General features: G+C 71.2%; 62 protein-coding genes and 2 tRNA genes (1 of these 64 cut by a window edge). 57 read left to right on the top strand and 7 right to left on the bottom strand.

Annotation, left to right across the window (positions count from 1 at the left end; genetic code table 11):
• From AB0K18_RS42865 to AB0K18_RS42765, 21 genes are all read left to right on the top strand, one after another.
• Positions 1-429: the 3' end of a phage terminase large subunit gene (locus tag AB0K18_RS42865; RefSeq protein WP_364926813.1), read on the top strand. 756 nt of this gene lie to the left of the window's left edge; the window shows 429 of its 1,185 coding nt (coding positions 757-1,185); its start codon lies beyond the left edge, outside the window; it ends in the stop codon at positions 427-429.
• Positions 430-618: 189 nt separating this feature from the next.
• On the top strand, positions 619-1,092 hold the full coding sequence (locus AB0K18_RS42860; RefSeq protein WP_364926677.1) for a hypothetical protein: 474 nt from the start codon (positions 619-621) through the stop codon (positions 1,090-1,092).
• A 1-nt stretch (position 1,093) separates the two neighbouring features.
• The gene (locus tag AB0K18_RS42855) at positions 1,094-1,564 is read left to right on the top strand and encodes a hypothetical protein (RefSeq protein WP_364926676.1); all 471 of its coding nucleotides are present in this window, start codon (positions 1,094-1,096) and stop codon (positions 1,562-1,564) included.
• Complete coding sequence (locus AB0K18_RS42850) at positions 1,565-2,287, top strand: hypothetical protein (RefSeq protein ID WP_364926674.1); 723 nt, start codon at positions 1,565-1,567, stop codon at positions 2,285-2,287.
• A 13-nt stretch (positions 2,288-2,300) separates the two neighbouring features.
• Positions 2,301-3,245 (top strand): hypothetical protein, encoded by a 945-nt coding sequence (locus tag AB0K18_RS42845; RefSeq protein WP_364926672.1) that lies wholly within the window; start codon positions 2,301-2,303, stop codon positions 3,243-3,245.
• Between the two features lie 14 nt (positions 3,246-3,259).
• A complete protein-coding gene (locus tag AB0K18_RS42840; RefSeq protein ID WP_364926670.1) occupies positions 3,260-3,412 on the top strand; it encodes a hypothetical protein in 153 nt (50 codons plus the stop codon).
• Between the two features lie 84 nt (positions 3,413-3,496).
• Entirely contained in the window at positions 3,497-5,068 is a 1,572-nt protein-coding gene (locus AB0K18_RS42835; RefSeq protein WP_364926669.1) for a phage portal protein, read from the top strand.
• Between the two features lie 24 nt (positions 5,069-5,092).
• The gene (locus tag AB0K18_RS42830) at positions 5,093-8,074 is read left to right on the top strand and encodes a phage minor capsid protein (protein ID WP_364926667.1); all 2,982 of its coding nucleotides are present in this window, start codon (positions 5,093-5,095) and stop codon (positions 8,072-8,074) included.
• Positions 8,075-8,149: 75 nt separating this feature from the next.
• Positions 8,150-8,986, top strand: a complete 837-nt coding sequence (locus AB0K18_RS42825) for a hypothetical protein (protein WP_364926665.1) — start codon at positions 8,150-8,152, stop codon at positions 8,984-8,986.
• A gap of 40 nt (positions 8,987-9,026) precedes the next feature.
• A complete protein-coding gene (locus tag AB0K18_RS42820) occupies positions 9,027-9,962 on the top strand; it encodes a P22 phage major capsid protein family protein (RefSeq protein WP_364926664.1) in 936 nt (311 codons plus the stop codon).
• A gap of 75 nt (positions 9,963-10,037) precedes the next feature.
• Positions 10,038-10,421 carry a hypothetical protein gene (locus AB0K18_RS42815; RefSeq protein WP_364926662.1) on the top strand — a complete coding sequence of 128 codons (384 nt, stop codon included), beginning with the start codon at positions 10,038-10,040 and terminating at the stop codon, positions 10,419-10,421.
• Positions 10,421-10,807, top strand: coding sequence for a hypothetical protein (locus AB0K18_RS42810; protein WP_364926660.1), 387 nt, complete (start codon positions 10,421-10,423; stop codon positions 10,805-10,807). The genes AB0K18_RS42815 and AB0K18_RS42810 overlap by 1 nt, the downstream gene beginning before the upstream one ends.
• The gene (locus tag AB0K18_RS42805) at positions 10,794-11,135 is read left to right on the top strand and encodes a hypothetical protein (protein ID WP_364926659.1); all 342 of its coding nucleotides are present in this window, start codon (positions 10,794-10,796) and stop codon (positions 11,133-11,135) included. Before AB0K18_RS42810 ends, AB0K18_RS42805 begins: the two co-directional genes overlap by 14 nt.
• A gap of 2 nt (positions 11,136-11,137) precedes the next feature.
• Positions 11,138-11,536 (top strand): hypothetical protein, encoded by a 399-nt coding sequence (locus AB0K18_RS42800; protein ID WP_364926658.1) that lies wholly within the window; start codon positions 11,138-11,140, stop codon positions 11,534-11,536.
• Between the two features lie 13 nt (positions 11,537-11,549).
• Positions 11,550-11,858, top strand: coding sequence for a hypothetical protein (locus AB0K18_RS42795; RefSeq protein WP_364926656.1), 309 nt, complete (start codon positions 11,550-11,552; stop codon positions 11,856-11,858).
• On the top strand, positions 11,855-12,220 hold the full coding sequence (locus tag AB0K18_RS42790; protein WP_364926654.1) for a hypothetical protein: 366 nt from the start codon (positions 11,855-11,857) through the stop codon (positions 12,218-12,220). The genes AB0K18_RS42795 and AB0K18_RS42790 overlap by 4 nt, the downstream gene beginning before the upstream one ends.
• The gene (locus tag AB0K18_RS42785) at positions 12,217-12,663 is read left to right on the top strand and encodes a minor capsid protein (RefSeq protein ID WP_364926653.1); all 447 of its coding nucleotides are present in this window, start codon (positions 12,217-12,219) and stop codon (positions 12,661-12,663) included. The genes AB0K18_RS42790 and AB0K18_RS42785 overlap by 4 nt, the downstream gene beginning before the upstream one ends.
• A 69-nt stretch (positions 12,664-12,732) precedes the next feature.
• Positions 12,733-13,206 (top strand): phage tail tube protein, encoded by a 474-nt coding sequence (locus tag AB0K18_RS42780; protein ID WP_364926651.1) that lies wholly within the window; start codon positions 12,733-12,735, stop codon positions 13,204-13,206.
• Entirely contained in the window at positions 13,206-13,601 is a 396-nt protein-coding gene (locus tag AB0K18_RS42775) for a hypothetical protein (RefSeq protein ID WP_364926649.1), read from the top strand. The genes AB0K18_RS42780 and AB0K18_RS42775 overlap by 1 nt, the downstream gene beginning before the upstream one ends.
• A 260-nt stretch (positions 13,602-13,861) precedes the next feature.
• Positions 13,862-17,320 (top strand): hypothetical protein, encoded by a 3,459-nt coding sequence (locus AB0K18_RS42770; protein WP_364926647.1) that lies wholly within the window; start codon positions 13,862-13,864, stop codon positions 17,318-17,320.
• Positions 17,321-17,366: 46 nt separating this feature from the next.
• Positions 17,367-19,748, top strand: coding sequence for a hypothetical protein (locus tag AB0K18_RS42765; protein WP_364926645.1), 2,382 nt, complete (start codon positions 17,367-17,369; stop codon positions 19,746-19,748).
• 1 nt (position 19,749) lies between these two features.
• Here the strand turns inward: AB0K18_RS42765 and AB0K18_RS42760 are convergent, their stop codons facing one another.
• Positions 19,750-20,085 (bottom strand): hypothetical protein, encoded by a 336-nt coding sequence (locus tag AB0K18_RS42760; protein ID WP_364926644.1) that lies wholly within the window; start codon positions 20,083-20,085, stop codon positions 19,750-19,752.
• Positions 20,086-20,185: 100 nt separating this feature from the next.
• Between AB0K18_RS42760 and AB0K18_RS42755 the strand changes: the two genes are divergently transcribed.
• From AB0K18_RS42755 to AB0K18_RS42680, 16 genes are all read left to right on the top strand, one after another.
• Positions 20,186-21,055 carry a hypothetical protein gene (locus AB0K18_RS42755; protein ID WP_364926642.1) on the top strand — a complete coding sequence of 290 codons (870 nt, stop codon included), beginning with the start codon at positions 20,186-20,188 and terminating at the stop codon, positions 21,053-21,055.
• A gap of 9 nt (positions 21,056-21,064) precedes the next feature.
• Positions 21,065-21,631, top strand: coding sequence for a hypothetical protein (locus AB0K18_RS42750; RefSeq protein ID WP_364926641.1), 567 nt, complete (start codon positions 21,065-21,067; stop codon positions 21,629-21,631).
• Between the two features lie 9 nt (positions 21,632-21,640).
• Entirely contained in the window at positions 21,641-21,910 is a 270-nt protein-coding gene (locus AB0K18_RS42745) for a DUF2829 domain-containing protein (RefSeq protein WP_364926639.1), read from the top strand.
• Positions 21,911-21,925: 15 nt separating this feature from the next.
• The gene (locus tag AB0K18_RS42740; protein WP_364926637.1) at positions 21,926-22,609 is read left to right on the top strand and encodes a hypothetical protein; all 684 of its coding nucleotides are present in this window, start codon (positions 21,926-21,928) and stop codon (positions 22,607-22,609) included.
• Positions 22,610-22,627: 18 nt separating this feature from the next.
• On the top strand, positions 22,628-25,342 hold the full coding sequence (locus AB0K18_RS42735; RefSeq protein ID WP_364926636.1) for a fibronectin type III domain-containing protein: 2,715 nt from the start codon (positions 22,628-22,630) through the stop codon (positions 25,340-25,342).
• Positions 25,343-25,364: 22 nt separating this feature from the next.
• Positions 25,365-25,835: a hypothetical protein gene (locus AB0K18_RS42730; RefSeq protein WP_364926634.1), complete on the top strand. Its 471-nt coding sequence runs from the start codon at positions 25,365-25,367 to the stop codon at positions 25,833-25,835.
• A gap of 29 nt (positions 25,836-25,864) precedes the next feature.
• Positions 25,865-26,041, top strand: a complete 177-nt coding sequence (locus AB0K18_RS42725; protein ID WP_364926633.1) for a hypothetical protein — start codon at positions 25,865-25,867, stop codon at positions 26,039-26,041.
• 143 nt (positions 26,042-26,184) lie between these two features.
• On the top strand, positions 26,185-28,965 hold the full coding sequence (locus AB0K18_RS42720) for a fibronectin type III domain-containing protein (protein ID WP_364926632.1): 2,781 nt from the start codon (positions 26,185-26,187) through the stop codon (positions 28,963-28,965).
• 33 nt (positions 28,966-28,998) lie between these two features.
• Complete coding sequence (locus AB0K18_RS42715; protein ID WP_364926630.1) at positions 28,999-29,673, top strand: hypothetical protein; 675 nt, start codon at positions 28,999-29,001, stop codon at positions 29,671-29,673.
• Complete coding sequence (locus tag AB0K18_RS42710) at positions 29,670-30,008, top strand: hypothetical protein (RefSeq protein ID WP_364926628.1); 339 nt, start codon at positions 29,670-29,672, stop codon at positions 30,006-30,008. Before AB0K18_RS42715 ends, AB0K18_RS42710 begins: the two co-directional genes overlap by 4 nt.
• Positions 30,005-30,733: a hypothetical protein gene (locus tag AB0K18_RS42705; RefSeq protein ID WP_364926626.1), complete on the top strand. Its 729-nt coding sequence runs from the start codon at positions 30,005-30,007 to the stop codon at positions 30,731-30,733. Before AB0K18_RS42710 ends, AB0K18_RS42705 begins: the two co-directional genes overlap by 4 nt.
• Positions 30,709-30,870, top strand: a complete 162-nt coding sequence (locus AB0K18_RS42700) for a hypothetical protein (protein WP_364926624.1) — start codon at positions 30,709-30,711, stop codon at positions 30,868-30,870. The genes AB0K18_RS42705 and AB0K18_RS42700 overlap by 25 nt, the downstream gene beginning before the upstream one ends.
• Before the next feature lie 14 nt (positions 30,871-30,884).
• Positions 30,885-31,121 carry a hypothetical protein gene (locus AB0K18_RS42695; protein ID WP_364926623.1) on the top strand — a complete coding sequence of 79 codons (237 nt, stop codon included), beginning with the start codon at positions 30,885-30,887 and terminating at the stop codon, positions 31,119-31,121.
• Between the two features lie 19 nt (positions 31,122-31,140).
• Positions 31,141-31,419, top strand: a complete 279-nt coding sequence (locus AB0K18_RS42690; RefSeq protein WP_364926621.1) for a hypothetical protein — start codon at positions 31,141-31,143, stop codon at positions 31,417-31,419.
• Positions 31,420-31,524: 105 nt separating this feature from the next.
• Positions 31,525-32,343, top strand: a complete 819-nt coding sequence (locus AB0K18_RS42685; protein WP_364926620.1) for a hypothetical protein — start codon at positions 31,525-31,527, stop codon at positions 32,341-32,343.
• A 430-nt stretch (positions 32,344-32,773) separates the two neighbouring features.
• Complete coding sequence (locus tag AB0K18_RS42680) at positions 32,774-33,199, top strand: hypothetical protein (protein WP_364926618.1); 426 nt, start codon at positions 32,774-32,776, stop codon at positions 33,197-33,199.
• On the opposite strand, the gene AB0K18_RS42675 is transcribed toward AB0K18_RS42680, so the two are convergent.
• Positions 33,148-33,696 carry a hypothetical protein gene (locus AB0K18_RS42675; RefSeq protein ID WP_364926616.1) on the bottom strand — a complete coding sequence of 183 codons (549 nt, stop codon included), beginning with the start codon at positions 33,694-33,696 and terminating at the stop codon, positions 33,148-33,150. The two genes, AB0K18_RS42680 and AB0K18_RS42675, sit on opposite strands and share 52 nt — an antisense overlap.
• 218 nt (positions 33,697-33,914) lie before the next feature.
• Between AB0K18_RS42675 and AB0K18_RS42670 the strand changes: the two genes are divergently transcribed.
• The 4 genes from AB0K18_RS42670 (at position 33,915) to AB0K18_RS42655 (ending at position 36,452) form a co-directional block, all read left to right on the top strand.
• A tRNA-Ser gene (locus AB0K18_RS42670) sits at positions 33,915-33,980 on the top strand.
• Between the two features lie 324 nt (positions 33,981-34,304).
• Positions 34,305-35,981, top strand: a complete 1,677-nt coding sequence (locus tag AB0K18_RS42665) for a TROVE domain-containing protein (RefSeq protein ID WP_364926614.1) — start codon at positions 34,305-34,307, stop codon at positions 35,979-35,981.
• A 59-nt stretch (positions 35,982-36,040) separates the two neighbouring features.
• Positions 36,041-36,112: transfer RNA gene (locus tag AB0K18_RS42660), tRNA-Ile, on the top strand.
• A 148-nt stretch (positions 36,113-36,260) separates the two neighbouring features.
• Positions 36,261-36,452 carry a hypothetical protein gene (locus tag AB0K18_RS42655; protein ID WP_364926612.1) on the top strand — a complete coding sequence of 64 codons (192 nt, stop codon included), beginning with the start codon at positions 36,261-36,263 and terminating at the stop codon, positions 36,450-36,452.
• A gap of 173 nt (positions 36,453-36,625) precedes the next feature.
• On the opposite strand, the gene AB0K18_RS42650 is transcribed toward AB0K18_RS42655, so the two are convergent.
• A complete protein-coding gene (locus AB0K18_RS42650) occupies positions 36,626-37,300 on the bottom strand; it encodes a GntR family transcriptional regulator (protein ID WP_364926610.1) in 675 nt (224 codons plus the stop codon).
• Between the two features lie 228 nt (positions 37,301-37,528).
• Between AB0K18_RS42650 and AB0K18_RS42645 the strand changes: the two genes are divergently transcribed.
• The 8 genes from AB0K18_RS42645 (at position 37,529) to AB0K18_RS42610 (ending at position 45,969) form a co-directional block, all read left to right on the top strand.
• Positions 37,529-37,885, top strand: coding sequence for a hypothetical protein (locus AB0K18_RS42645; protein WP_364926608.1), 357 nt, complete (start codon positions 37,529-37,531; stop codon positions 37,883-37,885).
• Between the two features lie 18 nt (positions 37,886-37,903).
• Positions 37,904-38,344: a hypothetical protein gene (locus tag AB0K18_RS42640; protein WP_364926606.1), complete on the top strand. Its 441-nt coding sequence runs from the start codon at positions 37,904-37,906 to the stop codon at positions 38,342-38,344.
• A gap of 3 nt (positions 38,345-38,347) precedes the next feature.
• Positions 38,348-39,256 (top strand): hypothetical protein, encoded by a 909-nt coding sequence (locus tag AB0K18_RS42635; RefSeq protein ID WP_364926604.1) that lies wholly within the window; start codon positions 38,348-38,350, stop codon positions 39,254-39,256.
• A 13-nt stretch (positions 39,257-39,269) separates the two neighbouring features.
• Positions 39,270-41,438, top strand: a complete 2,169-nt coding sequence (locus tag AB0K18_RS42630) for a hypothetical protein (RefSeq protein WP_364926602.1) — start codon at positions 39,270-39,272, stop codon at positions 41,436-41,438.
• Positions 41,439-41,637: 199 nt separating this feature from the next.
• Positions 41,638-42,597: a hypothetical protein gene (locus AB0K18_RS42625; RefSeq protein WP_364926600.1), complete on the top strand. Its 960-nt coding sequence runs from the start codon at positions 41,638-41,640 to the stop codon at positions 42,595-42,597.
• Positions 42,598-42,690: 93 nt separating this feature from the next.
• The gene (locus AB0K18_RS42620; RefSeq protein WP_364926598.1) at positions 42,691-43,266 is read left to right on the top strand and encodes a hypothetical protein; all 576 of its coding nucleotides are present in this window, start codon (positions 42,691-42,693) and stop codon (positions 43,264-43,266) included.
• A gap of 675 nt (positions 43,267-43,941) precedes the next feature.
• Entirely contained in the window at positions 43,942-44,478 is a 537-nt protein-coding gene (locus tag AB0K18_RS42615) for a hypothetical protein (protein WP_364926596.1), read from the top strand.
• Between the two features lie 204 nt (positions 44,479-44,682).
• On the top strand, positions 44,683-45,969 hold the full coding sequence (locus tag AB0K18_RS42610; protein ID WP_364926595.1) for a hypothetical protein: 1,287 nt from the start codon (positions 44,683-44,685) through the stop codon (positions 45,967-45,969).
• A 264-nt stretch (positions 45,970-46,233) separates the two neighbouring features.
• Here AB0K18_RS42610 and AB0K18_RS42605 read toward each other — a convergent pair whose 3' ends face one another.
• The 4 genes from AB0K18_RS42605 to AB0K18_RS42590 form a co-directional block, all read right to left on the bottom strand.
• Positions 46,234-46,764, bottom strand: a complete 531-nt coding sequence (locus AB0K18_RS42605) for an NUDIX domain-containing protein (protein WP_364926593.1) — start codon at positions 46,762-46,764, stop codon at positions 46,234-46,236.
• 81 nt (positions 46,765-46,845) lie between these two features.
• Positions 46,846-48,519 carry a hypothetical protein gene (locus AB0K18_RS42600; RefSeq protein WP_364926591.1) on the bottom strand — a complete coding sequence of 558 codons (1,674 nt, stop codon included), beginning with the start codon at positions 48,517-48,519 and terminating at the stop codon, positions 46,846-46,848.
• Positions 48,519-49,988, bottom strand: coding sequence for an ATP-grasp domain-containing protein (locus tag AB0K18_RS42595; RefSeq protein WP_364926590.1), 1,470 nt, complete (start codon positions 49,986-49,988; stop codon positions 48,519-48,521). Before AB0K18_RS42595 ends, AB0K18_RS42600 begins: the two co-directional genes overlap by 1 nt.
• Positions 49,985-50,629, bottom strand: coding sequence for a hypothetical protein (locus AB0K18_RS42590; RefSeq protein WP_364926589.1), 645 nt, complete (start codon positions 50,627-50,629; stop codon positions 49,985-49,987). Before AB0K18_RS42590 ends, AB0K18_RS42595 begins: the two co-directional genes overlap by 4 nt.
• Positions 50,630-50,818: 189 nt before the next feature.
• Here AB0K18_RS42590 and AB0K18_RS42585 point away from each other — a divergent pair, with 189 nt between their 5' ends.
• The 8 genes from AB0K18_RS42585 to AB0K18_RS42550 all read left to right on the top strand — a co-directional run.
• Entirely contained in the window at positions 50,819-52,165 is a 1,347-nt protein-coding gene (locus AB0K18_RS42585) for a tetratricopeptide repeat protein (protein ID WP_364926588.1), read from the top strand.
• A 2-nt stretch (positions 52,166-52,167) separates the two neighbouring features.
• Complete coding sequence (locus tag AB0K18_RS42580) at positions 52,168-52,371, top strand: hypothetical protein (RefSeq protein WP_364926586.1); 204 nt, start codon at positions 52,168-52,170, stop codon at positions 52,369-52,371.
• Between the two features lie 167 nt (positions 52,372-52,538).
• Entirely contained in the window at positions 52,539-53,366 is an 828-nt protein-coding gene (locus tag AB0K18_RS42575; RefSeq protein WP_364926584.1) for a hypothetical protein, read from the top strand.
• A gap of 71 nt (positions 53,367-53,437) precedes the next feature.
• Positions 53,438-53,935, top strand: coding sequence for a hypothetical protein (locus tag AB0K18_RS42570; protein WP_364926583.1), 498 nt, complete (start codon positions 53,438-53,440; stop codon positions 53,933-53,935).
• Positions 53,932-54,513, top strand: a complete 582-nt coding sequence (locus AB0K18_RS42565; protein WP_364926581.1) for a hypothetical protein — start codon at positions 53,932-53,934, stop codon at positions 54,511-54,513. The genes AB0K18_RS42570 and AB0K18_RS42565 overlap by 4 nt, the downstream gene beginning before the upstream one ends.
• Positions 54,510-55,079 (top strand): hypothetical protein, encoded by a 570-nt coding sequence (locus AB0K18_RS42560; protein WP_364926579.1) that lies wholly within the window; start codon positions 54,510-54,512, stop codon positions 55,077-55,079. Before AB0K18_RS42565 ends, AB0K18_RS42560 begins: the two co-directional genes overlap by 4 nt.
• 187 nt (positions 55,080-55,266) lie before the next feature.
• Positions 55,267-55,668: a hypothetical protein gene (locus tag AB0K18_RS42555; protein WP_364926578.1), complete on the top strand. Its 402-nt coding sequence runs from the start codon at positions 55,267-55,269 to the stop codon at positions 55,666-55,668.
• Positions 55,669-55,671: 3 nt separating this feature from the next.
• A partial coding sequence (locus AB0K18_RS42550) for a hypothetical protein (RefSeq protein WP_364926577.1) occupies positions 55,672-56,326 on the top strand: 655 nt, incomplete at its 3' end.

Raw genomic sequence — 56,326 nt, 5'->3', positions numbered from 1 at the left:
CGCCAGCTCACCGACGCCGAGTACTCGACGCGGATCCAGACCTGGCTGGACACCATCCCCGAACCGTACGGGCCGGGCACGATGGGCGTCCGCCCGGACTGGGTCATCGTCGACCCGTCGGCGGCCTCGTTCGTCGCCCAGCTGCACCGCGACGGGCTCGTGCCGACGCTCGGCGACAACGCCGTCCTGGACGGCATCCGCGCCGTGTCCAACCTGATCGCGGCCGACCAGCTCCGCGTCCACCGCTCCTGCACGGGCTGGCTGGGCGAGGTCGGCAGCTACAGCTGGGACGAGCGCAAGGCCGAACGCGGCGATGACAGCCCGATCAAGCTGGATGACCACAGCCTGGACGCCTCGCGCTACATCATCTACACCACCCAATCCGTGTGGCAGCCGCTGCTCGAGCCGGTCGGGCTCGACACCTGGTAGCCGCCTGATCGTCCGCCCCGCATCTCGCGGCCGGGGCGGACCCGCTCCGCGCGCACGCTCCCCGCTGCGCGCGTCGAGCCCGTGCGGTCCTGGCCGCGCGCTGTTGAGGGGCGGCGCGCGGCCAGGACCGCACCCCCTACCCGTAACCCGAGATCGGCGCTGGCCAGCGCCACTATGGAGGGATGGCCTGTGGCCGACTTCGAGTTCAACATCGCCAAGGGCCGCAGCGTCGAGCTCTACCGGCGCGTCCGGCTCGGCGACCCCGCCACCAGCGCCCTGGTGGTCGTCGCCCTGGCCGAGGCCGACATCGAGTCCGACGACGTGCTGAAGGACAAGACCACCCTGGCCGAGGTGCTGTCCGGCGACACCAGCGAGGCGACCAACTCCGGCTACGCCCGCAAGGTTCTCGGCGCGTCCGACCTAGGCGACGCCACGCCCGACTTCGTCAACGACCGCGTCGACATCGACGTGCCCGACCAGACCTGGCTCAACGTCCAGGCCGCCGGAGGCGCCTGGTCGAAGGTGCTGCTGTGCTACCGGCCCGCGACCGGCTCACCCGACTCCGACATCGTGCCCATGACGGCTCACGACTTCAGCATCACGCCGGACGGATCCAACGTGGTGCTGCAGATCGACCCGTCCGGCTTCTTCCGGGCGGTGTGACATGGCCAAGGCTGGTTACTCCGTCATCACCCCGGCCGCCGTGTCGCTCACCGCGGGGAACGCGATCAGCGTGCTCGGCGTCCTGGCCCCGGCGACGTTCGGCCTGGAAATCAAGAAGATCCGCGTCGGCACGCTGGGCACCTCCGCCGCCGTCCCCGGCGACATCGAGCTCTGCGCGGCCACGTTCGCCGCTGAGGCGCCCGGCGGCAGCAGCTCCACCACGGTGTCGCCGCAGCAGATCTACGGCCCGCGCATCCCCGCCGCGTTTCTCTCCGGCGCGGCCTGGACAACGGAGCCGACCTCACTCACGGTGATCGACTCCTGGACGCTGACGCCCAACAGCGGCACCGTCCTCTATGACCTGCCGCTCGGCGACAGCCCCGACTGCGTGCCGGAGACCGGCTTCGTGCTGCGGGCCCGCTTCGCCGCCGCGGTGCAGCTGAAGGCGACCCTGTGGGTCGAGCGGTGCTGAATGCCCACCGTCCGCCCGGAGACGTACCAGACCGCCAACCCGCCTAACGCGATCCCCCGCCCGTCCACCGCGGTGTCGGGTGACTTGCTGCTGGCGTTCGTGGCTTATGAGTATCCCGAGTTCGATGCGGCCCTGACCGGCGGCACACCCGAGTGGGTGCCGCTGGCGTCGAAAAGCACCGTCTCGCCCACTGCGGACGGCGTCCTGACCAGCGGCTTCTGGTGGAAACCCGCCGGGACCACGGCGGACACTGGGTGGCGGCTCGACTTTGACAGCGGCCCCACGTTCATGGTCATGACGATCATCGCCGTGACCGGCACGCTGCTCGAGGCGCCGCCGTACACCGTGTCGGCCGATCAGGGCGGCACGGGCTCGCCGATCACGACGGTGACCAGCCCTGCGGGGCCATCCCCGAACGCCGAGGACCTCGAGCTGCGGTGGGTGGCCGGCGACAACTACCTCACCGAGGCCACCCGGGCGTGGTCCTCGCCGGCGGGCACCAGCGAGATCGCCGACCTCGACGCCGGATACCTGACGGGGCAGCTCACCGCAGAGACCCTGACGGGGCCGTCCACCAGCGAGCGCACCCACACGATTACGGGCGGCGGCGTCTACTCCGCGCACGGCTTCACGCTGCGCATCCCGGGTCTGGCGCCCCCGGCGGCGACCGCGCCTGTCGTGCTGACTCCGACCGCCGCCGCGCACCGCGCCACGAGCTGGTAGAGGAGGCGGCGACATGGCCCGTGCCGGCCGCGCATACCCCAACGTCGCTGTGCTGGTCCGTGGCGCGGACGTCCTGGCACGGAAGGTCGAGGGCCGCGGCGAGGCGCTGCCGGTGCTCGCCGCCCGCTCCCAGGCCGCCGGCCGCGCTGACGGGGCCGGCCACGCCCAGCCGGTGACCGCGACGAAGACGATCGTGATCGGGCAGGTCCTCGGCGGCGGCGCTGCCGCTCCGGCCGGGGCCGCCCACATGCGTGTCCTCGGCCGTGTCACCGGCATGGGCACGGCCGTCCCCGTCATGCGGCACACGGTTCGCGAGATCGGGCAGGCCGCCGGCTCCGGCCAGGCCCTGCCGGTCCGCGCCGACGTGATCGCCAATTTGGTGACCAGCGTCGGCCAAGCCCGGCCGATGGGCGCCGCGAAGGCCCTCGCCACGCACCCGGCGGTCGGCATCGGCCAGGCCCGGCCGGTCACCCACGCGCAAGGAGGGCCGCTCGGCCGCGTCACCGCCGCCGGCGTCGCCCTGCCGCTGCGCTCCGTCAAGACCAACACCATCGGCCAGGCAGTCGGCGCCGGTGCCGCGCGCCCGGTGCTGCGCCGTACCCCGCCGCTGCGGGTCGGGCTGCCCAAGCGGGCCTGGTCGGCGCGCTACCTCGGGAGGGGGACAGCCGTGGAACCGATGAGCGACCTGTCGCTGGAGTTCCTGCGCTTCTGGGTCGACAACGCCCTCGGCAGCGAGCAGGTCGAGATCGCCTTCACCACCCCGGGCGTGAAGCCCACCGAAGGCCAGTGGAACCCGGCGAGCTGGGGCCCCACCGGCAAGGGCGGCGCCGAGGCCCGCATCCGTGTCGGGCCCGGGGGCGGCGTGGTCCTTCCGGACGGCACCTACCAGGGCTGGGTGCGCGTCACCCGCCCCGACGAGCGGCCGGTGCTGCAGTCCGGCCTCGTCCCCATCATCTGATCCTTGGAGCCCCTGTGACGTTTGACGAGGCCCTGGCCAACGCGACCCGCCTGCTCTCCTTCGCCGAGGCCGACGCCACCAACCTGGCGCTGATGGAGCGGCTCGAATCGCTGGCCGACTCGTGGCTGTCCGTGGCCGCCCTGATCACAGAACGGGAGCGGGTGTGATGCCGCTGCCGATCCATGATCACGACCAGCCTTGTCCACGAGGTACGTGCTTCCACTCACTGATGACTGCGGGGAGAAGGTGTCATGCCGCTTCCTGATCGTGATCAAGAGTGGCCGCCGCCGTGGCTGAAGCCCGTGCAGCGCCTCTACATCCAGCACGGCGCCTGGTACTCGGGAGACCCCGACCGGCTGTCCAAGGCCTACGGCGCGGACGTGGTTCCCGGCATCGGCCTGGACCTGAAGGGCTGGGACCGGCCCATGGCCAACAGCGGCGGCTTCCTCGGCCGGGTTAGCCGGTTCTTCTGGGGGTCGCCCACCCCGGCAGGCCAGAGCCGCAGCACGAAGCTTCACGTCCCGCTCGCCGGCGACATCAGCTCCACCAGCGCTGACCTGCTGTTCAGCGAACCGCCGACGCTGCGCGTGCCCGGCAAGAAGTCCCAGAACCGGCTGGACAAGATCCTCACCGAGGGCAGCGTGTATCCGTCGCTGCTGGAGGCCGCCGAGATCGCCTCCGCCTACGGCGGCGCGTACCTGCGCGTCGGCTGGGACACCACCATGGCGGAGTACCCGGTGGTCGACATCATTCCGCCGGACGCCAGCGTGCCCGAGTTCGTCAGCGGTCGGCTGTGGGCGGTGACGTTCTGGCGCGTCGTGGCCGAGGACAACAAGCAGGTGCTCAGGCACCTCGAGCGGCACGAGCGCGGCCGGGTCTACCACGGCCTCTACCTGGGCGACGAGCGCCGCCTGGGCATCCAGATCCCGCTGACCGAGCACCCGGAGACGGCGGGGTTCGCCGAGCTGGTCGACGAGTCCGGCGGGTTCGACAGCGGCTACGACAAGGGGCTGCTGGTCAGTTACATCCCGAACATGCGCCCCCACCGGCGCCTGCGGGGGACGCAGCTCGGCCGCAGCGACTACAGCGGCGTGGAGCCGCTCATGGACGCGCTGGACGAAACGTACACGTCGTGGCTGCGTGACCTGCGGCTCGGCAAGGGCCGCATCGTGGTCCCCGAGGTGTACCTGCAGAACACCGGGCGCGGCCGGGGCAGCCTGTGGGATCCCGACCGGGAGATCTACTCCGGGATCGGGATGCTGCCGCCGCCGGGCGGCGGCGGCAGCAACATGCTGACCGTCAGCCAGTTCGCCATCCGCACCGAGGAGCACGCGGCCACCGCCAAGGCGCTGGTCGCGCAGATCCTCCGGGGCGCGGGCTACTCCACGCAGACGTTCGGCGAGGCCAGCAACGACGTCGTGGCCACCGCGACGGAGATCCACTCCCGAGAGCGCAGGTCGTTCACGACCCGGGCGCGGAAGATCGGCTACTGGAACCCGACCCTGGCATGGCTGGCCGACGTGCTGCTCACCGTCGACCGGGTGGTGTTCGGCACGAAGGTCAGCAGCGACCGCGCGACGGTGGAGTGGCCGGACGGCGTCACCCCCGACCCGGAGGCGGTCGGCCGGACGGTCAACCTGCTCAAGCAGGCCGAGGCCGCCAGCGCCGACATGCGCGTGCGGATGGTCCACCCCGAGTGGGACGACGAGCAGGTCGAGGCCGAGGTCGAGCGGATCCGCCGGGAGAAGATGGCCGAGTTCGGCGAGGACGCCGACCCGTACGTGGAGGCGTACCTGCCGCGCGACGACGACCTCGCGGTCTAAGGGGCACGCGCCTGGGAGGTGGTCGTGGCCTCCCGCACCATGGAGCCGATCACGGAGGACGCCCAGCACGCGCTGCGGGTCGCGCAGATGATCCAGCAGATCTACCTCGACGCCGAGGACAGCCTGTTCCAGTCGCTGGCCGATCACCTGTGGCGGGCGGCCGACCGTACGGCCCGCACCGAGGGCCGCCGGGCGCGGCTGCAGCGCATGCGCGAACGCCTGGACGCCGGCGGGATGACCGACCGCCAGCGGCGGGAGATGCTCGCCGACCTGCCGGCGCTCGCCCGCGAGGACGACGACCCGCGCATGGTGCGCGAGTACCTGGAGCGGCGCTCGCGCGAGATCAAGGCGCTGCGCCGGGAGGCCGGGCGGATCATCGCCCGGCTCGAGCGGCGGGTGTTCCCCACTGTGGTGGAGGCGGTCACCGCGGCGTGGCGGCGCGGCGTGGCCAGCGCCATCGACGACATCAACAACCTGGGCGGCCGGCAGGGTATCCCGGCCGGGCAGGGCGTGGTCGAGCTGGCCCGCCAGATCGTGCGGAACCTGCGCCGCCGCCACGTGTCGGCGCTGCGCACCATCGACGATGAGTTCCAGGAGGTCAACCGGTCGTTCGTCGGGCGGGCGCTGACCGGCGCCGAGACGATCGACCAGGTCGTCGAGCGGGAGCTGAGGGATTACGCGCGGCGCGGCGTCACCCGGTTCGTCGACCGGGCGGGGAAAACCTGGGACCTGCCGACGTATGCCGAAATGACGGTGCGCACGTCGGTCATCCGTGCGGCGTCGGACGGGCATGTCCGCACCCTGGCGGCCAACGGCCACCGGTTCGTGATCGTGTCCCGCGACGCGATCACCTGCCCGCGCTGCGCGCCGTTCGAGGGCGAGATCCTCGCCATCGCCGACGACGGCCCGACCGGCGAGGTCGAGGTGACGCACTTCCTGACCGACGAGCCGATGACGATCGAGGTGCGCGCCACGATCGAGTTCGCCCGCCGTGTCGGCCTGCAGCACCCCAACTGCGGCCACAGCATGTCCCTGTACACGCCGGGCGTCACCCAGCGTCCGGCGCGGCCGGCGTCCACCGCCACCTACGAGGACGCCCAGCAGCAGCGCCGCCTGGAGCGGGAGCTGCGCACCGCCAAGCGGATCGCGGCCACGGCGCGTACCCCTCGCGAGCAGAAGGATGCCCGCGCCAAGGCGCGGCGGCTGTCGGCGCAGCTGGACGAGCTGGCCGAGGCCAAGGGGCTGCCGCGCCGCCGCCGGCAGGAGCGGGTGCGCGGCCTGACCCGCGAGGAGGTCGAGGCGGCCCGGCAGAGCCGGATCAGGGTGGGCCGGGCGACCCGGTCCGCCCGGCGGACGCTCGAGCGCGCCTCGCCGCGGCCCGCGGCCGCGGGCGCGCGAAGGCCGCCGCCGTCGACCGGCGGCGCCCCCATGGACGGAGAGCCGGAGCCGGAAGGCGGCGCGACAGGCGGAGGCGGAGCACCGGCGGGACCGGGCGGCGACGGGCAGGGCCCGGCGCCGCTGCAGGACGCCCGCCGCATGCAGGCCGGCGACCAGCCGCCCGCCGAGCAGGAGCAGCCCGAGCCGCAGCTGTGGACACGCGATCTGCCCGACCCGGCGGCCAGGCCCTCCTGGTACAGCCAGGAGGAGCTGGACGACCGGCAGCTCATCACAGAGCCGGACGGCTCCCAGATCGTCGTCGTGGCCGGTGAGGTGATCGGGAGAGTGCGGCAGAGCCAGGCCCGGCCGGGCCAGTGGATCGCGCAGCACGTCGACCGCACCCAGGTCGGCAGGCGCATGATCGGCTCGCAGGAGCGGGCGATCGACGAGCTGCTGCGGCAGACGCAAGAGCGCTGGCGCAGGTCCCACCCGGACGCGGAGCCGTCCGAGCCGCCCCGCGTGCGCGGAGATGAGCAGGCGCAGCGCGCCGAGGAGAACGAGCGCCTGGAGCGGCTGCAGCGCGAGGTGCGTGCGGCCGGCCGGGCGAGGGACGCGGCCGAGGACCGGGTGCGGGAGGCGCAGGAGGCCGCCGACGCCAACGGGCCCGGCCGGCGTCCCGAGGACGTCGCGGCCGACCGGCGGCGGCTGGTGGCGGCGCAGGCCGAGGCCCGCCGTGCCCGCGAGGCGTACGAGGAGGTCGGGCAGCGGTTCCGTGAGCACCGCGACGGCATGTTCGCGCGGCGCCGGGCGGCGCAGGCCGCCGCTCCGGCCGCCGAGCAGACCGCCGGTCAGGCGTCGCCGGTGGAGCTGGCGCAGCGGATCGCCGAGGCGCAGGAGCGCGCGGACCGCGCCGCGGCGCAGGTGCGCGAGCGGTACGCCGAGCAGGAGGCCAGGCTGCGTGAGCGGTACGCCCGCCAGCGGCAGGAGGCCGAGGAGGCCGCTCGCGCGGCGGCCGAGGACGACGACCCGTTCGGCGGCGGCGGCCAGTGGGCTGCCGAGAAGAAGCTGCGCGACCTGGACCGGCAGCTCGCCGACGAGGTGCGGCGGCTGCAGGCCCGCCGCGACCAGGACATCGCGCGCCTGCCCGAGCGAAGGCAGCTCAACGAGGCGCAGGTGGCCAGGGCGCGGGCGCTGACCGCGCGGGCTCAGGCCGCCGAGCGGGCGGAGCCGACCCCCGCCGAGCGGGGGCAGCGCGAGCAGGCCGAGGCGGCATACCAGCGGGCGCAGGCCGAGCTGGTGGCCGCCAACACCGCGCGGCAGGAGGCGGAGGCCGAGGCGGACCGGGCGGAGCGCGCGGTCGCGCAGGCGCAGCGCGCCCTGCAGGAGGCTCCGCGCGGGCAGCGCTCGCGGGCGCAGGACGCGCTCCGGCAGGCCCGCAATGCCGCGGCCGCGGCGCGCGTGCAGGCGCGGTCGCTGGCCGAGACCGCGCAGAGGGCCGGTGAGGCGGCTCGCGCCACCAGGGAGGCGCTGCTGAAGCTGCAGCGCTCGACCGTGGCTGACGACGAGGAGGCGCGGCTGGACCGCGCCGATGACCGCAGCGACGCCGGCAGCAAGTGGGAGCAGATGTAGCGCCCACGACCACATGTTCCCGGGGGTTCGCCCAGGTGGCGGCCCCCCTTTTCCATGTCGCCTGAAGGGGCATTCATGCACGATTCGCTCGCGGACGAGCAGACGCCCGGCGCGCTGCTCGGCTACCGCAAGGACGGCAGGCCGATCTACCTCATCGCGGGCGGGGCCCCGGATGACGGCGGGGAGGGCACTGCCGAGGAGGAGACCGGGCAGGACCCGGCTGCTCCACCCGAGCCCGCTGGCGAGCCCAGCACCGAGCCCGAGCCCGTCAAGGACGACGCTCGCACGATCAACGACTTGCCGGCGTGGGCGCAGAAGGAGCTGCGGCGGGCGCGTACGGACGCCGTCAACTACCGGACCAAGCTGCAGGAGGCGCAGGCCGCTGCGGACGCTGCCACCGCCGCGCAGGGCCCGAACGCCGAGGAGCTGCAGACCCAGGCCCAGCAGGAACTGGCCCAGCGCATCGGCAAGGCTCTCGGGCTGATCCCCGAGGAGGAGCAGAAGCCGGTCGACCCGCAGGAGATCATCCAGCGGCTCACCTCCGAGCGCGACCAGACCGCGCAGGAACGCGATCAGGAGCGCGACCTGCACCGCCGGGCGATGGTCGAGCTGGCCGTGCACAAGGCGTCCGGCAAGCTCGGCGCCGACCCTGAGGCGCTTCTCGATTCGCGCAGCTTCTTGCGCGCGATCAACGACTTCGATCCCCAGGCGGATGGGTTCCAGACCTCGCTTGACGAGGCGATCACCTCCGCGATCGAGAGCAACCCCAAGTTCAAGAGCGCGGCGACGGCTGGTCCTCCGCAGCGCTCGGGTGGCGACTTCACCGGCGGGTCCGGTGGGCGCAGCTCTGACCCGGAGCTCATGTCCATCGACGACTTCCGCAAGGCGCGCAAGGCGAAGAAGACCGCCTGATAAGTCGTCTTTCCCGTTCCCCGTAAAGGAGTAGGCCGCCGTGCCTAACAACTTTCTGACGCCCACCGTCATCGCCAAGCAGGCGCTTGCGACGCTTTACGAGACCTGCGTCATGGCGCAGCTTGTGCACCGTGACTACGATACCGAGTTCGCCGCCCGCATCGGCGACACGGTGAACGTCCGGAAGCCCGCCGTGTTCACCGCACACGAGTACACGAGGCCGGAGGGCATCCAGATCCAGAACGCCGAGGAAGACAGCATCCCGGTTCGTCTGAATCACTTCGCTGACGTTTCTTTCGCGGTCACCACGGAGGAGCTAACTCTCGAAATCGAGGATTTCGGGATGCAGCTCCTCAATCCCGCGATGGAGGCCATCAGCCAGAAGATCGATCGGGATATTCTGGCTCTGAGGGACGACATTCTGCAGGAGGTCGGCCAGGAAGGTCAGTGGCCTTCCAACCCGGCCGGAATCAACAAGTACGAGTGGCACAACCCGCGCACGGCCATCGACGCCAGGCGCGTGTTGAACCAGCGTAACGTGCCTGCGAGTGATCGTTACGCGGTCGTCGGGCCGGAAATCGAGGCCCGCTGGCTGGGCGACGACCTCTTCAATAGGGCCGACGCCCGAGGCGACACCGATGGTCTTCGAGAGGCTTCTCTGGGCCGCAGGGTGTTCGGTTTCGACCCTTACCAGACGCAGAATATTCACATTCCTGCGCAGGTTTCCGGGGCGTCCACGACCGAGGTCGGCGTGGCTTTCCACAGGACCGCTTTCGCGCTCGTCACCCGCCCTCTGGTTCTTCCTCAGGGCGCGGCGAACGCTGCCGTCGAGTCGTACAAGGGATTCGGTCTCCGAGTCGTCATGGATTACGACATCGACAAAAAGCAAGACGTGGTTTCCATCGACTGCCTTTACGGCACGAAGACGCTGGATCCGAATCGCGCGGTCCTCATCAAGGGCGCGGACGTCGCGTAGTTCACGACGAAAAATAGGGGCCCGCTGAAAAAGGCGGGGCTCCCCTTTTCTCCGGAGCCTTTGAGAGGGGCCCACATGGGTTACAAGACCCACAGCATCGACGGGCGGATGGGCGAGATCAGCCTGGCCCACGTCCGCACCTACACCAAGACGGCCGTCATCCCGGAGGGGACGGCCGGCACGTACGCCCTGGCCTACGTCCCGGTCGCGGCCACCATCACCGCGGTCCGCATCTACCGGCAGGGCGGCACCGCCGCCTCCGTGCAGGTCACCAACGGCGCCTCCAACGTGCTGGCCGCGCCGCTGGCATCCACCACCGACTCGTGGGCGTCCAGCACGGCGGTCAACAACGCCGACGTCCCGGCCGGCGGCGCCGTCAACGCCGTCCTGTCGGGCACATCCGGCACGCCCGGCTCGGTGACCGTCCAGGTCGACTTCCTGACTGCGGTGCCCGCCTGATGTGGATCTACCGCAACTCGCAGACCGGGCAGGTGACCGAGCTGGCCGCCCGGTCGCCGCGCCTGGACGCGCTGGCCAACTGGCAGCTCATCGGCGCTCCGGCGGACGAGGAGCCGGATCCGACCGGCGTGGGGCGGGCGCTGCCCAGCGACCCCGCACCCGCCGCCGATCCGGCCGCCGTCCCGGCCGCCGCCGAGGCCGGCCCGCCCGCCACGGCTACCGGCGGCGAGGCGGCGGCCGAGCTGCTGTCCCGGCCGCCCGACAACGCCCCCAAGGCCGTGTGGGTCGCCTACGCGGTCGCCCTGGGAGCCACGGAAGCCGACGCCCGCGCCTTGAAGAAGGAGGCGCTCATCGAGGAGTACGGAGGCACCGATGGCGAGGACTGACCTCACCCCGGCATCCACCTCACGCACCGGCCTGGCCTGGTCGGGCACGCCCGCCAACGTCGACGGCCACGCCTTCGGCGACAACGGCCGCCGCCTGGTGCGCATCAAGAACACCGCTGACGCGGCCCGCACGGTGACCGTCCCGACCGCGCTGCAGGTGGACGGCCTGGAGGTGGAGGACCTGGACGTGCCCGTCCCAGCCACCACCGGAGACGTCACCATCGGCCCTTTCACGCCCATCTACCGGCAGCCCAACGGCAAGGTCCACCTCGACTACGACGACGCGGACGGCCTGTCGGTGCAGCTGATCGAGTACCCGGCGGGCTGACCATGCAGCCCGTCTACGCCACCGCCGACGACTACCGGGCCTACACCTCGCAGGAGCCGCCGGAGGACATCGACCGGCGGCTGGCGCGGGCGAGCGAACGGATCGACGAACTGCTGCGCGGCGCCTGGTACCCGATCGACGAGGCCACGCAGATGCCGACCGAGCCCGACCACCTCGAGGCGATCGGCCGCGCCACCTGCGCCCAGGCCGCGTGGATGAGGGCAGTGGGCGACGAGTACGGCGTCGCCGCCGCGTTCTCCGACGTCAAGATCGGCTCCGTCAGCCTGAAGCGGTCCGGCGGCGACAACTCCGGTCCGGCACGGCACGCGCCGGACGCCGTGTCCATCCTCCAGCTCGCCGGGCTGCTGCCGGGCTACGTGTTCGACGCCGCGACCTGGTGACGGGAGGCCGCCGATGCTTCCCGAGTGGCTGCTGCAGCACGAGGCCACCATCGAGCCGTACCTGGGCGACGGCGCGTACGGGCCGGTCTGGGGGGCCGCCGTCACCGTGCGGTGCCTCGTCGACGACGAGCGCCGCCTGGTCCGCGACGAGCAGGGCCTGGAAGTCGTCTCCGACACGACGATCTTCTTCCCGCCCGGCACCGTCTGCCCGGCCGGATCCCGCGTCACGGTCAACGACCGCTCCATCACCGCGATCACCGCGTTCAACCGCGACGCCGGGCTGCTGCCCGTCCCCGCCCACGTGGAGGTGGTGTGCCGGTGACCAGCAAACGCATCAGCGGAGCCGAACTCGACCTGAAGGTCAACCCGGCCGAGCTGAGCGCCCGCCAGCGGCAGGCGCTGCTCGCCGGGCTGAACCACGCGGCCGAGGAGACCCGCACCTACGCCGTCGAGCTGACCCCGAAGGACCGCGGCATCCTGCGCGCCAGCGCCGAGGTGTCCGTCGACCCGGTCGAGCTCGAGGCCGCCATCTCCTACAACACGACCTACGCCGTCTACGTGCACGAGCGGCTGGAGCTGCGGCACCGCATCGGCGAGGCGAAGTTCCTGGAGAAGGCGATGATCGCCAAGGCCGGCGACATCGAGGCCATCGTCGGCAAGTACCTGGAGAAGGTGTTCCAGTGACCTGGACGCGCACGCTGCTGTCCGGGCTGGCCGAGCATCTGGCCGCTTCCGGCGCCGGGACGTGGCACCCCAACGGCATCTACGCCGCCCACGAGGTGGCCATCACGATCGGCGGCCTGCCGGCGGCGCCGGACACCGCGATCACGCTGGCCGTGTACGGCGTCGGCCCCGGCGGCGACGACCCGACCGACCCCGACTCCCACGTTCTCGTCCAGGCCCGCATCCGCGCCGGCCAGGACCCGCGCGCCGTGGACGACCTGGCAGATGCGGTGTTCGACGCGCTGCACGGCCTGTCCGACGTCGTGCTCGACAGCGGCGTGCTGCTGCTGCAGGCGCTGCGCACCGTGGTCGCGCCGCTCGGCGTGGACGGCTCCGGCCGCTGGGAGCGCGCGGACTCCTACGCCATCCGGGTCCACCGGCCCACCGCACACCGGCCGGGCTGACCCCATTTACCCACATCAGGCGGTAAGTGAATCCACTTACCGTCCTTCTGTCACGCAAGGAGGGTGGCCGTGGCACTGCGATCGCTGCTGGCCAAGGACTGGGTGCTCGAGGTCAACACCTCCGGCACCGCCGAAACCCCGGTCTGGACCCCGGTCAAGGGCCTGACCAGCATGGAATTCAGCCTCGACGCCGAAACCGAGGACGACAGCGACTTCGACAGCAACGGCTGGGGCTCGGAGGTCGTCACCCAGCGCACGTGGTCGCTGGAGATCGAGGGCCGCCGCAAGCGCCAGACCGACTCGGCCAGCTTCGTGGCCGATCCCGGGCAGGAGTTCCTGCGCCAGGCCGGCCTGGTCGTCGGCCTGACGGCGAACGTCGACGTGCGCTGGTACCGCAAGGACGGCGCCCCCGACGCGTTCCGGGGCACCGCGGCCGTCCAGTACGGCGGCGGCGGTGGCGAGGTCACCGACCTCGAGCCGTTCGAGGTCGAGCTGACCGGCCAGGGCGAGCCGGAGCAGATCGAGAACCCGGTGGCCGCCTGATGGCCAAGTTCAAGGATCTCGACGAGTTCTTCGACGACGGGCTGGCGCTGCCGGTCGGCGGCAAGACCTACCGCATCCCCGCCCCCTCGGCCGAGGTGGGCCTGTACTGCCAGCGCCTGGCCGAGGCCGGCGTCGCCGCCGCCAACGGCAAGGACGCACCCGAGGCGGAGCTGGACGACGTGCGCGAGCTGGACCTGTACCAGAAGGTCCTGGGCCCGGTGTACGACGAGCTGATCGCGGACGGCGTGTCCTGGCCGAAGATCAAGCACGTCGGCATCACGGCGTTCATGTGGACGGCCGGTAACGACGAGGCCGCCGCCGCGTACTGGGAGAAGGGCCCGGAAGCGGCGGCCCCGGCGGCGACGGGACGCGCGGCGGCCCGCTCGACGAGCTGACGGGGCTGCGCGACTGGTACGAACCGGACGGCCTCTCGGCGAAAGGCGGCGAGGCCGTCTCCTGGTCGGCGCTGCTGGAGCGGTGGGCCCTGATCGAGGCCGACCTGCATTCGGAGTACGGCATCGATCTCGACTCCCCCGGGGTGCTCACCTCCCGCACCTGGCGGTGGCTCAGGTCGCGCATCTTCGGGCTTTTGTCCGCCGACACCCGCATCTGCCGCGCCCTCGCCCCGCCCGACGACAAACGCCGGAGGTGACCCGTGGGCCTGCACGTCGGCGAGCTGTTCCTCACCATCAGCCTGCGCGACCACGTGATCTCGCCGCTGCAGCAGGTCCTGGCCAAGGCCCGCGCCTCCAGCCCGCTGTTCGCGTCGCTGATGGACGGCATGGGCGCCGCCGCTTCGGCGATGGGCGACGCGATCACCTCGGCGGCCAAGCGCGCCGGGATCGCGCTGGCCGAGATGGCGCTGGAGGCGGTGCTGTCGGGATCGCGGCTGGGCGACGCGGTGCTCGGCATCATGCACAGCCTCGGCGGGCTCGGCGGCGTGATCTCCAAAGTGTCCGCCGCGTCTCACCTGTTCACCGGCGCGATGGGCACCATGGGCGTGGCTGCGCGCTTCTTCGGCTCGGAGTCCGGCCGAAGTTTCCTGCGCGTGGCCGCCGTGCTGGCGCTGCTCGTCGCCGCCGTCATCATCGCCCGGAAGGTCATCAACGGCGAGCTGGGCGCGATGCGCGGCGCGTTCCTGGCGTTGTCGCCGGTCGCGCTCGCGGTCCACCTGGCCAGCACCGCGATCGGCAAGGCGTTCGACGCGATCCGGCCGCGCATCCAGGCCGCGGCCGCGGGCGTCGCGGCCGGCGTGCGCGGCATGTGGGCCTCGACCGAGGAGATGCGCGACCGCGTCACCGGCGCCTTCGAGCGGGTGAGGTCGGCCATGACCGCGCTCGGCCGGGCGCAGACCGCGTGGTCGGTCATCTCGGGCACGGTCCGCATGTCAAGCCGGACGGTGCTCTCCGCGCTCGGCACCATGTCCACCGGCCTGCTCAACTTCGGGTCGTCGGCGCTGACGGCCACGCCGATGGTGCTCGGCATGGCCGCCAAGAGCGGCATGGCGCTGGCCGGGATCGGCGTGGCCGGCGTCGCCATGGGCGGCGTGCTGGCCGGCGTGTTCGCCGGGATCACGGCCGGGATCGCGGTCATCGGCATCAAGGCCGCGATGGAGTCGGCCAAGGTCAAGGCCGCTTTCGCCGACCTGAAGAAGTCCGTCCAGGCGGACCTGGCGCAGGCCGCGTCCGTGCTGGAGGGGCCGCTGACGCAGGCGGCCGGGTCGCTGAAGGCGATGTTCTCCAGCCAGATCGCGCCCGCCCTGCAGCAGATGTTCACCCAGATCGCGCCGCTCATCGGCCAGTTCACGGCCGGGCTGAGCCAGTTCCTGACGCCGATGCTGCCCGCCATCCAGGGCGTGGTCGGCGCGGTGGCGCCGATGCTGTCGGCGCTGGCCGGCAGCCTGGGCACCTTCGGCAGCCAGCTCGCCGGTTTCCTGGCGCCCATCAGCGCCGCCCTGCAGGCCAACAGCGGGCTGCTGGCCACCTTCGTGACCGGGCTCGGCGGGGTGCTGCAGGCGATCGGGCCGCTGCTCGGCGTCCTGGTCGAGCTGGCCGGGTCGCTGACCGGACCGCTGATGTCGGGGCTGACGCTGATCGCGCAGACCCTGGCCGGGCAGCTCGGTCCCGCCCTGTCGCAGCTGTCGCCGGTCCTCGGCGGCATGATCACCAGCTTCGCGCAGCTCGCCGCGGCGCTGATCCCGCTGCTGCCGCCGGTGCTGCAGCTCGTGGCGGCCTTCGCCTCGTCGCTGATGCCGGTGCTGGTGCAGGTGGGCCAGACCCTGGCCACCGCCCTGCTGCCGGTGATCACCCAGCTCCGGCCCATGATCACGCTGATCGGTACGGCGTTCGGGCAGCTCGTCACCGCGCTGCTGCCGTTGCTGCCGCCGATCGCGCAGCTGGTCACGGCGCTGATCACCGGGCTGGTCCCGGCGATCACTCCGCTGCTGCCGATGGTCGGGCAGATCGCCGCCGCGCTCGGCGGCGTCCTGGTGCAGGCGATCTCGGTGCTGGTCGCGGCCATCACGCCGCTGCTGCCGCCGATCTCGGAGATGGCCGTGCTGTTCGGGCAGACCATCCAGCAGGCGATCGTCGCGCTGTCGCCGATCTTCACGCAGCTCGCGACGATCATCGGCCAGCTGATAGCGGCCGTTCTGCCGCTGCTGCCGCCGATCATGCAGCTGGCGACCAGTCTGCTGCCGCCCCTGGTGCAGCTGGTCACGACGCTGTCGCCGATCCTGCTGGGCCTGGCCACGATCTTCACCAAGATCGTGTCGGCGGTGACGCCGTTCCTGCCGCCGCTGATCGAACTCGGGTCGAGCGTGTTGCCGCTGGTCATCAGCATCGTCACCGCCCTGGCCAAGGTGCTGACCGGAGATTTCCAGGGCGCCTGGGACACGATCAAGAAGGGCGTCCAGCAGTTCGCCCAGACCATCACCAGCGCCTTCAAGAAGCTGTGGACCCTCGGGTCCGACCTCGTGGCCGGCATCAAGAACGGCTTCGTCAACGCCTGGAACAGCTTCACCAGCGCGGTCGGCAACCTGTTCTCCGGGTTCATCTCCTGGATCAAGAATCTGCTCGGCATCGCCTCGCCGTCCACCGTGATGGCCGGGATCGGCTCCGACACCGCCAAGGGCTGGGTTCAGGGTCTGCTCGGCCAGGAGCAGTCCATCAAGGACACGGCGGGCAAGCTCACCAACGCGGTGCTGTCGGCCTTCAAGTCCGGCTCCATCAGCGAGGGCGTCAAGGACACCCTGGTGGAGGCCGTGCAGGCGGGCAACACCAGGCTGCAGGCGCTGGCTAAGGAGCGCGAGCAGATCGCCAAGACGCTCGCCGACGCCATGGCCTACGTCAGCCAGGTTTCCGACCAGGTCCGGGACTGGGCGTCGTTGTCGTCGCTGGGGCTCGGCAGCGGGCAGGGCCAGCAGCCGGTCACCGCGCAGAACATCGAGGCGGGCCTGCAGGCCCGCCTGGCGCGGGTCCGCACCTTCGCCAACGTGATCAAGAAGCTGGCCAAGCGCGGCCTGTCGAAGTCGCTGCTGCAGCAGGTCATCGAGGCGGGCCCGGACGGCGGCGTGGAGCTGGGGCAGGCGATCCTGGAGGCGGACGCCGCCACCTTCAAGTCGATCAACTCGGCCGCCGGGATGATCGACAAGGCCGCCAAGCAGGCGGGCAAGAACGCCGCCGACGCGCTTTTCGACGCTGGAAAGAACGCCGGCAAGGGCTTCCTTACCGGCCTGACCAGCCAGAAGAAGCAGATCGAGGCGGCGATGAAGGACATCGCCAACGCCCTGGTCGCGCAGATCAAGAAACAACTCAAGATCAAGTCGCCGTCCAGGGTGCTCGCCGACATCGGCGTCAACACGGTGGCCGGCATGGTCACCGGCATGAACGCCTCGGCCGCCGCCGTGGTGGCCACCGCGCGCAGCATCGCCGGGCAGGTCGCCACCGGGCTCACGCCCGCGGCCGGGCTCGGCAGCACCGGCCAGAAGATCGCGGCCCGAGGGTCGGCCGCCCCGGTGACGGTCAACGTCACCAACAACTACCCCCAGGCCGAGCCGACGTCCCGCACGGTCAACCGCGGCCTGCAGTACGCGTCCATGCTCGGCCTCGTCTGACCCGCCGCGCGCCACCTCCGCTTCCGGACCCCACGGGAGGTGGCGCGTGGCGATCAACGTCGGCACCCTGTTCGCCGTCATCGGCCTGCGCGACACCCTGAGCCGGGACCTGGTCCGCGCGGTCGCCAACCTGCGCTCCGCCGCCGCGGCGGTCGACCGGCACGCCACCCGCATCTCCTCGGCCGCCACCCGGGCGAGCGGAGATCTGGTCCGGGTCGGCACACAGATCACGCTCGCCGCCGGCAAGCTCGCGCTGCTCGGCTCCGCCGCCGCGGCCGCGGCCCACGGCGTCGTCGCGCTCGGCACCGCCCTGGCCCCGGCCGTGGGCGCGCTGGCCGCCCTGCCCGGCGCCGCCGCGCTCGGCGCCGCCGCCCTGGCCACCCTCGCGGTCGGCCTGTACGGCGTCGGCGACGCGATCGAGGCGGCGCTCGGCGACGACGAGGAGAAGTTCGCCGAGGCGCTCGCCCAGCTCTCCCCGGCCGCCCAGGCGGCGGCGCGCGAGCTGCGGGCACTCCGGCCCACCCTCGACGCGCTGCGGCGCAGCGTGCAGGACGCCCTGTTCACGCCGCTGGCCGGGCAGCTCTCGGCCGTCGCCCAAGTCCTGCTCGGCCCGCTGTGGACGGGCATGACGTCGGTCGCCTCCGAGATCGGCCGCGCCGGCGTGCTCGTGGCCGAGTTCGCCCGCTCCGGGCTGGCCGTGAACGCGGTCATCACCATCTTCGACCGGCTCCGGCAGACCGTGCGCGACCTGCAGGTGGCCGTCGAGCCGCTACTGACCGGCCTGACCAAGATCGCTATCGTCGGCGCCGACTTCACCGCCTCGCTCGCGCCCGGCGTCGCCCAGCTCGCCGTCCGCATCGGCGAGTTCCTGTCGGCCGCCGCCGACAGCGGCCGGGCGTTCGCCTGGATGCAGGGCGCGGTCGAGGTGTTCCGGCAGCTCGGACAGATCGCGCTGGACGTGTGGCGGATCATCTCCGGCGTCTTCGACGCGATGCGCGCCGCCGGCGGCGACGCCCTCGGCGTGATCGGCACCCTCGTTCGCGAGGTCGCCGACTTCGTCAACTCCGGGCAGGGCCAGCAGACCTTGGTGTCGGTGTTCGTGGCGCTGCGCACCACTGCGCTCGCCCTGGCCCCGGTGCTGGCCGCGATCGCGGTCGGCGTGGGCCAGCTCGCCCCGATCGTCGGGCAGCTCGCCGTCCTGGTCGGGCCGATCCTGACCGGCGCCATCCAGGCGCTGGTGCCCGCCCTGGCCGCGCTGCAGCCCGGCCTGCTCGCCGTGTTCGGCGCGCTCGGCCAGGCGGTCGCCGCCGCCGGGCCCGCGCTCGTCCTGGCCGGTCAGGCGCTGTCGGCGCTGATGGCCGCCGCCGCTCCCCTGCTGCCGCTGCTCGGGCAGCTCGCGGCGCTGATCGTCGCCAGCCTGGCCGCGGGGATCGCCGCCACCCTGCCGTCCATCCACCTGCTGATCGCCGCCGTCGGCCAGACGGTCATCGCGGCGGCCCCGCTGGTGCCGCTCCTGGTCGCGCTGGCCGCGTCCCTGATCAACACGCTGCTGCCCGCGATCGTGCCGCTACTCCCCCAGGTGGCGGCGCTGATCAGCTACCTGGCGGCCGGGCTGCTGCCCGCGCTGCAACCGCTGATCGTGCTGGCCGGTCAGGCGGCCGGCGTGCTCGGCCAGTTCCTGGTCGCCGCGTTCGTCCAGGTCACCGCCGCCGTGGTGCCGCTCCTGCCCGGCCTGACCCAGCTGACGGTCATCGTCGGCACGGCCATGGTCGCCGCGCTGCGCGACCTCGGGCCGCACCTGCTGTCGATCATCCGCTCCTTCACCGAGCTGCTGCCGGTGATCCTGCCGCTCCTGCCGCCGCTGCTGCAGCTGACCGTCCAGCTGCTGCCGCCGCTGATCGCTCTGGTCGACGCCGCGGCGCGGCTGCTGCGCGGCGACCTGGCCGGCGCGCTCGACGTCGCCGGCCGCGCGGTCGTGAACTTCCTCGGCGTGGTCGGCCAGCTCGGCTGGGCGCTGCTCGAGGGCCTGTGGCGCGGCCTGCAGGCGGCCGAGCGGTGGTTCCGCGACGCGATCTACGGCTTCTTCAACGCGATCTTGCCGGAGTGGGTCCGCCAAGCGCTCGGCATCCACTCCCCCAGCCGGGTCTTCGCCGCCATCGGCGAGCAGACGATGCTCGGCATGCGGGACGGCATGCTGGCGACCTCGCGCCGGGTGCTGACCGCGGCCGCGGGCATCGCCGACGATCTGGCCGCCTCGTTCCGGCCTGCTCTGACCGCCGACATGCGCGTGACCGGGCAGCGCGTCACCGGCCCCGGCCGCGCCGGTACCACGGTCATCCACGTGACGGCGATCAACCCGCAGGCCGAGGCGACGTCGGACACGATCAACCGGGGGCTCGCCTACGCCGGGATGCTCGGCGTGGTGTGACCTACGCGCCTTCGTCGCCGTCGACGAGGCCGTGCTTGCGCAGCATGCCGTAAATGGTCTCCCTGGAGACCCCGGAGTGGCCGATGATGGCCTGCGGCTTGACGGGGCCATCCTGGATGGTGCCCGTGCGGGCGGCGACGGCGGCGGCCTCGATGTAGCGCATCAGGTGCTTCACCTGCTGGCGGGCAGCGCGCAGGTCGTCACCGAGCTGCTGCAGGGTCTGCAGGGCGTCGACTTCGGTGAGGAAGCGGAAGTCGGGCTCCTCGGCCCAGTTGATGCCGTCCGGAGTCTCGGCCGAGTACAGCTCGTCCGGGCCTGTGATGATGCGCTGCTCCATGGCCACAGCCTTCCATAGGTGTCTAGTGCTAGACACTTTAGGCTCCGCACGCCGAATGTGTCTAGCACTAGACACTTTGTCCCTTCGGAGGTGGTGCCCCATGCCGACCTACAGCCTCGACGGGATCCCGCTCGACCACCCCGCCCGCTGCTGGAAGCTCGCGCCCGGCACCCGCCGCCGCCCGCTGCCCGGGGTGCGATCGGTCGAGGTGACCGTGCCCGGCCGCGCCGGGGAACTTGGCATCTACGGCCTCGACCACGAGACCACGTCGTTCCCTCTGGAGCTGGTCGTGACCGGCCGCACCCCCGCCGGCGAGGACGGCGGATACGAGCAGCTCGAACGCAACCTGGAGGCCCTCGCCGCCGTGCTCGGCGTCCGCCACCGCCCCATGGTGTGCACCTACACCGCCGGAACCATCGTGCGGGTCGCCGACGTGACGATCACCGCCGTGACCGAGCCCGAAGTCAACGTCGGCGCCGCCCGCGCCCGGCTGACCGCCGTCGTCCGGGTGCCAGGGGTCTTCTGGCGTGACGAGTTCGCCACCACCTGGGAAGGCTCGGCCAACTCCCCCGACCAGCCGGTGACGACGCTCGCCGGGTCCACCGGCCCCATCACGGACGCGCTGATCCGCATCACCGGCCCGGCCGTCAACCCCACTGTGGTGGACGTCGCCACCGGCGGCACCGTCATGCGCCCGTCCGGGCTGACCGCCAGCCAGCGGCTGCTGATCGACTGCGACCGGATGCAGGCCCGCATCGTCACCACCGACACCTGGGACCTGACGGCAGGCACCGACGTGACCGGAACCATCCAGGCAACCGGCCCCGGCTCCGCCTTCCGCTGGCTGCACCTCACGCCGGCCGTGGGCGTCGGCGACCCGTTCTCCCGGGTCGTCCTCGTCACCACCACGGCGACCTCCACCACGGCGGCCTCCAAGGTCGAGATCCTGGCCCGCCGTTCCTATCTCTGAGGAGAAACCGTGACGGAACCGCTCGACTACACCTGCGAGCCCAGCTCTCTGCCACATCACCATCCCGAGTATGTGCCCTTCGGACAGCGCGGAACTGTGCAGTCCATCCCCTATTACGCGGTCAACCAGGCGGTGCCCAGCAACGAGTTCGGCACGATGGTGGCTGTGAAGCTCACCGTGCCTGCAGACACGATGATCACCTCCATGGGGGTTGCTAGCGATCTGCCGGCCGGTGGCTCCGCGGGAGGCACCTGGCGAGCGGCGCTCTACTCCGCAGACGAGGACGGCCTGCCGCTGGCTGTCAGCGGCCCCTGGTCAGCGCCTTCTGGCGTCTGGTGGAAGGCCACCTTCTATCAGCCGCTCCCGGCCGCGGACGAGGCACGGCCTGTGTTGGCGGTCATCGATCTCGGCGCCGCCGCAGGCATGACGTTCCTCGTTCACGAGCCGTATCGGCCCGAACTGGTAGGGGCGCGAAGAGAGTGCTACAAGACCGCTGACCTCAGCACCCTTCCAGTCCGGTTCACCACCTCCCAGTGGACCTTCGAACCCCGAGTTCCGCTTGTCACCCTGTACTGAGGACACAACATGAACTTCTCCGACGCACTCGTTGCCTGCAAGGCGGGCAAGAAAATCACCCGCACCGGCTGGAACGGCGACGGCATGTTCGTCGTCTACCAGCGCGGATACCCGAACGGCATCCCCATCAACTCCAACACCGCCCTGGCCACCGGCATCGCCGAGGGCACCGTCCGGCGCTTCCGCCCCTACCTGATGCTGCACGCGGCCGATGGCTCGTTCGTGCCGTGGCTCGCGTCGCAGAGCGACCTCCTTGAGGACGACTGGATCATCTCCTGACGGGAGGGGGCCGGCATGCCCGCAGCGGTCCGCAACGTCTCCACCGCGCTCGGCTCGCCCGTCCTGTCCGTCCCGCCCGGGACGACCCAGCGAGACCTGCTCGTCGCGTTCCTCGCCTCCGAGGCAGAGCTGCAAAGCTCGCCGGTCACGATCACTGGTGGGTGGACTCCGCTGGCCACGCGCAGCACGCGCGTGGGCACGGTGAACACCCCGTCAGGCATCATCGGCGTCCAGGCGTGGTGGAAGACCGCGAGCGCATCCGAGTCCTCCTACACCATCAGCGACGTCACGGAATGGACCGTGGCCGCCGCCGTGGCCATAACGGACGCGGACACCCCCACCGCCAGCAGCAGCGTCGCCAACTCCACGAACGGCACACGCACCGGCACCAGCCCGGCCGCGCCGACACCGGCCACGACATCGCTCGCGCTGCGCTGGATCGCCGGCGACAACTACAGCGAGGACGCCAACCGAACCTGGACCAACATCACCACGGAGCTGGCCGACCTGGAGGTCGACTACCTGGCCGCCCAGCTCGTCGCCCGGACGACCGGCCACGACGCGACGCTCACCCACACCGTGTCGGCCAACCTGTACGCCTGGGCGGCGATCACCGTGGCCATCCCCGACGCCCCCGTGTTCGCACCGTCACAACCGCTGGCCCCCAGTGGAGCCGCGATGCGTGCCTCGATCTGGTGATGATCTCCGGGAGGTGGCGTGGACCTCCGCCTTGTCGCCTACGCCCCGAACGCCGACCGGCTCGGTATGCTGCCGCAGCCGCTCAGCCTCGAGGTGGCCTGGCCGTTCAACGACGTCGGCAGCCTCCGGCTCGCGTACCCCGCCCACGCCGTTGGCGCGCAGCTGCTGGAGCAGCCGTGCGAGGTCGCGATCGAGTGGTCCGCGGACGGCCAGACGTGGACGGAGCCGCCGGATGGCCGGTTCCTGAGGATCCTACGCCGCGGTGACGGCAGCGACCGCGCCGGAGTGCTGAGGTACGAGCTGCCCGCCTACAAGTGGATGTTCCGCAAGCTCGTCCTCTACGCCGGGGCGGGGCAGCTCGTCGACGGCAAGCGCCCGTTTCTGAGCGCGACGCCGGGCGAGATCCTGCAGACGTGGCTGGCCGAGGGGCAGGCGCGCGGCGCGCTGCCGGAACTCACCTGGACCTTCACGCTCACCCACGACAGCGCTGGAGCGGCGTGGGCCAAGGTGCTCACGATCTACTACGAGCCCGGCCTGGACCTGCTGACCACGCTCATCAATCTGGCCGAGCAGGGCGTCATCGACTTTCAGGTGCAGGGCCGGGAGCTGCGCGTCTACAACGCCGACACCGTCCTGCGCAACGATCTGGCCGGCGGCGACGCCCCGGTGGATCTGCGGTACGGCCGCGACATCATCCAGGCGCCCGAGGTCGGCACCCTGGAGGACGCGGCCAGCGCCGTGCTCGTCGTCGGCGACAACGGCTTCCAGCAGTCGTATGTGTCCTCGGCCGGGCACGGGCCCTGGGGCCGGTGGGAGATGTACGTCGGCCAGGGCGGCGTGTCCGACCCGGGCACGGCGACGCTGCTGGCTGACACCGCGATCAAGAGGGCGGCCGGGGAGCGCGTCCAGCGCACCCGCAGCATCGCCGTGGACACTGCGCGCTGGCTCCCGTTCCGCGACTACGCGCCCGGGGACCTGGTGCTCGCGCCCGGTGAGGCCGCCGCCATGCAGAGCCTGCGCGTCCGCCAGATCACGCTGACGCGTGACCACAAGAAGGCGCTCACCGGCCACCTGGTGCTCAACGACAGGCTGCTGGAGCGGGATATCCGGTTGGCCCGCCGCACGGCCGGGATCGTCGGCGGCTCGACCGCGCTCGGCGGCTCCGGCGCCAGGCCCGCGCCGGAGACTCGGCCGCCGCGCACACCGGACGAGCCCGCCGGGCTGATCGTGGACTCGCAGGCGTACATCGACACCGCGGGGTTCGCGCGCGGGCAGATCACGGCCACGTGGGGCGCGGTCGAGAACGACGTCGCCGGTGTCGCGCTCGACGTCTCCGGCTACGAGCTGTACGGTCGGCGCAACGAGGTCGGACTGCCGTGGCTGCTGCTGGCGGTGACGGAGGACGACGACACCACGGCGACGTACTCGCCGCTGCCGGTTGGCGAGGAGTGGGCCTTCAAAGTCCGCGCCGTCAACAACGGGCGCAAGGGCGGCTTCTCGGCCGCCGTGGTGCAGCTGATCGCGGACGACCCCGACGCTCCGTCTGCGCCGAGCGCGCCCGTCCTGGCCACCCGGCTCGGCGTCGTCCACGTCACGTGGGACGGCCTCGGCGAGGGCGGCGAGCAGATGCCTGCCGACCTGGCCCGGGTCAGGGTCTGGATGCAGGACCCGCTCGCCCCCGGCTGGGAGGAGATCGGCTACCTGGACGCGGCCGGCAGCATCGTCGTGCCGGGCCTGCCGTACGGGGCCGACCGCGAGTTCCGTTTCACGGCGATCGACCACTCCGGCAACGAGTCGCCGGCGTCGGCCTCGGCGACGATCGCCACGGCGCCGCTCGTCGAAGGCGACGCGGCCGAAGGCAGCATCACGACCGGCGCGCTGGCCGCCAACGCGGTCACCGCCGCGAAGGTCGCGGCCGGCGCGATCGAGGCGTCGCACCTCGCCGCCGCGGCGGTGACCGCCGACAAGCTGACCGCTGTGCTGGCGCTGGCCAGCCGGATCGTCGCCGGAGATCCGGCCGGTGCCCGGGTCGAGCTCAACGAGGACGGGCTGGAGGCGTACGCGGCCGGCGGCGGGCAAACGGTGAGCGTGTCGGCGGCCTCGGGCGCGGTGTCCATCGTCGGGCAGCTGTCCACGGGCCTGGTCGGCCGCCGCATCATCGTCAACCCGTCCGGCAGTACCGACCCGGAGATCCGCTGGTACCCGGCGGCGGGCAGCAACTACGCCCGCATCTTCGTCGACCCGGACGGCGCGATCATCCACATCAGCGGCGCGAACGGCGACGGCACGCGCCGCTCCCAGGTGATCCAGCGCGGCGACGAGTGGCGGGCGCACATCTACGACCCGGGCACCGGCCTGGCCAGCGGCGGCTACATGTTCGCCCAGCCTTCGCAGCTCGAGGTGGGCTACAACGACCCGAGCCCGAGCCTGAACCGGTGGCGGTTCACTCCCACGGTCGCCGAGTACAAGGGCCGCCTGGACTACTTCGGCGGCGACGCCGGCCTGCTCATGTTCTCCGTGACGATCAACCTCAACTCCGGCCTGTCCACCATCGCGTGGGGGTCGGCCACCATGCAGTCCGTCCCGTTCTGCGCCATCGGCCTGACCTACTCCGGCACCGGCGTCGTCACCTCCTACATGACCGCCCGGTCCACGGTCGGGTTCAACCTGCGCTGCGACGCCTCCGGGGCGGCCGGATCCGCTACGGCCATGATCTGGGCCTGGCGCAAATGACCAGCGAAGACGAGGGGGCTGGGTGGCGCAGGAGTGGACGGTCGTCGCGGTCGAGGAGACCACGGCCGACGACGGCGCGGTCCCGTACTGGGTGATCGTCTACCAGGTGCCCGAGGACGTGTCACCGACCGGCGAGTGGCGCTACTACCTGCCCAAGGCGGCAGTCGCCTACCGCGCGGCCGAGTTCGGCATGGATCTGGAGGAGGCGCTGCAGCTCATCGTGCACGAGCCGCTGCTGATCGGCATGCACGAGAGGGGCGAGCTGCAGCCGCTCGCGCCCGCGCTGGTCGACGCGGTCACCGCGCGCCGGCAGGCGCTCGAGCAGATCAGCGCCTGCCGGGCCGAGCACGTCGCGGTCGTCACGGCAGCATCTGCCCGCGGGCGGGCGCGTGCCGGTGATCCGCTGCAGGTGATTCGCGACCAGACCCGCGTGGACCCGATCGCCGCGGCGGCGATCCGTCTCGAGATCGACCGCCGCCGCCTTTCTTCCTAACAGCTTCCTAACCGAGGAGAACTCATCTGATGGGCCAGGACCTGCAGGTGGATCAGGCCGACATCATCGAGGCGCTGCGCGAGCGCATCTCGGCGCTGACGTACGAGAACGCGCTGCTGGCCGCCGCCGTGGCCAGCCTTCAGCGGGCCTCGGCCTCGCCGTCTCCGGCGCCCTCGCCGGCCGTGATGCCGCCGGGCTCCATGTAGACCGCCGAGCCGGCCTCGACTCCGCCCGGCCCCAGATAGATCGGCGGGTCGCCCGCCGTGATGCCGCCAGGCTCCAGCTTGGCGGCTGTGATCTTGCCGCGCCCCTCGTCCACGACGTCATCTCACCACATCGGGGGGCAGCAGTGCAGGTCATCGCGCCTGGCCAGCGGCAGAAGTACGCGCTCAGGCTGGTCGCCTACGCGCCCAACGGGGACCGCCTCGGCGCGCTCCCCGCCCACTCGGGCTGGGAAGCGGCGCTGCCGCTCAACGATGTGAGCAGCCTGCGGCTGACGTACTGCACGACCGCGCGCGGCGCGGTGTTCCTGGCCGAGCCGTGCGAGATCGCCATGGAGTACGCCGTGTTCGGCGGCGCCTGGGTCGAGCCGCCGAACGCCCGATTCCTACGGGTCAAGCGCTCCGGGGACGTCACCGACCAGGCCCGGATGCGCTCCTACGACTGCCCCGGCTGGGCGTGGATGCTGAAGAAGCTCGTCCTGTACCCGGACCTGAGCATGGTGGACGGCAAGAGGCAGTTCACCGCGACGACCCCGGGCGACATCCTGGCCACCGTCATCTCCGAGGGGCAGGGCCGGGGCACGCTGACGGCGCTCACCTGGGACTTCGACGCCTTCGCCGACTCGGCCGGGCAGCCGTGGGGCACGGAGATGTCCCTCGACCTGGAGCCCGGCGTCGACCTGCTCCAGCTGCTGATCAACCTGGCCGAGCAGGGCGTCATCGACTGGTGCATGCAGGGCCGGGAGCTGAAGGTTTACCGCGAGGGCACCGTGCTGGCGACCGACCGCGCCACCGGCCCGTCCCAGGTCGATCTGCGGCTCGGCCGCGACGTCATCTCCGCGCCGGACGACGCCACGCTGGAGGACGCCGCCTCCGCGATCCTCGTCGTGGGCGAGGACGGGCTGCGCGTCGAGGTCACCAACGCCTCGGCGAACACGCCGTGGGGCCGCTGGGAGACCTACCAGTCGCAAGGCGGCGTCGGCGACGAGGGCACCGCGCGGCTGCTCGGCCAGAACGCGCTGCAGCGCGCGTCCGGCGAACGGGTGCAGCTCACCCGGTCGCTCACTCCGTACGAGGCGCGGTGGCTGCCGCTGGGCCACTACGCGCCCGGCGACTACGTGATCGCCCCCGGCGACCACGGCGTCATGCAGCGGCTGCGCGTCCGCCAGATCACGCTGTCGTGCAACGAGGTCGGCGAGATCAGCGGCAATGCCGTGCTGAACGACCGCTTCCTGGAGCGGGACATCAAACTGGCCCGCAGGGCGGCGGGCATCCTCGCCGGCGGCATCTCGACCGGCGGCTCCGGCACCGAGCCGACGCCGGAGGACTCCGACCGGGAACCGGCCGCGCCCACCGGGCTGCTCGTCTCCCCGTCCGCCTACCTGGACGAGGAGGGGTACGCGCACGGCCAGATCACCGTGTCGTGGCAGCCGGTCACCACCGACGTCAACGGCACCAGCCTGACGGTCGACGGCTACGAGCTGATCGGCATCACGCCGCCGTCGACCGGCGCCGCCCGGGTGCTCGCCCGCACATCGGACACGAGCGTCACCTACAGCCCGCTGGAGCCCAAGAGCCGCTGGCAGTTCGGCGTGGTCGCGATCACGGGCTCCGCGCGCAGCCAGATCACCGCGTCGGCGGAGTTCGTCATCCCGGACGACGAGACGCCGCCGCCGGAGCCGTCGACGCCGGTCGTGGACTCCCGGCTCGGCATCTTCCGGATCGCCTGGGACGGCCTCACCTCCGCCGGCACCGGCATGCCGGCCGACTTCGCCCGGGTCCTGGTCATGATGAAGGACCCGCTCGACGTCGACGACGAGGGCCGCCAGGTCGAGTGGCTGGAGCGGGCCGGCACCGCCGTGGTGCCGGGCCAGCCGTACAACGCCGACCGCGAGTTCTGGCTGGCCGCGATCGACCGCAGCGGCAACATCAGCGGCGAGTCCGCCCACGTGACCGCGCAGGCCCAGCCGCTGGTGGACACCGACATCATCGGCCAGGTGATCGACGGCGCGACCGCGATCATCGACGGCACGATCCCCGCGAACGCGAAGATCACCGCCGGGACGATCACCAGCGGCCTGATCCAGGCGCTGGCGATCCAGGCCGGGCACATCTCGGCGAACGCCATCACCGCCGACAAGATCGAAGCGGGCGCGGTCACCGCCGCGCACATCGCCGCCAACGCCATCACCGCCGACAAGATCGTCGCCGGCGGCATCACCGCCGAAAAACTCGACGCGGACGCCATCAACGGCAAGACGATCACCGGCAGCGTCGTGCGGTCCTCGGCGACCGGCCGCCGCTTCGTGCTCGACTCCAGCACGCTGGACCTGCGGTTCTACCCGGGCGGCTCGAGCACCAACTACTCCCGCCTGTACGCCGTCGACGGCCTCTACCCGGGCGAGACGACGACGTTCATCACCTCCGGCACCAACCAGTTCAGCACCGCGCGGGCTGAGCTGCAGGTCGCGGCCGGGCTCGTACGGCTGGGCATCCGCAACGCCAACAACTCCAACCGCCGCGGCGGCGGCCTGGACATCGCAGAGGGTTATGCGATGTTCGGCTACAGCGACGGGTCGCCGAGCACCGAGACGTACATCTACACGAACTCGACCGGGCGTTTCTACCTGCGCGGACGGGTGTGGGACACCAACACCGCCGACCCGTACGACGCCGTGCACGCCGGCAGCGGCACGGTCCCGAGCGGGAACGGCGGCGTCACCATCCACTACGGGCCGACCATGGCCTCCAACATGGGCCCCGTCGCCGTGATCCGCGACGGCGCCACCACCGCCAACTTCTACTGGTGCGAAGACCTCAGCAACCAGACCGACTTCAGTTTCGCCTGGTCAGAGGGCGGCGGCGTGTTCTCCGGCAAGGGCTTCTACTGGTGGTCGCACCGCCACTAACGATCTTCATTCATCTCAAGAGGGGGTGCCCGCATGTCCGAAACCTGGACCGTCTGGGACGCGGAACTCGGCTACTCGACCACCAGCCTGCTGCAGAGCGGAGGCGAGCACGCCGACCAGCTCGGCCGCGCGCACGACGGCGCGGAGCCGATCTGGGGCATCAGCCGCGTCCGGCCGGACGGCGTCGCCCACATGCACCTCATCCCGCACAGCACCTTCGAGTGGCGGGCGGCCGAGTACGGGATCGACCCGGACGACATCGACACGATGCTCGACATCGTCCTGCACGAGCCATGGATTCCCAACCCGCACGACGCGCTGGCCACGCTCAAGCCGGGCGCGGCCGAGGTCCTGCAGGAGACGCATGGCCTGCCGACCTGCTGGACGCCGGGCGTCCCGGACGCTGACCGGCTCGCCGCGCACCTGGCCAGGATCGAGGCCGTCAAGACGCACCGCGTCGTCATGGTGGCCGAGAACCGCATGTTCCGGCAGGGCGTCGTGGACTTCGTCGGCCTGGACCTCACCGTGCCGGAGGACCCACTGGAGCCGGTCAAGACGCTGACCCGGCTCGACCCGGCCCGGGTGGCGGCCCGCCGCCAGACCGTGGAGTACTACCGCGCCGGCCGCGCCGGACCGGTCACCCCGAGCTTCGAGATCAAACCGCCGAACACGTGGATGGGCCGTCTGCCCTGGGGAGCCGCAGCGTGACCGGAATCTACTGGGTGGACGTCTTCGTGGTCGTCACCATCGTCGGCGGCGGTATCGCGCTGGTCTGGAAGGCGATCGCGCTGCTGATGCGCAGGCTGCGCCGCCTCAGCCACTTCCTGGACGACTGGCTGGGCGAAGAGGCACGGCCCGGCGTCCCGTACCGGCCGGGCTTCCCCGAGCGGGTGGCCGCCATCGAGGCCGAGCTGCGACCCAACCACGGCACGTCGCTGCGGGACGCGATCAGCCGCCTGGAGGCCAGCGGGCGGCGGGTGGAGGACGGCCTGGCCGCGCACCTGGAACAGCACCGCATCGAGCAGACCGGGGGGAACCCATGAACCTGATCACCAGGCGGCAGTGGGGCGCGAAGGCGGCCACCGCCTCCTACACCCGCATCAGCCACACCGAAGGCGTCAAGGTCCACTACACGGGCGGGCACGTCCCGGTCGGCATTGTCAAGGATCACGAGCTGTGCGGCAAGCTCGTCAAGGAGATTCAGGCCCAGCACATGCGCGGCGCCCGCGAGCAGCCGTACATCGACATCGGCTACAGCATGGTGGCCTGCCCGCATCGCCGGGTTTTCATGGGCCGCGGCCCGCACGCGCTGCCGGCCGCCAACGGCGCAGGGCTGAACACCGGCCACTACGCGGTGCTGGCCCTCGTCGGCTCCCAAGGCCACACCCAGCCGACCACCGGCCTGCTGCAGGGCATCTGGGACGCCATCGACTACCTGCGCAAGGAGGGCGACGCCGGCAAGGAGATCAAGGGCCACCGCGACGGCTTCTCCACCTCCTGCCCCGGCCAGCCGCTCTACGACTGGATCAAGCAGGGCGCCCCCCGGCCGGGCACCAGCGAGCACGACCTGCCGACCCTGCGGCCCGGCGACACGAACGAGCACGTCCCCACGCTGCGGCAGATCGTCAAGGCCGCCAACCGCACCAGCAAGTTCTACGACCCGACTGACGCCGACCTGGTGGCGCTCGTCACGGCGTGGAAGGCCGCCCGCAAGCTCGGCTCCAGCCTCGATTGGACGCCGGCGTGCTGGAAGGCCGCGGGCCTGTAGTGGACGGCCTGCACGTCCTGGCGCAGGCGTACCTGTCCGGCTGGCCCTGGCCGCGCAGCCCGGCGCCGCCCGATGCCGAGACCGAGACCTACCAGCCGGGCGACCGCGTTCCCGGCTGGTTCGACGAGACCAACTGAGAGAGGAGTTCCTCGTGAAGAAGCCGGTGCTCGTGGCGGCCGTCGCCGCGCTGATGCTCGCCTCCGCAGGCGCGGGCGCCGCGGTCGCGGCCGACGAGCCCGCGCCCGCGTACGGCGGCTGCATCTCCAAGACCAGCGGCTACCTGCGGATCCTGGAGCGCGGCAACCTGCCCAAGAGCGTGTGGGGCAAGTGCAAGTCCACCGAGGTCAAGATCACTTTCTATAGCCGGTCCGGCGCCCCCAAGGGCTGACCGGCCAGGAGGAGGACCCATGTTCCACCAGTGGCTGCTGTCGCTGTGGCGCACCATCGTGCCCAGCGTGGTCGGCGGCGTGCTCGGCTGGCTGGCCCTGCGCGGCATCACGATCGAGGGCCTGAGCGCCGAGCAGATCAGCTACGGCGCGACCGTGCTCGGCGCGGGCACGTACTACGGCCTGTTCCGGGCGCTCGAGCAGCGCTTCCCCGTGCTGGGTGTGCTGCTCGGGTCGACCAAGGCCCCCACCTACAAGGAGGGCTCGCACCCCGGCGTCCACGCCGGCCGCGAGCTGTAACCACCCCTGCTGCGCCCCGCTGTCCTTCGGGACGGCGGGGCGTTTTCGCGTTTCCAGCGTTCTTGGCGCGCGCGAAAGTTAGCATGTTCATGCTAAGAATGGCGGATGATGAACCCCGCGAAGCGCGCGCACGGGAGCCGGATCGTCGGCGTCCTGGAACAAGCCTGGTCGGCGATCCAGAAGCACCATCCGGACGTCCCCGCAGTCGTGGCTATCACTGGGACCGGGCACGTCGGCGGATTCACCATGGGCAGCTTCGACTTCAAGAAGTGGAAGCCTGCCGGCGACGTTCCTGCGGCGTCGGAGGTGTTCATCGCGGGCGAGGTGATCGGCGTCGGTGGCCGCCTCGTGATGGAAACGCTCCTGCACGAGGCTGCTCACGGCCTGGCTGGCGTGCGCGGCATCAAGGACACCAGCAGCAAGAACCGCTACCACAACCTGAAGTTCGCCCGGCTCGCCGAGGAACTTGGCCTCAAGCGGCCTGCCAGCAAGGACCTGGAGATCGGCTGGAGCGAGTGCACGATCACCGACGCAACCGCTGAGAAGTACCGGGACGTCATCGACGCCATCGACGCCGAGCGGCTGCCCTACCGCGACAGCCCGTACGTGGCCTACCTCCGCAGCTCACAACAGCTCGACCAGGAGATCGCCGAGCTCGACAAGAAGCTCGGCGACCTTCTCGATGGCGCGCTCGGCGAGGCGGTGCCAGAGCTTCCGCCCGTGACCGTGCCGCAGATGCCCGCCCTGCCCACGGGACGAGATGGAGTCAGGGTCTCAGTGGCGTGCAGCTGTACTCCGCCCCGCCGCATGCAGGGAAGCCCGGCCTCGATCGAGCGCGGCCCCATCATCTGCGGGGAGTGTCGGGAAGAGTTCGTCATCGCCGAGCCGACACGGCGCCGTCCCAAGGGGCCCCGCGTGCGGTAGCGGCGCCACCACGCCGCCGGTCTACGAGTCCGGCTGCTCGCTCTACCGGAGGCCGCCGACAGAACGAAGGGCCCGCCTGGGCGGGCCCTCGCGTTTCGGTCCCCGCCTGCGCGAGGAGCAGATTCCCCATCGAACCGGTCAACGGGTCACCCCTACATACGTAGGGAGCATGTGCAGGTCAAACGCGGCTGTGCGCGCTGATCAGCGGATCATCCCCGCAGGGGCGGGGAACTCACCGTCCGACCGGCCTGGTCGATAGGTTCACCCCCAGGTACTGGGGATGTGCTCCAGGATGTCATAGCCGGGCCGGTCTCCGCCACCGGTCGCGGATGATCGGCCGAGGGCGTACGCTGGCCTCGTTGTGCTCCCCACGCACGTGGGGGTCAGGTGCTCGGGACGGCCCCGGGCGCTGCCTACTACTGGAGCACCCATGAAAGATACGAGCCGCTGGCGTGTCGGAGACCGCGACGAGGCCGCCAAGCGCGCCCACACCGAGGAGGAGAACCGGCGGCGCAGGGAGCTGCTGTTCGCCGCGCACCCGCCGGCGGTACGCCAGAAGATCCTGGAGGCCATCCGGAACGGGTCGAGCCCGGCAGAGGCTGCCAAGGAGGCCAGCACGAATCACCAGGCGCTGTACGCCCTGGCCGAGCTGGATCCGGAGTGGAAGCGTCAGCTGGACGAGGCCACCGAGGCGGCGTGCACGTGCGAGGGGACCGGCTGGAAGCGCCAATACGGTAGGACCGGCCCGCGCTGCCACTGCCCGGTCGCGCGAGAGTACCGCAGGCAAGAGTCACGCAAGGAGCGTCAGCGCGGGGCCCGCCGCGCCGGTTCAGCCGCGAGTTCGTCGAGCCGCTGAAGGAAGGCGTCGATCTCGCTCCTGCTGGGGGCGAGCAGCCACACCGCGCGCACCAGCTCGAAGAAGACGTGCCCACGCTCCTGCCGCAGATCGGCGGCGCCGAGCCGCCGCCAGCGGTCGCCCTGGCCGGGGATGCTGCGTTCCCACACCGCCCGGGTGGCGTCGTCCGCGTCGTCCCCTGGCAGGGGCGGGTACAGGCGTGTGGTGTGCACCTCCTCCACGCTGATGGCCAGCCGTTCGGCGTGGGCCTGCTCGGCCTTTTCGACCTGGGTGACGAGGGCCTCGTTGACGACGTGGAACATGGCCTGTAGCTGACGGGCGAGCTGCTGCAGCCGGGCTCCTTCGGCCTGATCGGCCAGGGCGGCGATCTCCTGGACGGCGTCGGCGTACTCGCGGTAGAGGTACATGAGCGGCTTGAGGACGTCGCCGGCGGCGGCGAGGGCGCAGGCCGCAAGGCGTGACTCGGCGACGATCTTGCGGCAGAGCGTTTCGTCCATACGTTCGATCCTAGGGCGACCCTTGGAGTGATCGCCAATACGGCGTGCGGGCGCTTCACCGGATCAGTTGGTAAGTGCATTCACTTACGTCTATGCTGTTCGCGCGGCGCGGGCCGACAGAGATCGGTTACCTCTTTTTGTTGAAGAAGATCCGAACCCGGTCTCACCTCCACATCCGCGCCGCGCTGACCCCCTCGCCAGGTGCGACGGGGACACGAGCCGAAGCGTGATCGGTTATCTCTCTCGAAAAGAGGAGGCCCGGGTTCGACTCCCGGCGCTGGGTTCTCGCGGGCCTGGTGTGGTGTAGAGGTAGCACATTCGCCGGTCTGCACCCCACGTTCGTGTCCCTCTCACACCTGACGAGCCCGTCAGGGAGATCGAGTCGAAGACAGTCGGTTATCGCTAAACCGCCGGCCGCGGGTTCAACTCCCGCCGCGCGCTTCCACGCGCGTAGCTCAGCTGGTAGAGCAGCGGTCCATCAACCGGCGTCACACCCACACTCGATCTCCCTTTTCGCATGTTCATCTCCGCCGCCTGGCGGGGCGACCCAGCGGGTGTTCCTGCCCCTGTTCCCCCTCCGGGAGGCGAGCACGGAAGGAACGCCCCTCATGAACCGACGCGATCCGCTCGCCGGCATCTCCCTCGCCGCGACCCCCCAGTCCCAGCCGATCCCCGGCCGTGCCGCCGACATGGTGCGCAACAGCGCGGGCGGCTGGGTCTTCGCCCAGGACACCTGGTCCCGCGTGGAGGACTTCCTGATCCTCGGCACGGCAGGCGGCACCTACTACATGGGCGAGCACGAGCTCACCGCCGACAACGTCAACGTCCTGGTCGACGCCATCACCGAGGACGGGCCGCGCGTCGTCCAGCTGCTGACGGAGATCTCCACGGCCCAGCCGCCGCGCGCCCCGAAGCCCAACCCGGCGCTGTTCGCGCTGGCGGCCTGCTACGTGATCGGCGACGCCGGCACCAAGAAGGCCGCCAAGCAGGCTCTGGCCAAGGTGGCGCGCACCACCGACCACCTGGCCAAGTTCATCGGCTACTACAAGAGCCTGACCGGCGGGCCCGGCGTGCGGACCGGCCGGAGCCTGCGTACGGCGCTGGGCTCTTGGTTCCTCGCCGGCACTCCCGACAACGTGGCGTTCCGGGCGTGCAAGGCCCGCCAGCGCAAGACCCCGTCCGGAGAGGCGCTCGACCTGCGCGACGTGCTGCGCATCGCGCACCCGATCGCCGACAGCGAGCAGCGCAAGGCGCTGTTCGGCTGGCTGGCCGGCAACGTCTCCGACGACGAGGCCCGCGACGAGCTGCCCGCCGTCGACCGGTTCCTGACCGCCAAGGCGGTCACCACGGTGCCGCAGGCGATCCGCGTCATCACCGAGGCGAAGGTGCCCTGGGAGTTTCTGCCAGACGCCATGCTGAAGGAGCCAGCCGTGTGGGACGCCCTGGTGGACACCATCGGCATGACTGCGCTGATCCGCAACCTGGCCCGCATGACCTCGCTCGAGACGCTCAGCCCGTTCAGCGACGCCACCTACCGCGCGGTCGCCCGGCTGACCGATCGGGAGGCCATCCTGCGGGCGCGCATCCACCCGATGGACGCCTGGCTGGCGCTGCGCGTCTACGGGTCGGGCCAGGCTCAGCCGAACCCGTCTGCGCCGGTCCGCACGTGGAACCCGGTCGCGCCCGTCCTGGACGCGCTGGAGGAGACCTACTCGCTGGCCTTCGGCAACGTGAAGCCGTCCGGCGCGCGGCTCCTGATCGCAGTGGACTCCTCCAGCTCCATGCGGGGCGGCTACTACGGCGCCCCCTACCGGGTCCAGGTGGGCGGCTCCCCCATCGGCACCCCGTACGAGGTGGCGTGCGCGATGGCCGCCATGGTCGTCCGCATCGAGAAGACCAACGCGCACGTCATCGAGGTCGACACGCGCGTCCACCGCTCAGCGATCACCGCGCGGACCAACATGCGCGAGATCTCCTCGTGGCGGCCGGTCGGCGGCGGCACGGACCTGTCGCTGCCGTTCCAGTGGGCGCTGCAGGAGCGCATGGAGGTCGACGGGGTGCTGGTGCTGACCGACAGCGAGACGTGGGCGGGATCCCACGACCACCCGGCGCAGGCGCTGAACTCCTACCGGCGCGGGGTCAACCCAGCGGCGCGCGCCGTGGTGGCGTCGCTGGCCGCCACCGGCCGCACGATCGGCGACCCGAAGGACCCGGGCGTCCTGCAGATGGCGGGTGTGGATGCGTCGCTGCCGATGGTCGTGGGCGGCTTCCTGCGCAAGGAGTAAGTGGAAGCACTTACAATAATGGTGGCCGCCCGGCACCGCACGCCACCGGGTGGCCATCGTGGGCGGTAGAGCAGTGGTAGCTCGGCACCCTCATAAGGTGACGGTCGCGGGTTCGAGTCCCGCCCGCCCCACGACGAAGGCCCTCCTCCCCGAAGATCCGGGGAGGAGGGCCTTTTCTGGTGTCGGAGAGATCCTAACTCGGTCATTAACACCTGCTGAAACGTCGCTGGGATGATCGAAATGAATCGATCTTCAGTAGCAGAAAGGAGGTGAATCTCCATGGCGAAGACGTACTGGCTGACGACGGACGGCGGGCGCACCTCGCGGGACGTGGCCCTCGACAACGTCCGGCGTTCGGGCGACGACTTCTATGTGAAGGGCGGCGACGGCATCATGCGCAAGGCGCCCGAGGGCACGCAGGTCGGCGGAACCGAGGTGACGGAGGATCTGAACCCGGTCAAGACCTGGTAGCGCGGGGCGCAGTGCGGTCTCCGGTTTGATGTGCGTCCACCCAGACGCCCGGAGACCGCACCCCGAAGAAGAACCACGACACCCACCGGCTCGACGGCCGTCAGCCAGCCAGTGTGCTGCGTGTTCTGTGGCCGAGTATCCCAGCCTGGACGTGGCGGCGGCAACCGACGTGATCAGCGCGCGGGCAGAGGAGAGCGCCAGCCGACGCGGACGCGCAGCGGGTTCGCCGCCAGCTGGACGAGCTGCAGTGGCAGGCCGCCGTCGTCATAGGTGATGCGCTCGACGGTCAGCACGCTGCCGCCGGGCCGCAGGCCGAGGACTTCGGCCTCCTCCTTCGTGGCAACCCGGACGCCGATGTCGTCGGCCGCTTCGGCGGCGAGGCCGCCCTCGAGGGCCAGGGGCCTGATGGAGATCTCCACCATGGCGCGGGCCTTGCCAACCATGGCGTGCCGGATGCGGTGCTCGGTCATGGCGCCCAGGGGGACGTCGAGCGCCGCGGCGGTCGCGTCGTCGGCCGGCAGTTCCTGGACGCCGATGCGGCGCATGTCGCCGGCGGCTCCGGCTCGGGCGCAGGCGCTTTCCCAGGCGTCGTCGCCGTCGTCGAGGCGGAGGTGGATGGGGCGGGGCGGCTCCTCGACTTTGAGCCGCCCGTCAGGTCCTGAGTTACTGATCAGCCCTTCGGCGCGGAGCTGGGCGAGGGCCTTCGCCAGGGTGGCCCTGGAGGCGCTGAAGCGTTCGACGAGCTGGCCTTGTCCGGGCAGGAGGGAGCTGGGCGGCCACGCGCGAGACGCGATCAGCTCGCGCATCTCGTCTGCGATTGCGGGCCAGCGCCGTACGGCCACGGACATCCCTTCACCTGCGGGCTTGCATGGGTGCTGAGTGATGGTCTCACAAACCCGGCTTGACAGATCATTACCGGGCGATCATCATGCCCAGAGTACGGTGGTTATCTAGATAACCGTCGCAGACATGAGGAAAAGGGCGGGCCCCGCCGGATGACGCCAGCGAGGCCCTGAATGCCCCCCATCCAGATCCCTCTCGCGAAAGATCCGATCCAGATGAGCAGCACCGCCAGTATGGCAGTCCTCCCCCGCGGCAACGACCTCCGCCGCCTCTACACCGACGAACTGCACGACCTCGTCAACCGGCACGGGCTGTGCACCAGCAGCCCAGACCGCGACCGCTGGGCCATCCAGCAGCCGACCGCCCGGCAGGCCCGGCGCGCATGCGTCGGCTGCCCCCTCAACGGCGTCGACGGCGCGTGTTTCGAGCTCGCCGTCCGCCTGGACGTCGCGCGGCAGCGCAAGGCCCGCCGAGCGCCCGTCACCACGAGCAGCAAGGTCACCCTCGACCAGGTCGTCTACGGCGGCCAGACGCCCGGCATGCGCGCCCGCGTCGTCAAGCACCGCCTGCTCGCCGCCCAGACCGCCTGACCCCCGAAGGAACCCCTCATGAACTGGTTCTACTGGTCCACCCTGACCTGCCTCGGAGTCGGCGTCGTCGTCGGCGGGCTGCGCCGCAAGCAGGACAAGATCCCGCCCGGCAAAGCGGGCATGTTCGCCGCCGCGCTCCTCGCGTACGGCAGCCTCGCCATCGGCTCCTGGTACCCGGGCACATGGGCGGCAGCCCTGGGCGAGTGGGTGAAGGACGGCCTCGCCAGCGCCGACACCTTCACCGCCTGGACTGCTGGCGGCACCGGGGTGCTCCTGGTCGTCGGCGTCGCCTCCTGGGCGACCGCCGCCGCCAAGGACGTGCTGAAGGACAAGGTGCCCGATGAGCCCGCGCTCACGTTCTGCATCTTCTGGACGGTGCTGATCATCGGGTCGCTGGCGTGCGTGATGGGCGAGGACGCCTACGCCAAGACCTTCGGCCAGCTCGCGATGGGCGGGTGAGTCGTGCTCGAGCGACTTGCCGGGCTGGCCGCCGCGCTCGTGTTCTGCGGCTGGGCGGTCAGCCTGCTGGTCGGCGGCAGGAGTAAGACCGTGTCGGCGGCCGAGGACGAGGCCGCCGACACGGGCGTGGCCGGCCAGCCCGAAAGCGCGCCCAAGGCCTCCCGCGAGCCGGACACCGGCCAGGCCCGCACGGGCTGGCGGTGGCGGCCCGCCCGCCGGGACAACCCGCCCATCGTCTCCGTCGAACGCATCGACCAGCCCCAGACCCAGCCCGAGCCGCAGCCGCCCGCTTCCGAGCGGCCCGCCCTTCGTGCTGTCCCCGATCCCGATCCCGCGCCTGACCCCGAAGGGCTGGACCCCATGACCATCGCCCGCCGCGCCTACGACCTCGCCCGCAAGCGCCGCCGCCAGCAAACGGAGGTGGCCAAGGCCGCCGCCCGCGTCGAACCCGCCTCCGGCAAGGTGATCCCGCTGCAGGCCCGCACCGCCGAGGCCAAGCCGGTCGAGCAGGCTCCGACCACCACGGCGGTGGGGACGGCGGCCGTGCCCGTGGTGCCGCTTCAGGCCCCGGCCGCCGGACAGATGCTCAGCCTGGTGGAGACCATCGCCGAGGCGGCGACGCTCCTGGCGCGGATCCCGCCCGGCGGTGACATCCGCAATCCGATCGCCCAGATCGCCGCGTTCGCCCAGGCGCAGGCCCGGCTCGCGCGCGCGGTGAGTGAGCACCGGCAGCGCATGGCCGAGGACCACCACGACGGCGTCGTCCTGGCCGTCATCGAGCAGGCCGAGGCCATCACGCACAACGCCGCCAGGGCGCTCGCCGACACCGCGTTGACCGCTGCCTTCCGCTACCAGGGCACGGCCTCCGACCAGGCGGCCGGCACGCGCATCCCGAACGTCAACCGCCAGTAGAGAGGTCACGCACGTGAAGACCCCTGTCGCCGAAGAGGCCGACAGCCAGGCCCGCGAGCCGGAATGGGAGTGGCAGGCCCCCGCCTTCCTGCGCATCCCGTGGCGGCTCGGGTCCTGGCTGGTGGTCAACGGCGTACGCCACTGGGAGGAGCTGTCGCCGGTGTACGCCGGTGTGCTGCTCGCTGCGGTGGCCGGGCAGCAGTGGGCGTGGTGGGTGCTGCTCATGGTCGGCATCGCGCTCATAGCCATCACGGTGCTGGTGGCCCGGGTCGCCGACATGCGCCCGGCCTGGCTGACGTACCTGATGGCGGCCGAGCTGCCCGCCGTGGCGTGGACCGTCACGACGTCGGCCACCGGCCCCGGCTCGGCAACGACCTGGGTGGCGTGGCTGGCGCTGACCGGCGCGGCCACGGGCGGGCGGTGGTGGCTGGTGAAGTGGCTCGCCAAGCAGCAGCCGCAGCTGCCCGCCGCCGACGAGCGTCCCGCCCTGCTGCCCGCGCCGGAGCGGCACCCGCTGCAGGACACCGTGGACGACGTCGCCGCCCGGCTGACGCAGGCCCGCGATCGACTCGGCCTGCCGGAGCTCGACGTGGTCGGCAGCGAGATCGTCACCGACACCCGGTTCACCCTCACGGTGGTGACGCGCCGCCCCGCCGTCGAGGTCGACCAGCTCCGCACGTCGATCTCGGCGAAGATCGGGCTGCGCGTCGGCATGCTGCGCCAGGTCACGCCGGTCTTGGACGACGCCGGCGTGTCGGTGTGGCACTTCCAGGTGGGCGAGCTGCACGGCGGCCAGAAGTTCTGGTGGAAGCCGCCGCTCATGCCGCGCAGCATCCTGGAGCCGATCGGGATCGGCCTGCAGGAGAACGAGGACCCGGCCGGGATGCTCCTGGCCACCGAGGATGGCGGATCGCGCCACGGCGCGACCTCGGGCAAAACGGGCTACGGCAAGACGGTCCACCAGATCGTGGTCGGCGCCGGGGTGGGCAACACCTTCGACGGGGTTCCGCTGGTGTGCGACCTGAAGGGCCTGTTCGACTTCGCTCCGCTCGCGCCGCTGACGCCCATCTACGCCTGGACTCCTGAGCAGGCCACCCGGCTGCTGGTCGCGCTCGCGTCGCTGTGCACGGAGGGCCCCGCAAACCGGGCCTTCCTCAAGCAGCGCGGAGAGCGCGTCATCGTCCCCGGAGCCGACCGCAAGGCCATCGTGCTGTTCATCGACGAGCACCGCATGGTGTTCAACCCGGCGATGAACCCGCACTACCGGGAGGCGTCCGCCGCCGCGCACACGATCGCGCTGCTCGGCCGCGCCTACGGCGTCGGCCTCTACATCAGCGGTCAGGACATGTCGGAGACCGCGATGCCGCAGTCGTCCACCGACTCCGGGACGGCCTTCCGGCGGCAGCTCCATCACCGCCGGGTGTTCCACGACGACACCAAGGCCAGCGGTCAGTTCCTGCTGGACGACTACGCCCGCCTGGACGTGACTCAGCTCAAGGCTCCGGGCCGCTTCTTCCACGCTGACGGCGACGCGCCGACCCTGCCGATCCTCGGGCCCGACGCCGACCCGGAGACGGTGGGAGCGTGGGCGGCCCAGCGGTCGCGGGACGCCGGCGGCTTCGACGAGCGCACGTGGTCGCTGCTGGCAGACCAGCTCGGCGACCTGCGGCTGTCGAGCATGCGCGGCATTCCGGCCGAGCTGGCCGAGTACCTGCCGTCCGCACCGGCACGGTTCTCCGTCAGGCCGGACCTGGTCGCAGCGGCTGGGCCGGTGCCGCCCAGCCCGGAGGTGGCGCGCTACGACGAGCTGGCTAGGCAGGAGCGTGCCCTCGCCGAGCTGCTCGGCGCCGAGCCCGCGCCCGTGGTGCCAGCCGAGAGCATGCCGGCCACGCACGTCGCCGTCCCGCTGGCCGACGCGGCGCTCGAGGGCCTGGCCGCCGGGCTGGAGGCTGGCGGGCCCGGCGGCGCGAGCCGCCAGGACCTGGAGGCCGCGTCGGGAAAGCGCCGCTCCTGGGTCGGGGCGCGGCTCAGGATGCTGGCCGAAGCCACCGTCATCCGCTCGACAGGGCAGGGGCGCGGCGTCCGCTGGCACCTGGCCGAGGGCGTCGACGGGGCCCGGCTGCGCTCGGCGATCGCGGCCGTCGAGCAGGCGCTGCGTCCGGGCGGCGGTGACGCCACGTGACCGCCGCCGCCTCGAGCGCCGAGGCCCACGGTAGCTGCGGTAGGAGCGCGTCCCACCCCCCATGTGGGGGGCCCGCTCCTACCGCTGCGGTAGCAAACGCTACCGCGACGACCGCTGGCGGTAGGTCGGCGGTAGATCGCCGTCTTCCTACCACGGTAGGTAACTCCCCCTCTTTGACTACTGAAAGTGACGGTTTGCTGTGAACAGCGTTCGGGCCTGGGGCTGGTGCATCGTGATCATCTCAGGCGGGGCGAGCATCTCCCTGGCCGTCCACCACGCGCTGACCGTGGAGGGCATGGAGGAGTGGGTCGCCTGGCTGTACGGCGGTGTGCCGGGCCTGCTGGCTGCGCTCCTGTCGCACCTGGTCGCCCTGCAGGCCAAGCAGCGCGACGTCGGCTGGTTTGTCCGCCTCATGACGATGGCCGTGATGGTCGGCGCGATGGTGATCAACTGGGCGGGGGTGACAGAGGTCATCCAGGCCGTGGCCGGCAAGCTCGCCTGGCTGTTCAGTGTCGTGCTCGATGTCACCGCGCTGCTCGGCCTCAACGCCGTTTTGTCGCCCCCGGCCGAGGGTGACAGCAAGGGCGACAAGAAGGGCGGCGGCAAGGCCGACGAGACCCCTGTGCCGCGACAGCCGCGCCGCCCGGCGCGGCCGAAGCCCGCCCCTGTCACCCCTCCCCAGCCGCCCGTGTCACCCCCTCCTGTCACCCCCGAGCCTGTCACCCCTGCCGTGTCGCCCCCCGCGACAAACTCCGGCGCCGCTGTCACCCCCACGCCGGACGACGGCGGCACGGGCGGCCATGACGAGCAGCCGCCGGTCAAGCTGACCGAGGAGCAGCGGGTCGCCCACCTGCGGGAACTCCTGACGATCGACCCAGGCGCGACCAACAAGACACTGGCGTCGTACCTGGGGGTCAACCCTCGGACGGTGCAGCGCGACATCCGCAACAACGCCGAGCTGGCCGCCCTGCGCGAGGCGGCCAAGAGCGACAGCGACGCCGGCGGCGAGGAACCCGCGGCCGCGGTCGAGGACGACACGTCCACCGGCACGGCGGCGCCGCTGCGGCTTGTCACCCCCAATCCCGGACCTGATTTCGCCCCCGCTGTCACCCCCGGCGAGGAGCGACACGACGCGCTGGACGCCGCCGTGCAGGGGTGACATCGGCCGCCGTGCCACCCCCCATGTCCCCCTCGTGTCACCCCTTTGTCACCCCGCCCATGTCACCCCTGTCACCCCCTGAGAGGACACGCCATGATCACCGTGCAGGGCTACCGGTACGACGTCACCCGCTATCGCCCGCTCGGCTGGCCGCTGGCTCTGCTCGGCGCAGCCGTCGCTTTCCACGCGCTGCCGTGGCCCCTGCGCGTGGTCCCGGCCGCCGCCGTGGTGCTCGCCGTGGCGGCCGTCATCACCGCCCGGGTCGGGCGCGGCGGCGAGCCGCCGTTCCTGGCGATGATGGCCGCGCTCGCCTGGTTCGTGCTCGGGGCCCTGGTGCTCAACCCGTACACCGTCCTCGCGCTGCTCGCCGGCGCGCTCGCCTTCGCCTGGCCGAGGCTGACCGCGCCGGGCTGGCGGATCCCGGTGCCGTATCCGCTGCCGGTCTCCTACCCGATGGCTTCCGGCGCCGCCGTGCTCCTGCAGCCGCCCCGGCCCGGCGTACGGCGTGACCGGTGGTGGTGGCAGTGCACCGGCTGCCTGGCTTCGGGCCGTGCCGTCGCCGCCGAGGACCTGCGTCCGGCCGCCAACTCACATGCTGAGTCCTGCGGCGCTGCCCCCTACCCGGGGCTCCAGCCGGACCAGCGGGCGACCCCCGCCTCTGAGGCGTGATCGGCGGTCACAGCGGCGCTGATGCTGATCGTGCCGTGAGACGGGGCGGTTTGCGCAAACGGCAGGGGCGTGCGCACCGTTTTCGTGCGCTGACGCACGAGGACGGTTGTCCAGAAATTGCGGCAGCGTCAGCTCTCAGCGCTGGTGACCACGCGATACGTGCCTTCACGAAGCAGCATCATGTGACGCACATCACAGGATGCCCGCTCGCGGTTGCGCACCAACAGTGGTTGAATCTTGGACGCCGGGAGCGACTCGCCCGACACGCTAAACCCTCGGGAAACATGGGTGTCCGCGATGATCAGCGTGTATCGTTCCGGGCAGGCAAAAAAAGTGGTGGTGGCGACGTCGCCACCGGGATTAGGGCCCCGGTGTCGGCGACAGCACCACCACCTTGGTCAGCCGAGTCGAGCGTTTGCGGCGCTCTTCCCGACCTGGCCCCCGTCAGAACCCGGGCGAGGACTCAGAGCCTCAAGCCCGGTGACAGACAACTGAAGACTCTAGGAAAGATCAGATGCCTGCACTAACGTGGGTTGGCTTTAGCCTACCCGAAACACGGTGGCGCGTCACACGAACCGCGACGCGAATTAGCCGTGTCCCAAGGTCTTTTGATGTACCCGGCCTCCTGCGAGGCCGGGCCTTTGCCATGCCCGCGCTCGGCCTGAGCGCAGCCTCGTGACCGGGGCCGACACCCGCCTCCTCAGAGTCCGGCGCTGGCAGCGCGACGCCTACGGCGTCGCCTCGCGCACCCTCACGGACGCGGTCACGTACGCGCTCGCCGCGATCGAACAGTGCCAGGAAGGCTCCGAGCCGCCCTGGGACGCCGTCAGGGCGCGTCTGCGCGCCTATCTCGATCACGCCGACCACGCGCACGCCTTCGCGGCGAAGATCGCCGAGAGCCACGGCGTGGCGCCGGAGTCGCCCTCGGCCCGCCGCGCGCAGGTCGACCAGGTCAGCGCCGCGCTGCTGGAGGGCATCGGCACGCTGCACTTCATCGACACTCTGGCGCAGAGCGGTGACCCCCGCTTCGATGACCTGGTCCATGCCCTGGGCCCGCTCGTCGACAACGTGCGCCGCAGCGTGGCCGCCATCGAGCCGCTGCGCCCGCTCCTGGCCGAGCTGCTGCTCAAGAGCCTCGACCCCACCGACTCGCCGGCCGCGACCAGCGGCCTGGCGTCCAGCCGCGAAACCACGGAGCCGCCCCTGACATGAGTGAAGCCCCGCCGCAGCGGGGCCCCCTCCTAATCGCATACCTGCACTGACCTGCTGTTTCGCCTCCAGGTTTCGCACGCCCGGCGAGCAGCTCTGTTCAGTGCGTCCTTTTTGACGCTTGGAGTCACGATAAGCACTCGCCAGGCGGCTAGTCCAGTACGCCCTGAAACCGGCGTGCCGGATGAAGGCCCGCCACCGCCTCTCGTGCCCGTCATCCCGGACGGGCACGTCCTCGCGCCCTCGCTCGTCGTGTGGCTGGAGGCGGACTCCTACCTGGCCGGGACCGGCTGGCACCGCCGGGACTGGCATCGCAGCCATGCCCGCGTCGGAGAGGCGCTCGCGCTCAACGCCGGGCGCGGGATGCAGACCCGGCCGGGCATGACGTGGGAGACGCTCGCCGCCGACGCCGGCGTCGGCCGGACCACGCTGTGGAAGCAGCTGCGCTGGCGGCGCGAGCAGGGCCTGCTGGCCACGATCACGACCGGGTCGACGCCGCGCACGCGGCCGGGCTGCCGGTGGGGCCGCGACGATGACGGCCTGGGGAACCTCGCGGCCGAGTACGCGCTGATCGTGCCGGAGTGGGTGCTGGAGAAGCTGTATGGGCCGGATTGGGCCGACGACCTCGGCGTGACCAGCGGCACGGCCTACGGCTTGGACGAGCCCGCCAGGGAAGGCCGGGAGGTCGTCGCCGGCCCGTGGGACGACGTCCCGTGGCCGTGCCTCACCAGGCCCACCCGCCCCGAGTTTCCGCAGGTCAGCCCGCCTGTGGAGGAAACGCGGACTCCCAGGGTTTCAGATCTTGACCTAGGAGATGAGACTCCTACCGCGCACGTACGCGCGAGAGCAGGCACACACACGGAGACCAACCCGCCGTACCCCCTGCACGCCACGCCAACGACCAGGAGGGATCGCATCGCGGCCGGGGAGCGGATCCGGGCGGAGCACCTGGCGCTGCGCGGCCTGTCGGCCCGCGACCTGGGCAGGATCGGCAAGCCGCTGTTCGCGCTGGGCGGCACGCTGGCGGACCTGGTGCACGCCTTCAACGTGCACCCGGTGCTGGGCCAGTGGACGAGCACCACCGCGGCGCCGGGCGGGCGATCCCGGTCGATGCGGGAGCTGGTTCGGCTGCGCCGCCTCCTCGAGGCGCGGGTCACCGCGTGGATCGGGCCGGACGGGCAGCTGGTGGCGGAGCTGCCGTCGCAGGTGCGGGCTCGGGCGCGGGCGGCAGTCACGCGTGACCGGGCGTGGCGGGAGCGGCTGGCCGAGGTGGTGACGGCCCCAGACCCGGTCCGGCCGGTGCGGAAGCGGACGCCCTCGGCGCCGCCGGCGGAGGTGCGGGCCGATCTGCGGGAGCGGCTCGCGGCGGCGCGGACGAGCTGGGTGGCGTCGCGGGAGCGGGATGTGCCAGGAGGGCTGGTGCGCGCACGACGGCGCGCGGCCGAGAACCGAAAGAAGATGACCTTGTGCGGGGGCGAGACGGCTGAGGAGTGAGTCATGCGCATCACGGGAAACTTGCGAATCTACAAAGTACAGGGCGCGGCTTCGCACCATCCTCCGGGGAGACGTCGCGGCGCTGGCCGCTCCCCCTCCCCGTATACCGGACATTGAGCCTGTTCCTTGGACATCGATGCTGGAACGTCCGCGCTGGCGGTGCCGCACATGAACGGGTGGGCAGAGGTGTGAGCACTAAAGCCGCCGTCTGTACTTTGTAGATTCATAAGTTTCGCACGGGGCGTACGAATCGCGTGAGTCTGGTCACACCCAGGTGTAGTTCTCGTCTGTGATCGGACTGAGAAGCGGATTTCCGGCCTGGCCGCGAGGAGTGTCCAGCGCGCTGACAGCGTCGCCGATCAGCGGGAACAGCGGCAGTTCGGCCGCTTTGCGGTAGTTCACCCACTCGATGATGCCCGGCTCGCTGCTGCCGTCTGGAAGGTCGTCGTATTCCACGGTGGCCAGGTGAGCGCGGATCTCGGGAGTGATGTGGCAGCGGAAGATCATGTGGAGCTTGCGCGGTGGAGGTGTCGGGCCAGGTCGGGTGACCATCTGGTCCTGGATCCAGCACAGTTCCGGCGGGGTCGCGTCGTCGAGGTCGAGCCGCAGCTCCTCGGCGAGTTCCCGGCGCAGGGCGTCAATCAGATGTTCCCCGTTGGCCACGTTGCCGCCGGGCGGGGTGTAGTGCGAGCCGGTGGGCCGGTCGCGCCGGATCAGGGCAATGTCGTCACCGCAGAACACCAGCGCGCCAGCGCGGACTTTCACGCGAGAAAACGGTGTGGTCGGGTCGGTCATGCAGGCAGTATTGCCCCGCGTGGGCCTGAATATCTGGAGAACGGGAGACCTTCCCCCTTCAGGCCCGCGCGGGGCACAAGGTCAAGCGGCGGTAGCAAGCAGGCCCGGTATGGCCAGCTCGGCGCGACCCTCGTCGAGCGACAGGTGTTCGATCTCTACTCCCGTCACGGTGTAACGGCGCAGCCGGGTGCAGGTGCCGCGCATAACGGGGCGCAGATGGCACGGGTCGAGCTCCTCGACGACGAGCGTCGGCCGGTCCGCTGTGATGTTCTTGCCTCCGGCGACAGCGAGCGGCAGGGTGCCGTTCGCGGTGAATGGGATCGGGGCGATCCGCCAGATAGGGCCGCGCACGCTGGAGAGGCTGGCGGCGCCGAAGCCGCGCTCCTCCCTGGGGGTCATCGGCTCGCCGTCGAGGCTGACGAGCCCGCGGAACAGGCCCATGGCGCGGCCCTGGTTGACGATCTGCCCGGTGTCGATGGTGAAGTCGCGGGAGAAGAACGCCGCCGCCGGGTAGTCGGCCAGCTCCAGCGCCTCGGCGTAGCTGGCCAGCAGCGGGATCACCGTGCCCGCCAGGTGGTCGGCGGCGCGCTTGTCCACGCCCTGCCCGAGCGAGGCCGCAGTGGCTTCGAGGCGGGCCAGGACGCCGGCGACGTCGGCCAAGGTGGCGTCGTGGAATGCCTCTCGACGGCCGATGCCACGGAGCTGCTTGTAGGCCAGCAGCGTGTTCAGCACGTGCCGGGTGGCGTCGGTGTACCCGGAGCTTTTGCGGCTCTCGGTGGCCGGGTAGAGGTGCAGGGCCGTGAATGTGCCGTCGTCGTGGAAGTCCGGGTCGGCGGCGAAGTAGTCGCCGTCCGCGTTGGCGAACCGGAACACCGTGGCGGTACGCGCCCGGATCGGGACGGCCACCCGGCCGGCGAGCACGGCACGCACGGTCGCCGGGTCGGGGGTGAGCTGGTCGCCCACCACGTGCAGGTAGCGGCGGCCGGGGGTGGAGAACACGGGCTGGGTACGCTCATCCAGCCGGGAGACTTCCGTCAGCGGCAGCTCGCCATCGTGCGCGGTCAGTGAGATGAGCAGGTGCGGGCCGCACGCGAGCACGTGGCGGCCGTCGATGACGGTGTCGGTCAGCTCGCCGATATCGAGGAGCGGCGCGAACCTCATCTCGACGGCGGCCGTGGCCGGACCGTGGCCGAGCTGGTCGAACACCGGCCGGTAGGTGGTTAGGGCGCTGGCGAAGTCGCGCACGTACTGGGCCCGGCTGGTGGCCCGGTCGCGGCCGGTCCAGCCGATCGTGTACGGGGTGAGCGACAGGCGGATGCCGTCGAACACCTCCGCGTACTCCTCGGCGATCCGCTGGTGCATCGCGGCCAGGTGCGGGTTGAGGCTGGAGTAGCCGACTGTGGAGACGCGCAGCCGCACGCCGAGCACGTCGCGGGCCAGGCCGCACAGCGTGTCCAGGTGCGGGTAGGAGGCGATGTCGTTGTCCAGGTAGGGGAACAGGACGCCGGGCCGGTGGATGCGGCCCCCGGCGATCGTCAGGCCGCGCTCGCCGGCTACCTGGGCGAAGGATCGGGCGAAGGCGGTGAGGCCGCTCTCGGTGAACTGCCACACGTCGCGGCCGGCCTGCTGGGAGCAGAAGCTGCACCGGTTGAAGCAGCCGGTGGCGGGGCTGAGGTACTGCAGGCGGGTGAACGCTTCCTCGGGTAGGGCGCGGAGCTGGTCGAGCAGGGATGCGGAGGTGGTGACGGGGGGCATCAGGAATCCTCTTCATGCCGGGGTCGGAACAGGTTGTGCAGTGCGGTGTGCACGCGCCGGGTGAAGGCGGATGCGGAGTCGGGGCCGTCGAACGGGCGCAGCTGCCCGCTGGTGACGCCCTCGATGGTGGCGATCTCGGCGCCGGGGTGGCACACGATGTCGGGGCCGGGGAGGTTGGCCAGGAGTACCTCGTGCCGGGCGGTGTCGGCGTCGGCGGGGTGCGCGCCCGCCCGCACGCGGTGGAGCTGATCGTCGGGCCCGAGCTGGTAGACGCCGGGCTCGTGGCCGGGGGCGATGCTTGCCGGGCCGGGGTGGCAGAGGCGGGCCTTGACGTAGAACGGGCCGCCGGCCCTGGTGGCGCGGGCGATGGTCTCGGAGTTGAACTCGTGCGGGTCGCCCAACCAGGTCACTCGCTGGCCGAGCATCACGGCCAGGTGGGCGGCGATGAACGGTGGCATGCCGCGAAGCTGCTGGTTGACGGCGGATACCTCGGTGGTGCCCTGGTTGCGCCAGTTGATCTCGTTGAGGAATACCCGCCCGTCAGGGGTGAGGATCGCGTCCAGGCCGAACAGCCCGGCCATGCCGTACCGGCGCCACGTCCAGGCGGCGATCCGCTCGGCGGACTCCACGATCAGTGCGACCGCCTTGGTGGGCCAGGGCCGCGACCAGTCGTTGCCGGCGCTTTTCGCCGGGCCGATCCCTAGCTCTGCCACGCCGACCGACTTATGAGAGGGCCTATCGACGTACACGCGCACGCCGCCGTGCTCGTCCGGGACGCTCAGCACCGTGGTGTTCGATGACCAGCCGTCCACGAACGCGGCGACCCGGAACGGGCCGAGCAGTCGCGCAGCGCGCGGCATGTCGCTTTCGTCGGCGACGAACACGGTGCCGCGCCCGCCCGACGTCACACCGGCCTGCACCACGACGGTGGCGGTGCCGACCCGGCGGCGCAGCTCCCCCAGCTCCGGCAGATGATCGACGTGGATGCACGGGATGCGCACAACGGGGGGCGCACCGGCCGCGCGCAGCAGCTCGTCAAAGACGGGTTTGGCTTCCACCTTGTTGCGCAGGCCGCCGTCGACGGCCGCCACGGTGCCGCCGGGGCCCGCCAGATCGCGCAGCCTGCCAGTGGCATACCAGGCGGTGATGACGGGCGGCCGGTCCAGCGCGACCAGATGCCGAGGGACGTCGTGCCGTACCCGGGACATCCAGCCATGCCGCTCGGCCACTGACCGCACGCGGGTGCGGTGCTCGGCGGCGACGACCGCGCCGGGCGTGGCCGCCGCCCACGCCGGGTAGCAGCCGACGCTCAGCATCGGGCGCAGCGCCTCGATGGGGGTCGGGCCGGTGTAGCTGGTGCGCAGAGCCGTGGTGAACCGCTCGACGCTGACTAGCGGACGGCCGTCCAGCGCCTGCTGCAGCTCCTTGTCCGCCGCGTCCAGCAGGCCCGCGTCTATGCGGGGCATCATGCGGCTCGCTGAGGGAGCATTGGGGAGGCTGCCGGCTTGATCAGGTCGGCGATCTCGGCGGCGATGTCGGCGGGGGCGTGCCGGGAGGTGTCGAACACCCGTAGTTGCTGGTGCCGCCGACCCATGCCCTGTACGAGCATCGCGGCGAACGCGTCGGCGAAGGCGTGGTCCTCGACGCTGCGCCGGTCTCCAGCGTCCGGGTTCTGGCGGACGGCCAGGCGTTCAGCCCGAACCTCGACCGGGGCGTGCAGGTACACGGCGATGTCGAACGGGGCGAACATGCGACACCAACGGAGCGCCAGGCATGCGGCCAGGTGAGGGCCGCCGGCCATGCCGAACGCGGCACACCGGTCGGCGTACCCGTCCTGAATGATGACCTCGCCGGGCCGGTCGGGCGGTGCCCACCGCACGAGCAGCCCGTCAAGCAGGTAGCCAGGGCCGAGAAGCGCGGCCGTGATGGCGCCGGAGTCGGGCTGCCGGACCCGGGGCAGGCGGCGCAGCATCGCCGCGAAGGGGTGGTGGCGAGCGAGCATCCAGGTATGTGATCGCGTGGAAATGCCCCGCTCGCTGAGAGTGGTGGTGAGCGCCTTGACCAGCGTGGTTTTGCCCGTCAGGTCAAGACCATCTACCAGAATGCGCATCGGTTCTCCCGAGGGTTGGATTCCGACTTGCTCCTCAGAGTGGGCGGCGCATCGGCGGAGGAGAAGAGAAAGGTCGTTGCCTTGGGTTGCTTACCGGTTGCCTTGGGTTGCCTTTTTGCTGGCGGGGCTTCACAAGGGCGGCGCGGTCGGAACACACTGAAGGGCGACCCGACCAGGGGGGCCAACCCCGTGGACATCGCACAAGAACGTCATCCGCTGTCAGTGCTTCTGAAGTGCAGAGGCTGGACGAGTGCCGCGTTCCTGCACATGCTGGCCGAGCGGCACCGCAAGCTGGGCTATGGCGGGATCGCCAGCCGGAAGGAGAAGGTTTCTCGCTGGATCGCGGGCGTCTCCGTCCCAGCGATCACGACCCAGTACGCCATGGCTGACCTGCTCCAAATCCATCGGCGCGAGGTCACCGCTCATGGTTGGCCGAGTTGGCTATGCCTGGCCATCCACGACGATCGCGTGGTACTGGAGTCGCCGTGGACAGCCGCGGGTAGCTTGAAAGTATTGGGCGAAGTTGGAGGGCCGGTGGACCGGAGAGCGTTCCTCATCGCATCGACGCATACCCTGGCCGCTATGGCCGCCCAGTGGGCGACCGCTGAGCCTGCCACCGCCAGCACGAGCGGCCGGCGGATCGGCGCCGAAGTCGCCGACCAGCTCGACACGCGCTTAGCCGCCTTGCGCCACCTCGACGACGAGATCGGCGCCGGGCACGTCTACGACGCGGCCACCACCGAGATCCGGCTCATCCGCCGCCTGCTCAGCGAGGCGGCCTACAGCGAGCAGGTTGGCCGGCGGCTGTTCGGAGCCGCGGCTGAGGCGTGTCGCCTGGCCGGGTGGTGTGCCTATGACAACGGGTATCACGCCGAGGCGGAGCGGCAGTTCTTCGCCGCCATGCGCTCGGCTGCGTCCGCCGGCGATGAAACGATCGGTGCGCTCACGCTCGCGTTCTGGGCCAACCAGCGCTACGCCACCGGCACCCCGCGGGTGGCGCTCGACATGCTGGAGCGTGCGCTCGCCTCCCGCCGCATCACCTCAGGCCGGGTGACGGCGCTGCTGTACGCCCGCCAGGCCCGCGCCTACTCGCTCATGGGTGAGGCGGTGCCGGCGTATCGCGCTGCGGAGGCCGCATTCACCGCCTACGGCAAGGCTGGTCCTGCCGGCGAGGACTTGCCTGCCCTGTACTGGATGAACATGGGAGAGCTGCACCAGTTCGCGGGCAGCGCAGCCCTGTCGCTGGGCGAGCCGCGCCGGGCCCTTGAGCATTTCGACGCCGCTGTGCGGGGCGAGGACGCCTACGACAGCGGCCAGGAGGCGCGTGGCGCCGCGATCTATCTCGCGCGCCGGGCGGAGGCGCATCTCGCGATCGGTGACCTTGACGCCGCCGTGGAGGTTGCCGAGCAGGTCCTGCAGCTCATGGGTGGGGTGGAGTCGGCGCGCGGTGGCAGCGCCCTGCAGGATCTGCGTGCCGAGCTGTTGCACCACAAGGACGTGCCGGTGGTGAGCGGGTTCCTGGATCTGACGGCTTAACCATGGAGGAGCGGAGTGTTGTCGCGCTGGTGCGCGCCCTGCAGCCGGCGGCACAGCGCGATTTCCTGCGCAGCGAGGAGTTCCAGGCGCTGTCGGCGGAGGTGAAGGAGAGGTTCTTCGCCGTGGTGCCGGAACTCGCCGAGGAAGCGCGGCGCTCCGGGCCGGCCGCCAGCACGGAGTGGCCTGGCGAGAGCGCCGAGCTTTAGGGCCCTGACCAGCAAAAACGCCCTAAATGATCTTGGTAAAAGGGTTGTTGTTGATCTTGATTCGAGTGATGATCGGGGTTGATCATTTTTGAAGGCGTTTCAAGATCAACACCGGGTTTATCCCGGCGGAAACGCCGCCCTCCCCTCACGAACGGAGCCGCTTCCGCATGCCCGACACCGACACCAGGCCCGCGCTCGACGAGCTCGACTTCAGCGCCGAGGCCATCGCCGTCGCTGCCTTCGACGCCACCGGCCAGATGCGCGACGCCCACCACGCCGCCGCCTGGGCCGCCACGCTCGGCGTACGCGCCCACCTGAGCACGGACGGCTTCTACGCCGTGCACGAGACCATCACCCACGTCATCGCCAGCAGCACCCGCGACCTGGCACCCGGCAGCACGGCCAGCTTCCTGACCTGCGCCGCCGCAGCCACCACGGCCGCGACCACCGTCGCCGAGGCGCACGCCCACCTCGACCACGGCACCGAAACCTGCGCCGACTGCGGTTTCCACGCCACCGAGCGCATCATCCGCGACCCCGGCCACCTGCTCGACGAGGCCATCGCCCGCTACATCGCGCACCGCAACGGCCGCGACGACGTCGCCGACTGGGGCGGCCACCTCGCCGGAGACATCGCCACCCTCGCCGGAGGCCGCTGGTACGTCAAGCGGCCGGGCAACGCCCGCGAGGGCTGCTACCGCTCCCCCGCCCCCGACGCGCCGCTCGACGGCATGGACGGGCCGCTGGAGTACTACCTGCACGCCGAGCCCGGCGACTCTCCCTCCCTGGTCCGCGAGCTGGTAGGGCTCAAGGTCGTCCACATGATCGACCGCGCCTCGACGAAGCTCGGCATCACCAGCGAGCTGATCGAGCTGGAGGACCTGCTGTTCCGCGACGACTACACCGGCCAGGAGCTGCTCGCCGCCAGGCGCGAGCACTTCCCGGCCGCGCAAGGCCCGAAGTGGGTGTGGGTCTGCCCCGCCCACATCCGATAAAGGTAAGTGCAACCACTTATAAAGCTCGCGCCGCCACGCGCGGCGCGAGCCCGCCCACCCCAAGGAGAACCATGACCAGCTCGCCGACCATCGACCAAGCCCAGGAGACGGGCCGCTACCTGTACCTCCTGCAGCGCCTGCACGCCTTCGGCGACCTCGCCGACCTGCGGCCCTGGCTCATCACCATCTGCATCCAATGCGGTAAGCCCGGCAGCGACGCCCCGCACCTGACGATCGGCGGCTTCGTCGCCATCGGCTGCGGCGGGTACTTCCAGATCGACCCCAACGCGCTCGGCATGGACATGCCGGACTGGGACGACTGGACTCGGGTGAAGCCGGACGTCCAGATCGGCCCCTGGCGGCCCACCAGCGCCGCCGCTGACGACCCCGGCGTCACGGCCAAGGCCACCATCACGGTCGAGCTGGTCGCCCCCGCTGGAGCACCCACCTCCGAAAGGGCACTGCACCGAGAGCTGCTGGACCATCTGGACGGCCACCAGTTCGAGGTGCAGCACGACCCCACCGAGGACCCCAACGGCTACACCATGGTGGAGGTGCGCACCCGATGAGCCCCCTGCCCCCTATCAGCAGGTACGACCGGGTGCAGCTCGCTGACGGCACCCTCGGCATCGCCTGGCGCGTCTCCGACACCAGCGGCACCGTCTGGGTCAACCCGGACAACCACCAGAAGCCGCTGATCGAGGCCCCCCGCGAGCAGGTCACCCGCCTGTTCGGACCGGGCGAGCCCGTCATTCTGAAGCGCGGCGCCTCACCGCAGACGGGCATCTCCGAGCTGCGCGTGGTCGCCCGCTACACCAGCAACGGCTGCTACCGGCTCGTGGAAACCACGTACTACACCGGGTGTGACCACGACGCCGAGGACATCCAGCCGCTGCCCGCCGAGGGCTACGGCTACAACGTCAAGTCCACGCGCAAGGAGCGGGGCAACTACTACGTGCCCGGCAAGCGCTGCTACGACTGCGACCGCACCATCGACCCGATGCGCCGCGACGGCGTGCCCTGCGTCAACGCCTTTTGGCACGCCAGGAACGTGCTGGACAACTGCGGACGCGGCTGGATCGAGGCCGTCCCGATCGCCGAGCTGCCCGACGACATCAAGGCCACCCTCATGGAGGTGCCGCAGTGAGCATCCGCTACGTCCAGGCCGGCGAGACCGTGGCCATCATCGGCAGCGGCAGCGAAGCCGCATGCGCCTACCAGATCAACGACCGCCCGGTCCTGGTCACCCTGCACGAGCACCGTGGCGGCGAGCTGTACGTGCCGATCGGCAGCCCGGCCGGGTGGGGCATGACGCTGCGCGAGATCGGGTTCAGGCGCGACGCCACCGGGTGGTACGTGCCCGAGGAGCTGGTCCCGCCGCAGCGGCCCCTCGCCGACGCGCTCGCCGCGCACACGGGAGTGATCGTCCTGGGCCCGCTCACCCGCCAGCTGCACACCAGCGTCGGCGGCGCAGCCCTCTACGTAGAGGGCCGATGCGTCGAGCAGGCCACCTACACCCTCACGCACGCCACCCCGACGTCGGAGACGAGCTGGACGCTGCGCTTCCAGCACCCCGGCGGCAAGGCCATACCCGGCAGCCTCTCCGGCGGGACGACCAGCGTGCTCACCGCGCTTACGGACCGGCTGGTCCACACGCATGGGGGCCGCCACAGCGAGATCGGTATCCACCTGGCCAGCGAGGTGGCCTGGTGAGGTGGAAGGACGGTGCGCTCGTCCCGGTCCCGGACGGCGAGGTGGACATCACGTCGGCGGACGTGCAGTTCCCCCTCGCTGACCTGCCGGTCCTCGTGTGGGCGCTTGAGCTGGCGGCTCCACGCGCTGTTCGAGGCCCGCGAGGAGTTCGGCGTCCACTACCAGCCCGACAAGAAGGTGTAACACCATGCCCGAGAACCCCGCCCAGCATCTGCAGGACCTGATCACCAAGGTCGAGCTCGCCACGAGCGAGACGGAGCAGGCCGCCGCCATGCAGACCCTGCGCGCGGAGGTCGACCGCACCATCGCGACCTACGTCGAGCGCCTGGCCGAGGCCAGGGCGAACACGGTCGCCCCCGACCAGGCCGAACAGGTCCTGACCGCGCTCGGCAAGGCGTTCCCCACCCCGCCCGGAGACGGCCCGCAGCTGGTCGAGAGCTACGAGCGGTACGAGGTCGTCTGGCCGGCAGGCGACCTCGGCTGGCCGCGCGAGTTCATCGACCACCCCGACATCGACAACCTGCTGCCCTACGGAGTCTGGGTCGACGCGATCGACGCCAGCCGCCTGGGCATCTACACGAGGAGCTGAACCATGATCACCACCGCATACGTGGACGACGCCTGGTGGCGCGGCTACGACTACGCCTGCTACCGCGCCGCGCTCGGGCAGGGGCTCGCGCCGATGGCGCTGCGGCTGGCCGCAGCGAAGATCCCCTTCTGGGTCGAGCAGACGGGCGGCTTCTGCATGACCATCGGCGTCGGCCTCACCAATGACCGCTACATCTGGGTGACGAACGCACGCGAGCGCATCGAGCCCGACACCACCGTTGACGACCTTCGCTGGTACGCCTGCGAGTACCGCGACGACGGTCCCGACGTCGACCGCGAGAACACCGCAACGGAACTCACCGACGCAGGCACCTGCCAGGAGACCGCGGCCGTCATCGCTGAGGAGCTGAGGGGGTCCGGCGTGGACGACGTCACCCCGGACGTCGAGGGCAGCCAGACGCTGTACCGCGACGCCTACGCCCAGGGCCTCGCCCCGATGGCGGTGAGCCTGACCATTAACCGCGTCCCCTTCACCGTTGAGCGGCCGGACGGTGACGCCACCGTCCTGCAGATCCCCCTCACGCCGGAGACCCGGCTGTGGGTCACTTCTGCCGGAGGCGCCTACACCGACGAGACCGAGGAACTGCGGTGGAGCATCAACCTCGGTGAGCCCGTCACCACCGCCGAAGCCCTCGCCG

Origin of the sequence: Nonomuraea sp. NPDC049421 (genome assembly GCF_040677005.1) — a bacterium.
GTDB lineage: Bacteria > Actinomycetota > Actinomycetes > Streptosporangiales > Streptosporangiaceae > Nonomuraea > Nonomuraea salmonea.
This window is presented reverse-complemented; position numbering and strand designations above follow the sequence as displayed.

Excerpts from the sequence above, each read along its gene's own strand:
- AB0K18_RS42855 (WP_364926676.1), top strand. The coding sequence starts at position 1,094 with ATGGCCAAGGCTGGTTACTCCGTCATCACCCCGGCCGCCGTGTCGCTC.
- AB0K18_RS42850 (WP_364926674.1), top strand. The coding sequence starts at position 1,565 with ATGCCCACCGTCCGCCCGGAGACGTACCAGACCGCCAACCCGCCTAAC.
- AB0K18_RS42845 (WP_364926672.1), top strand. The coding sequence starts at position 2,301 with ATGGCCCGTGCCGGCCGCGCATACCCCAACGTCGCTGTGCTGGTCCGT.
- AB0K18_RS42835 (WP_364926669.1), top strand. The coding sequence starts at position 3,497 with ATGCCGCTTCCTGATCGTGATCAAGAGTGGCCGCCGCCGTGGCTGAAG.
- AB0K18_RS42825 (WP_364926665.1), top strand. The coding sequence starts at position 8,150 with ATGCACGATTCGCTCGCGGACGAGCAGACGCCCGGCGCGCTGCTCGGC.
- AB0K18_RS42815 (WP_364926662.1), top strand. The coding sequence starts at position 10,038 with ATGGGTTACAAGACCCACAGCATCGACGGGCGGATGGGCGAGATCAGC.
- AB0K18_RS42810 (WP_364926660.1), top strand. The coding sequence starts at position 10,421 with ATGTGGATCTACCGCAACTCGCAGACCGGGCAGGTGACCGAGCTGGCC.
- AB0K18_RS42805 (WP_364926659.1), top strand. The coding sequence starts at position 10,794 with ATGGCGAGGACTGACCTCACCCCGGCATCCACCTCACGCACCGGCCTG.
- AB0K18_RS42800 (WP_364926658.1), top strand. The coding sequence starts at position 11,138 with ATGCAGCCCGTCTACGCCACCGCCGACGACTACCGGGCCTACACCTCG.
- AB0K18_RS42795 (WP_364926656.1), top strand. The coding sequence starts at position 11,550 with ATGCTTCCCGAGTGGCTGCTGCAGCACGAGGCCACCATCGAGCCGTAC.
- AB0K18_RS42775 (WP_364926649.1), top strand. The coding sequence starts at position 13,206 with ATGGCCAAGTTCAAGGATCTCGACGAGTTCTTCGACGACGGGCTGGCG.
- AB0K18_RS42760 (WP_364926644.1), bottom strand. The coding sequence starts at position 20,085 with ATGGAGCAGCGCATCATCACAGGCCCGGACGAGCTGTACTCGGCCGAG.
- AB0K18_RS42755 (WP_364926642.1), top strand. The coding sequence starts at position 20,186 with ATGCCGACCTACAGCCTCGACGGGATCCCGCTCGACCACCCCGCCCGC.
- AB0K18_RS42745 (WP_364926639.1), top strand. The coding sequence starts at position 21,641 with ATGAACTTCTCCGACGCACTCGTTGCCTGCAAGGCGGGCAAGAAAATC.
- AB0K18_RS42740 (WP_364926637.1), top strand. The coding sequence starts at position 21,926 with ATGCCCGCAGCGGTCCGCAACGTCTCCACCGCGCTCGGCTCGCCCGTC.
- AB0K18_RS42725 (WP_364926633.1), top strand. The coding sequence starts at position 25,865 with ATGGGCCAGGACCTGCAGGTGGATCAGGCCGACATCATCGAGGCGCTG.
- AB0K18_RS42715 (WP_364926630.1), top strand. The coding sequence starts at position 28,999 with ATGTCCGAAACCTGGACCGTCTGGGACGCGGAACTCGGCTACTCGACC.
- AB0K18_RS42705 (WP_364926626.1), top strand. The coding sequence starts at position 30,005 with ATGAACCTGATCACCAGGCGGCAGTGGGGCGCGAAGGCGGCCACCGCC.
- AB0K18_RS42690 (WP_364926621.1), top strand. The coding sequence starts at position 31,141 with ATGTTCCACCAGTGGCTGCTGTCGCTGTGGCGCACCATCGTGCCCAGC.
- AB0K18_RS42685 (WP_364926620.1), top strand. The coding sequence starts at position 31,525 with ATGATGAACCCCGCGAAGCGCGCGCACGGGAGCCGGATCGTCGGCGTC.
- AB0K18_RS42680 (WP_364926618.1), top strand. The coding sequence starts at position 32,774 with ATGAAAGATACGAGCCGCTGGCGTGTCGGAGACCGCGACGAGGCCGCC.
- AB0K18_RS42675 (WP_364926616.1), bottom strand. The coding sequence starts at position 33,696 with ATGGACGAAACGCTCTGCCGCAAGATCGTCGCCGAGTCACGCCTTGCG.
- AB0K18_RS42665 (WP_364926614.1), top strand. The coding sequence starts at position 34,305 with ATGAACCGACGCGATCCGCTCGCCGGCATCTCCCTCGCCGCGACCCCC.
- AB0K18_RS42655 (WP_364926612.1), top strand. The coding sequence starts at position 36,261 with ATGGCGAAGACGTACTGGCTGACGACGGACGGCGGGCGCACCTCGCGG.
- AB0K18_RS42650 (WP_364926610.1), bottom strand. The coding sequence starts at position 37,300 with ATGTCCGTGGCCGTACGGCGCTGGCCCGCAATCGCAGACGAGATGCGC.
- AB0K18_RS42645 (WP_364926608.1), top strand. The coding sequence starts at position 37,529 with ATGGCAGTCCTCCCCCGCGGCAACGACCTCCGCCGCCTCTACACCGAC.
- AB0K18_RS42640 (WP_364926606.1), top strand. The coding sequence starts at position 37,904 with ATGAACTGGTTCTACTGGTCCACCCTGACCTGCCTCGGAGTCGGCGTC.
- AB0K18_RS42620 (WP_364926598.1), top strand. The coding sequence starts at position 42,691 with ATGATCACCGTGCAGGGCTACCGGTACGACGTCACCCGCTATCGCCCG.
- AB0K18_RS42605 (WP_364926593.1), bottom strand. The coding sequence starts at position 46,764 with ATGACCGACCCGACCACACCGTTTTCTCGCGTGAAAGTCCGCGCTGGC.
- AB0K18_RS42600 (WP_364926591.1), bottom strand. The coding sequence starts at position 48,519 with ATGCCCCCCGTCACCACCTCCGCATCCCTGCTCGACCAGCTCCGCGCC.
- AB0K18_RS42595 (WP_364926590.1), bottom strand. The coding sequence starts at position 49,988 with ATGATGCCCCGCATAGACGCGGGCCTGCTGGACGCGGCGGACAAGGAG.
- AB0K18_RS42590 (WP_364926589.1), bottom strand. The coding sequence starts at position 50,629 with ATGCGCATTCTGGTAGATGGTCTTGACCTGACGGGCAAAACCACGCTG.
- AB0K18_RS42580 (WP_364926586.1), top strand. The coding sequence starts at position 52,168 with ATGGAGGAGCGGAGTGTTGTCGCGCTGGTGCGCGCCCTGCAGCCGGCG.
- AB0K18_RS42575 (WP_364926584.1), top strand. The coding sequence starts at position 52,539 with ATGCCCGACACCGACACCAGGCCCGCGCTCGACGAGCTCGACTTCAGC.
- AB0K18_RS42570 (WP_364926583.1), top strand. The coding sequence starts at position 53,438 with ATGACCAGCTCGCCGACCATCGACCAAGCCCAGGAGACGGGCCGCTAC.
- AB0K18_RS42565 (WP_364926581.1), top strand. The coding sequence starts at position 53,932 with ATGAGCCCCCTGCCCCCTATCAGCAGGTACGACCGGGTGCAGCTCGCT.
- AB0K18_RS42555 (WP_364926578.1), top strand. The coding sequence starts at position 55,267 with ATGCCCGAGAACCCCGCCCAGCATCTGCAGGACCTGATCACCAAGGTC.